Consider the following 55,904-nt stretch of genomic DNA (forward strand, 5'->3'; position numbering starts at 1 on the left):
GGGGCCGGGGCCGGCCCGGGTGGGGGGGGCGGGGTGGGGGGGAAATGGGGGAGCTGGGGGGTGAGCGGGAGCGGGCGTGTGACGCTGCGGGGGTGAGGAGGTTCGGGCCCGCGTCTGTTCGCGCCCTTCCCGGCTGGGCGGTGTGGGTGACGCCGGGGCTGCTCACGCTCGTGGTGACGCTGGCCGGGATCGGGCACGCCCAGCCGTGGCGGGACGAGCTGGCCACCTGGAGCGCGGCCACCCGCCCGCTATCCGACCTGGCCCGGATGACCCGCACCATCGACGCCGCCACCGGGCCGTACTACCTGCTCATGCACGGCTGGACGGCGATTGCCGGCACGTCGCCGACGGCGCTGCGACTGCCCTCCGCGCTCGCCATGGCCGTGGCCGCCGCGCTCACCGCCCGCCTCGGCGCGGTGCTGGTCGGCCGTCGCGCCGGGCTGCTGGCCGGACTGCTGTTCGCGGTCCTGCCGGTCACCTCGCGGTACGGGCAGGAGGCCCGCCCGTACGCCCTAGCCACGCTGCTCGCCGTGCTGGCCACGCTGCTGCTGGTCGAGGCGCTGCGCCGGCCGACCTGGCGACGCTGGGCCGGGTACGCCGCTGCGGTCGCCGCGCTCGGCCTGCTCCACCTGGTCGCGCTCACCCTGCTCGCCGCGCACGCCGTGGTGGTGCTGCTGACCGCCGCACATGGCCCTGCGGGGGTCGTCGATCCGCCCGGCCAGTCCCGAGCCCAGATGCCCGACGCGAGCCGGCCACGCCGCAGACACCTGTGGCGTTCCACCCAGCCACGAGATCGAACGCGAGTGGAACACCACGGGTGTCACGACGCCCCGCAGACACCCACGGCGTTCCACCCAGCCACGAGATCGAACGCCGGTGGAACGCCACGGGTGTCACCGCATCCCGGGAGCAGGGAGCATGGCACGGACGCGCCGGAAGCGGAACCGCAGAACGTGACCGGCGAGGCTCGGGAGGCGCTGGCCGGGTGGCTGCTGGCGCTGGTGCCGGCCGTCGTGCTCGTCACCCCACTGGCGCTCGTCGCCCGGGGGCAGCGCGGTCGACAGCTCGACTGGGTCGACCCGGCGCGCCTGCCCGACCTGGCGGCGCTACCGGGTGCGCTGGCGCAGAGCGGCGTCGTCGGCGGTTTCGTGCTCGCGCTCGCGGCGCTCGGCGTGGCCCGGCTGGGTCGCCGGGCGCTGCTGCCGGCCGCCGCCGTGCTGCTGCCGGTGCTGCTGATGTTCGCCGCCGGAACGATGGTGCCGCTCTGGGTGACCCGCTACCTGGTCTTCACCGTGCCGTTCGCCTGCGTACTGGCCGGCGCCGCGCTGGCTGCCGCGCGGGTCACTCCCGCACCGGCCCGAACGCCGGCAACAGCAACGCCCGCTGAACCAGCGCCCGCTGAACCAGCGCCCGCTGAAGCAACACCCGCTGAACCAGCGCCCGCTGAAGCAACGCCCGCTGGACCAGCGCGCACGGCGACACCCGCCGCAGCCGGCCGCACTGCCGCGCCCACGGAAGCAGAGCAAGGGCCGACGTCGCCGCGCGGACGGGTCGCGGCGGGAATCGCGGTGGTGGTCCTGGCCGGGCTGCTCGGGTTGCCCGATCAGGCGGCGCTGCGCCGCACCCACGAGTGGCCGCGCAGCGCACCCGTCGACTACGCGGGCGCGGCCGGGATCATCCGCGCCGGGCGGCGGCCGGGCGACGCGATCGTCTACTCGCCCCGGGACGGCTGGCTGTTCCCGGATCTCGGCATGGCGTACCACCTGGGGTCGAGGCTGCCACGCGACGTGCTGGTGGTCCGCGACCAGCGTCAGGACGCGAGCCTCTGGGCCGTGGAGTGCGACGACCCGGCGCGGTGCCTGGCCGGGGTGGACCGGGTGTGGCTGGTGGTCACCGGCCGGCGCGCGGACCCGTTGGCGGCGGTGCCGGGTGCGAAGGGCGACGCGTTGCGCGCGGGCTACACGGTGCGGCAGGTGTGGCCGCGTCCGGGGATCACAGTGGCCCTGCTCGTCCGGTGAGGCGGTCGGTGGTGCCGCGGGCCAGCGGTACGACGATGGCCGCCTCGGTGCCGCCGTCGGCGCCGTTACGCAGCTCGATGGTGCCGCGCAGCTCGCCGGTGACCAGCGCCCGGACGATCTGCAGGCCCAGGTTGCCGCCGCGCTCGGCGTCGAACTGCTCGGGCAGCCCCCGGCCGTTGTCGGTCACCGTGACGTGCAGTTGCTTGCGCGCCCGGTGCGCGGAGACCACAACCTCGGGCCGGGGCGCGGAAACCCCCGCCTCCGGCCGGGGCACGTCCACAGGAGGAGCGGCCGCCTCCTCCTCGGCCGACGGGAAACCGTGCTCGACGGCGTTGAGCAGCAGCTCGTTGAGCACCATCACCAGCGAGGTGGCGATCTCGGCGGGCAGGACGCCGAACGTGCCGCGGCGGCGCATGCCGACACTCACCTCGGTGGCGGCGACCTCGGTGGCGGCGCTGGCCACCCGGTCCACGATGCCGTCGAACTCGACCGCCTCGTCGCTGGACATGGAGAGCGTCTCGTGCACCAGCGCGATCGAGGCGACCCGGCGTACCGATTCCTCCAGCGCGACCCGGGCCTCGGGCATGGAGACCCGCCGGGCCTGCAGGCGCAGCAGCGCGGCGACGGTCTGGAGGTTGTTCTTCACCCGGTGGTGGATCTCCCGGATGGTGGCGTCCTTGGTGATCAGGGCGCGGTCGCGGCGGCGTACCTCGGTGATGTCGCGGACCAGCACCAGCGCGCCGATCGGCACTCCGGCGGGCATCAGCGGCAGCGCCCGGGTGAGCATGGTGGCGCCGCGGGCGTCGATCTCCCGCCGGGGCGGCGCCTCGCCGCGCAGCGCGGCGAGCACGGCGTTGCCCGCGTCGGTGCCTTCGAGGGGGTCGCCGGCGAGCCGGCGGTGCAGCTTGGCCAGGTCCTCGCCGACGAGGTGGGAGGCGTAGCCGAGGCGGCGGTACGCGGACTGGGCGTTCGGGCTGGCGTAGGTGACCTTGCCGTTGGCGTCGAGCCGCACCAGGCCGTCGCCGACCCGGGGCGCCGAGGTGGTCTCGCCGGGGTGCCGGGGCGGCGGGAACGTGCCGTCGGCGATCATCTGGGCCAGGTCGTCGGCGGTGGTGAGGTAGTTCAGTTCCAGCTGGCTGGGGGTGCGCGCGGTGGACAGGTTGGTGTCCCGGCCCACCACGGCGATCACCTCGCCGGCTTCACCGTCGCCGGTACGCAGCCGGACCGGGATCGCCTCGTGGCGGGCCGGGACGTCGCCGTACCAGACCGGGTCGCCCTCGCGCCAGATCCGTCCCTGCCGGTAGGCCACCTCCAGGTGGGCCACCTCGGCCCCGCCGACGATCCGCCCGACCTGGTCGTCCAGGTAGGCGGTCGGGGCGGTGGTGGGACGGACCTGGGCCACGCAGAGGAACGTGCCGTCGCCGTCCACCGGCACCCAGAGCAGCAGGTCGGCGAAGGACAGGTCGGACAGCAGCTGCCAGTCGCCGGCGATCCGGTGCAGGTGGTCGATGTCGGCCGGGCGGAGCGCGGTGTGCTCCTCGGCGAGGTCACGGAGGGTGGACACGCCACACAGCGTGCCACGCCGGGCCTCACATCGTCGCCGTGACCTTCTTCAAGCCGCGCGGCGCGTCCGGGTCCTCGCCCCGGGCCAGCGCCAGGGCCAGCGCGAGCCGTTGCAGCGGCAGGATGTCGAGCAGCGGCGCGTACCGCTCGTCGACCTCGGGCACCGCCATCCGGGTCTCGCCGACCTCGGCGGAGCCGACCACCACCACGTCGGCGCGGCGCTCACCGAGACGGGGCAGCACCTCACGCATCGACGTGCCGCCGGGGCCGGAGCCGACCACGGCGAGCACCGGTACGTCCGGGTCGGTCATGGCGAGCGGGCCGTGCAGCAGGTCGGCGCCGGAGAAGGCGAGCGCCGGCAGGTACGAGGTCTCCATCAGCTTCAGCGCCGCCTCGCGCGCGGTCGGGTACGCGTACCCCCGGCCGGTGGTGACGAGCTGGGCGGCGAACCGGTAGCGCGGCGCGAGCCGGGCCGGGGTGTCGTCGGCGAGCGTCTGCGCGGCCAGCTCGGGCAGCCGGCTCAGCGCGGCGCGCTCCTCGGCGGGCAGCACGCCGTCGCCGGCGCGTACCCCCTCGATCAGCATGAGCAGCGCGAGCAGTTCGGCGGTGTAGGTCTTGGTGGCGGCGACCGCCCGCTCGTGGCCGGCGGCGATGTCCACGCTCAGCTCGGCGGTCTCGACCAGCGGCGAGCCGGGGTTGTTGGTGACGGCCAGGGTGAGCGCGCCGGAGGCGCGGGCGACCCGCAGCACTTCGGCGAGGTCGGGCGATCCGCCGCTCTGGCTGACGCCGACGACGAGCGCGTCGGAGAGGTCGGGCCGGGCGCCGAAGACGGTGATCGCGCTGGGCGAGGCCAGCCCGGCGGGCAGTCCGAGGCGGATCTCGGTCAGGTAGGCCGCGTAGAGCGCGGCGTGGTCGGAGGTGCCCCGCGCGGTGAACACCACGTGCCGGGGGCGCCGCTGCGCGACGACGGCCGCGACCTCGGCGATCGCCGCGGCGTGCTCGGCGGAGAGCAGACGCTCGTAACCGGCCGGCTGCTCGTCGATGTCGGCGGCCATACCGGCCCCTGCTCGCGTCACTCCAGACCTCCTTCTGCGCGTTTCTCGCGCGTTCGATGCTCAGTCTTGCACGTTTCAGCAGCCTCAATCAACGCAACGAGCAGGAGTGCGCAGTGGATCACTAATTGACGGAAGATCCCCTAGGCTTGCCCGGCTGACCGACCCCGACCGGCGGAAGGACGACGTGCCCGAGGACGACGCCGCGCTCTCGGCGGAGGAGGAACTCGCGCTGGCCCGGCTGGCGCTGGGCGAGGGCGACCTGCGGCACGCCGCCGACCACATCGCCGCCGCGCTGGTCCGCTCCCCCACGCTGCCCGAGGCGCACGAAGCGCTCGCCCGGCTGGACGCGGCCAGCGGCGGCGACCTGGACCTCTTCCCGCTCGGTCAGCAGGCGTTCGTCGGCGCCGTGGTGGCCCGCGCGCACCTGCTCGCCGCCGCCGGCCGGCCCGCCGAAGGGCTCGACCTGCTGGCCGCCGCCACCGGCTACGCGCCCGCCGCGCCGTGGGCCGCCGTACCCTGGGTGACCGCCACCGACCTGCCGGAACGCCTCGACCCCGAACGCACCGCCCGGATCCTCATGCAGGTCTGCGCGGCGGCGCCCGACCCCGCGCCGCGCCGGCTGCGCGAGCCGCTGGCGCCGTACCTCACGCTGGCCCGCAATGCGATCACCGTGCATCCGGCCCACCCGCTGCTGCTGGGCGCGGCGTCCGCGCTGGCCCGGCGCCTCGGCGAGGTCACCCTCGCCGTCACCTGGGCCACCCGGGGGGTACGCGCACAGCCCACCAAACTCGGCGAGGTGTGGCTCGGGTACGCGTACCGCAGCGCCGGCCGCACCGGCGAGGCGCTGGCGGCGCTGGAACGGGCTGTCGCGCTCGACCCCGACGACCTCGCCGTCTACGCGGACATCGCCGGCACGCTCGCCGACAACGGCCGGCTCGACGCGGCGCTGGGCTGGATCGACCGGGCGCTGGCGAAGGACCCCACCTTCGACTGTGCCGTGCACACCGCGCACCGGCTGCGCTACCTGCGCGACGGCGACGTGGACCACCTGGTGGCGCTCGCCGATTTCGTCCGGGAACATCCGGACGACACGCACGAGCACGGCGACCTCGCCGAATGCTGCCGGGGGCGGCCCTGGCTGGGTCAGGTCACACCGGCAGACGACGATTTCCCGTCCCCCGACGGGCCCGCCCCCTCGGCAGCCGCGGTACGCCGCCTCCAGCACCTGGCGCACCCGGCGTGGGCGCACCCCCCGGCCGCGTACGACGCCGCCGTCGGGCTGGCCACACTGGACCTCGCCGACCTGCTCGCGCTGCTGGCGCACCCGCCGGAGGCACCCGCCACCGCGCTGGGCCGCGTGCTCGGCGGGCAGGACCCGGCACTGTGGAGACGCTGCGCGCAGGTCTGGGCCTGCCTCGGCCTGCTGCACCACCGCACCGACGAGCCGTGGGAGTCGTCGACCCGGCGGCGGGTGCTGCACGAACTGGCCACCGATCCCGGGCCGGCCGCCGAGGCGGCGCTGTTCGCCCTGGTCACCGCCGCCTGGGTGGACCCGGCCACCCGCGCCGACGTGGCCGCCGTGGTGGCCGGGCGGCTCACCGAGGTGGCATCCGGCGCCGCCCGGCGTACCCCGGTGGCGGTGTCGCTCGCCTATCTGGCGCGGGCGACCCCGGCCCTCGACCCGGCCGCCCGCGCCACCGCCGACTCGCTCATCGCCGGCGCCGGCGGAGGCCCGCTGCGCCGCCTCTGGCGACGCCTCACCGCCCTGTTCCGCAGAGGCTGAGCGCCGGGACCGTTCCGGGGCCCCATTTCCGGCCGGCTCCCCGGCCCCCACCACCCAGCCGAGCGCCGCCACTTCGCCGAGGTGGCGCGATCAACTCCCCTCCGACCCCACCACTCCCCCGATGTGGCGGGCAGCGGGCGGAAGGCACCGGGTGCCTCGCTGGGGTGGAGACGCGGCGGCCCCGCGTACCCCCGGGGTGGGGGCGCGGGGCCGCGGCGGGTGAGTCAGGCGACGGGGGCCTTGCCGAGCGCGGCCTCGGCCTCGTCCTCCGGCGTGGGGCCGGCCGGCCGCACGTCGTTCGTCGCGCGCAGCGGCACCTCCTTGATGAACCAGGCGAGCACCGGCACGGCCACGGTGAAGAGGACCGCCCAGAAGAAGACGTGCGAGATGGCGTCGGCGAGACCGCCGAGCACCGCCTCGCGCATCGGGCCGGTGAGCTTCTTGAGGGCTTCCAGGTTCATCGCGCCGCCCTCACCGCCACCCGAGCCGGCGAACGCGGGGCCGGCCGCCGAGTCGGCGAGACGGTTGGCGAAGATCGCGCCGAAGAGGGAGACGCCGAACGAGCCGCCGATGGACCGGAAGAACGTGGCGGCGCCGCTGGCGGCGCCGAGGTCCTTCTGCTCGACGCTGTTCTGCGCGATCAGCATCGAGGTCTGCATCAGGAAGCCCATGCCGACGCCGAGCACGACCATGTAGAGCGAGGACTGCGCCTTGCTGGTGTCCACGTCGAGCAGGCTGAGCAGGCCCATCCCGGCGGCCATCACGACGCCGCCGACGATCGGGAAGGCCCGGTAGCGGCCGGTCTTGGTGATCGTCCGGCCGACCACGAGCGAGACCACGAGCATGCCGAACATGAGCGGGAGCAGCAGCAGGCCGCTGTTGGTGGCCGAGGCGCCCTGGACGGTCTGCTGGTAGAGCGGCAGGAAGTTCATCGCGCCGAACATGGCGAAGCCGAGCAGGAACCCGATCACCGAGATCAGCGCGAAGTTGCGGTTGGCGAACAGGCTCAGCGGCAGGATCGGTTCGGGCGCGCGCCGCTCGACGAGAGCGAACACGCCGAGCGCGGCCACCGCCAGCACGGCGAGGCCGAGGATCTGCGGCGAGGCCCAGTCGTACTGGTTGCCGCCCCAGGTGGTGACCAGCACGATCGCGGTGATGCCCACGGACAGCAGCGCCGCGCCCAGCCAGTCGATCTTGTGCTCGGTACGGTACTTCGGCAGGTGCATGGTGGTGGCCAGGACCAGCAGCGCCACGCCGCCCAGCGGCAGGTTGACGTAGAACGCCCAGCGCCAGGAGAGGTTGTCGGTGATGAAGCCGCCGACCAGCGGCCCCGCGACCATGGCGATGGCCATGATGCCGGCGATCATGCCCTGGTAGCGGCCCCGCTCGCGGGGCGGCACCAGGTCACCGATGATCGCCATGACGCCGACCATCAGGCCACCGGCGCCGAGGCCCTGCACGGCGCGGAACGCGATCAGCTCGATCATGCCGCTGTCGGCGCCGCCGAAGACGCCGGAGCCGGACATGCCGCACAGCGCCGAGCCGACCAGGAACACGACGACGGCGGTGAGGAAGACGGCCTTACGTCCGTAGAGGTCGCCGAGTTTGCCCCAGATCGGCGTGGAGACCGTCGTGCCCAGCACGTACGCGGTGACCACCCAGGTGAAGTGGTCGGCGCCCCCGAACTCGAAGACGATCCGCGGCAGCGCGGTGCTGACGATCATGTTGTCGAGCATCGCGAGCATCATCGCGATCATCAGGCCGAACAGGACGACGCGGATGTTCGGTCTCGCGACGACCGGGGCTTGTTGACTCATCGGTAGGCTCCCCCGCAGATCATGTGATCAACTTACTTGCCGCCCGGCTAGTTTGCTTACTAGCCGGACGGTAAGCTGATGACGGTCGGACGTCAAGCGGATTGGAAGGAAGTCGGCTGGTGAGGGAGACCACAGGAGGCACACGGCAGCGCATCCAGGCCGTCGCCTTGGAACTCTTCACCGAGCAGGGCTACGAGAAGACGTCACTGCGGGAGATCGCCGAGCGGCTCGGCGTCACGAAGGCGGCGCTCTACTACCACTTCAAGAGCAAGGACGAGATCGTCACCAGCTTCGTCGACGACCGGCTGCGCCGGATGGACGAGCTGATCGCCTGGGCCGCCGACCAGCCACCCACCCTGGCGACCCGGCGCGCCCTGCTCGGGCGGTACGCCGACAGCATGTTCGCCGGCGACCTGCCCCAGGTGATGCGCTTCTTCGAGCAGAACCAGACGGTGCTCAAGAGCCTGGTCGCCGGCCAGCAGATGCGGGACCGGATGATGCGGCTGGCCCACGAGCTGTGCCGGGGTGACGACTCGCCGGCCGCCCAGCTGCGCGCCACGCTGACGCTGTTCGCGGTGCACACCAGCTGGTTCGCGGTCCGCGCGCCCGGCATCACCGACGACGAGCGGAAGCGGATCGCGCTCGAGGTGGCCGACGAGCTGCTCGCCAAGATCGGCGAGACCGGCCAGGGCTGAGCCGGTTCAGCCCGCCGCGGTCAGGTCCAGTCGCAGACCGAGCAGGTCGATGCCGGGCAGCGGCGACCAGTCCTTCTCCGGCAGCCGGACGAACCCGAGCCGCTCGTAGAGGCGGTGCGCGTTCGCCGCCATCCCGGCGCGTACGCAGATCACCACCGCCGTGCAGCCCAGCTCCGTCGCGCGCGTCACGCACGCGGCCGCGAGCGCGGCGCCGGCGCCCCGGCCCTGCGCGGCCGGATCCACCGCGAGCATCCGGAACTCCGCCTCGCCCGGGCCGGCGAGTTCGGCGTACGGGGTGCCGGGCAGCACGAACGTCACCGCGCCGAGCACCTGGCCGGTGGTGTCGTCGACGGCCACCAGCACCTCGCCGGTCTGGGCGCGGGTGGCCACGTCGGCGAGCACCGGCGCGTACCCGCTCTCGTCCTTGAGCTGGCCGTCCGCCTCGTACGCGGCCACAGTCAGCCGCGCCACGGCCGGGAAGTCCGCCGGCTCAGCGCGGCGCACCAGCAAGGCGGTCAACCGATCTCCGCGATCAGGTCGCCGTCCTGCACCACGTCTCCCTCGTTGACGGCGAGGCGCTGCACCACGCCGTCGGACTCGGCGACCACCGGGATCTCCATCTTCATCGACTCCAGGATGACGAGCGTGTCGCCCTCGGACACGGTGTCGCCGGCCGACACCACGACCTTCCAGACGTTCGCCACCATCTCGGCGCGGATCTCCTCGGCCATCTTCCGGCCCTCCCTCTCCCCGACGACTCCCCGACAGTCCTGCGAACGGTATCCAATCATGACGCCGGTCACGCCGGCCCGCGCACCACCGGGCACGCGATGCGCCCCACCGCGCTCCGGCGGGCTGCGTCGGCACTAGCATCGTGCGGGTCGGCCACCGGCGAGCCGGGGAGCCACACCGCGACCTCCGCCGCGGCCAGCCGCGGACGGAACCGTGACCAGCACAAGGAGGCAGAGCATGGCGAAGAAGGCCCGCAAGAAGAAGGCCCGGAAGAAGAGCAGCGCCAACCACGGCAAGCGCCCCAACTCCTGATCATCGGGAGCAGCGCGGCACCTGCCGGAAACGCGTGACGGCCCGGGTCCGATCATTCGGACCCGGGCCGTTCCGTCGCTTGTTCAGTCGGCCAGTTCGCGGGACTCGGTGGTCTCGAAGACCACCAGCTCGGTCAGCCGCAGACGCAGCCGCTCACGCAGCTTCTCCGGCGCCGAGTCGTTGCCGCAGCACCGGGCCACGAGCGCCTTGACCTCCTGCTCGATGCCGTACTCGCGCAGGCACGGCCCGCACTCGTCCAGGTGGTGCCGGATCAGCAGCCGGCGCTCCTCGCCGCACTCCAGGTCCAGGTAGAGGTAGACCTCGGCGAGCACCTCGCGGCAGTCCGTCTCGTGCGGTTGTCCACAGCTCACGGTCACACCTCCCGGCTGGCGGCGGCGGTCGAACCCTTCTTCGACGAGGCGGCGCTGAAACCGCGCTCCGCCGCGTACTGCTCGAGCAGCTTCCGCAGATTACGTCGGCCACGGTGCAGACGGGACATCACGGTGCCGATCGGCGTGCCCATGATGTCGGCGACCTCCTTGTAGGAGAAGCCCTCGACGTCGGTCAGGTAGACGGCCAGGCGGAACTCCTCCGGCAACTGCTGGAGGGCCTCCTTGACGTCGCTGTCCGGGAGCCGGTCGAGCGCCTCCGTCTCGGCCGAGCGCAGGCCGCTGGAGGTGTGCGACTCGGCCTCGGCGAGCTGCCAGTCGGTGATCTCCTCGGTCGGCGCCTGAATGGGCTGCCGCTGCCGCTTACGGTAGGTGTTGATGTAGGTGTTGGTCAGGATCCGGTAGAGCCAGGCCTTCAGGTTCGTGCCCTGCTCGAACTGGTGGAAGGCGGCGTACGCCTTCAGGTACGTCTCCTGAACCAGGTCCTCCGCGTCGGCCGGGTTGCGGGTCATCCGCAGACCGGCGGCGTAGAGCTGGTCGACGAAGGGCATAGCGTCCCGCTCGAAGCGGGCCCTGCGCTCGTCCGTCTTCTCGGTGGTCAACCGCACATCCCCTCGCGTCGGATGCTTTCCCGCTGAGGATACGCGTACCCACTTTCCGGCAGATTCACTTCCGGAGTCTGTGCCGGTGCTCACGACCGACGCCGCGGGCCACTCCGGCGCGTCGAGCAGCCGCCTGAGCTGCCGCTCGTCCCGTTCGTCCCGTTCCCGGCTCCGTGTCTGTATCGGCACCGGTCACCCCCCTCGCGCTGGCACTGTCGTCGTCCACAGGGAGGTAACGCGAGGTACGGGGTGCGGCATTCCACCGGTCCCACCCGATCCTGGCCCCGGCGGCGGCCGCGACCGCCGCTGGGACCAGGAAGGGCCTGGGAGGGTGGCCCCGGCGCACCCGAACCGGGCGGCCGGCACCAACCGGTGCAACGACCCGCCGCGGGCGACGGTCACGGCGCGCGCCGCCGCTCAGGACAACCATCCGTGTACGCGCAGCCAGTCCCGGACCACGGCGGCCGTGCCGGCCGGGTCGCCCCGCAGGTCGTGCCGCTGTCCCGGCCGGACCACCACCTCGATCCCCGGGCCGGGTTCGGGCACGCCGAACGGGTCCCGGTCGCCGTTGACCACGAGCGTGGGCAGCCCGGTGAGCAGTTCCGCGGCCCGGGAGCGTTCCGGCCGGCCCGGCGGGTGCAGCGGGAACGCCAGCGCGACGACTCCGGCCGCCCCGACGGCGGCGGCGGTGCGGCAGGCCACCCGGGCGCCGCTGGACCGGCCGCCGACCACCCAGTCGCGCACCTGCGGGGCGCGCCGGCGAAGCTCGGCCAGCACCGCCGTCCACGCCTCGTCGAGGTGCCCGGCGGGAGCGGGCGCGCGCCGCCCGGCGACCCGGTACGGCTGGGTCACCAGGGCCACCCCGGCCCCGGCGTCGCGCACCGCGTCCCGGACCGCCGTGAGGTCCGGCGCGTCCACGTCGCCGCCTGCCCCGTGGCCCAGCACCAGCACTGTCGCGCCGTCTGCGGGCGGGTGGAAGCGGAACCGCGCCCGTCCCCGGGGTGTGTCGATCTCGTCGTCGTGCCGCACCGGCCCATTCTGCGCGTGCCGGTCGGCCGGCGGCGCCGGGACGGGCCGAACCGGTCGTCGCCCGTGGCCCGCGGACGGGCCACGGGGCGACGAGGGATCAGCTCAGCGGCACCAGGGTGAGCAGGCGGTCACGCACCGGCGGGCCGGCGTCGTCGATCGCGTCCGGATCGGGCTGGACCTCGCTGCGCCAGGCCACGAGCATGGCTCGGCGCTCGCGCGGCGTGGTGCCGCCCCAGACGCCGTGGCAGTCGCCCACCTCCAGCGCCCAGGCCAGGCAGGAGCCCTGGACGTCGCACGTGCGGCAGAGCGCCACCGCCGCGTCGGCCGGCTCGTTCGGCGCCGGGAAGAACGTCTCCGGATCGACGTTCTGACAGGTGCCTCTGGTGCGCCACGCCTCGTCCTGGCGTCGTTCGTGCAGAGCCCGCAGCAGTCGTGGGTCGCGCCGTGCCGCGGCGACCTCGTGCGGGCGGGGCATGCGTGCCCGTGTCAATACACCCACCTCCCCCGTGGGACCGGCAGAGATCTTTCAGCAAGATCGATGGGTGTCGTCGCCCCGTGCGAACCAACGCCCATCACCGGCGCTGTGTTCTATCGCATTCGCATACGTAAGGACAAGAGTCTTCAATGAAACTGACTGAACGTCCGGGCGACTTTTCCGGCGCAACCCCGGCAAACAGGGCGCGTCGATGTGGCGGAGCGTGATCAGAACAGGGTCGGCCCGGAGACCGCCTCCACGCCCTCCGGAGACACCCGCGCGATCAGCTCGGGACCGTCGTTGCGGACGTCGCCGACCGCCCGGGAGACCGGGCGGATCTCCAGCCCGGCGAGCAGGCCGGCGTCGGGCGGCGCGAGCAACCCGGCCGGGTCGTCGGCGGGGCCGAGCCAATCCGCCCAGCGATCCGGCGCCAGCAGCAGCGGCATCCGGTCGTGCACCTCGGCCAGCTCGCCGACCGCAGCGGTGGTGAGCACGCTGAACGTGAGCCGGGCCACCCCGGCCGACTCCCACACCGACCAGATGCCGGCGAAGGCGAGCACCGAGCCGTCCCGGGGCGTCATGAAGTAGGGCTGCCGCCCGCCACCGGCGAGCCGGACCCACTCGTACCACCCGTCGGCCGGCACCAGGCACCGGCGCCGGGCGAACGACGGCGCGTACGCCCGGCTGGTCGCGACCGTCTCGGCCCGCGCGTTGATCATGCGGGCGGCGCCGGCGGCGCTGCGGGACCACCCCGGCAACAGCCCCCAGCGGCCCAGGGAGAGCAGCCGGTGCCCCTCCGGAGCGAGCCGGACCAGCGGCACCGGATCGGTCGGGGCGACGTTGAAGTCCGGCGCCACCCCGCCGGTCTCGTCAGCCGAGGAGAACAGCGCGCTCAGGTCACCGGCGCTCCGGGTCGTGGCGTACCTCCCGCACATGGCGCCCACGCTAGCCCCATCCGGACGTTTCGGCTGTCCCGCCCAACGGGAGCAGCGGCCACGGACGGTTCCACCGGGCCGGGAACTTGGCAGAATGTGACCGTGGGGAATCCGATCGCTACCCGTCAGCCGCAACCGTGGACCGCGCCGACCGCCAGCGACCCGGTCGCCGCGACACTGCGGCTGCCCGGCTCCAAGTCGATGACCGCCCGGGCCCTGGTGCTCGGCGCGCTGGCCAGCGGGCCGTCGACACTGGCCCGGCCGCTGCGCGCCCGGGACACCGAGCTGATGGCCGGCGGCCTGCGCGAGCTGGGCGCGCACATGTCCATCTCCGACGACGACCGCTGGCTGGTCCGCCCGCATCCGCTCGCCGGGCCGGCGCACGTCGACGTCGGCCTGGCCGGCACGGTGATGCGCTTCCTGCCGCCGGTGGCGGGGCTGGCCGCCGGCCGGGTCACGTTCGACGGCGACCCGCACGCCCGCACCCGCCCGCTCGGCCCGCTGATCGGCGCGCTGCGGGCGCTCGGCGTCCGCATCGACGCCCCGCCGACGGGCAGCCTGCCGCTCGTCGTGCTCGGCGCCGGGCAGGTGACCGGCGGCGACGTGGTCATCGACGCCTCCGCGTCCAGCCAGCTCGTCTCCGGGCTGCTGCTGGCCGCGCCCCGGTTCGACCGGGGCGTGGTGGTCCGGCACCAGGGTCCCCCGGTCCCGTCCGCGCCGCACCTGCGGATGACGGTGCAGATGCTGCGCGCCGCCGGCGCCGCGGTGGACGACACCACGCCGGACGTCTGGGCCGTCGAGCCGGGCCCGCTGTCCGGGCGGGGCTGGGAGATCGAACCCGACCTCTCCGGGGCCGCGCCGTTCTTCGCCGCCGCGCTGGTCACCGGCGGCGAGGTGACGTTGCAGGACTGGCCGCGCAGCAGCCTCCAGCCGGTCGAGCGGCTGCGGGAGCTGCTGCACCGGATGGGCGGCGAGGTGACGCTCGGCACCGACGGCCTGACCGTGCGGGGCACCGGCACGGTACGCGGGCTGGACGCCGACCTCTCCGACGTCGGCGAGCTGACCCCGGTGCTGACCGCGCTCACGCTGCTGGCCGACGGCCCGTCCCGGCTCACCGGCATCGGCCACATCCGGGGCCACGAGACCGACCGGGTCACCGCACTCGCCAAGGAGTTCACCGCGCTCGGCGCGGACATCACCGAGACCCCCGACGGGCTGGACATCCGGCCCCGCCCGCTGCGCGGCGGGACGTTCCGCACGTACGCCGACCACCGGATGGCGCACGCGGCGGCGGTGGCCGGGCTGGCCGTCCCCGGCATCGAGGTCGACGACGTGGCGTGCACCTCCAAGACCATGCCGGAGTTCCCGGCACTATGGTCGGGGATGGTGACCGGCAAGAACTGACAGCGGGGGGACGTCCTGGCGACGAAGCGGCGCGAGTACGACGAGGACGACGTCCGGGTCCGACCGGGCCGGTCGTCGCGGCCGCGTACGCGCACCCGCCCCCGGCACGCCGACGCCGTCGACGGGTTCGTCATCGCCGTCGACCGGGGCCGCTACACCTGCGTGCTGCCCGGGGCCGGGCCGGATGCCCCGCTCGTCACCGCCATGCGCGCCCGCGAGCTGGGACGCAAGTCGGTGGTGGTGGGTGACCGGGTGGGTCTGGTCGGGGACACCTCCGGCGCGCCGGGCGCGCTGGCCCGGATCGTGCGCATCGCCGAACGGACCTCGGTGCTGCGGCGTACCGCGGACGACGACGAGACCACCGCCGAGGGGCGGCTGGAACGGGTGGTGGTGGCGAACGCCGACCAGTTGGTGATCGTCAGCGCGCTCGCCGACCCGCCGCCGCGTACCGGGTTCATCGACCGCTGCCTGGTGGCCGCGTACGACGCCGACATCGAGCCGCTGCTCTGCCTCACCAAGGCCGACCTGGGTGGCCCGGAGGCGGTGCTCGGCTACTACACCGAGCTGGAGCTGCCGTACGTGCTGATCCGCCCGGACTCCGACCTGGCCGCGCTGCGGGCGCTGCTCGCCGGCCGGGTGTCGGTGATGGTGGGTCACTCCGGCGTGGGCAAGTCGACGCTGGTCAACCGCCTGGTCCCGGACGCCGAACGCGCGGTGGGCACGGTCAGCGCGATCGGCCGGGGCCGGCACACCTCGACCAGCGCGGTGGCGTTGCGGCTGCCCGCCGAGCCCGGCGCCGACGGCGACACCGGCTGGATCGTCGACACCCCGGGGGTGCGCAGCTTCGGGCTGGCCCACGTGTCCGCCGAGAGCCTGCTGCACGGCTTCCCGGACCTCGTCGAGGCGACGGTGGACTGCCCGGCCAACTGCCCGCACACCGCCGACGAGGCGGACTGCGCGCTGGACGCCTGGGTGGCCGCCGGGAAGGCGGACGCGCGCCGGCTCGCCTCGTACCGGCGGTTGCTGGCCTCCCGCAGCGGCGAGGGCGACCCGCGCGAGCCGGAGCGCAACCCCGGCGATCCGCTCGCCGGGTCCTGACCGGCGTCGCCGGCCGGGCCCACGGCGCCGGGCCTCGCCGGTACGCTGACCCACCATGATCGATCCCCGGCCGACCCCACGGCCTCTGCCCGCCGAGCGGGTGCTGGAGCTGGCCGCGCCGATGCTCACCGAGGTGGGTGGCGAGTGGCGGATGACCGACGGGCCGATGCTGCGGTCGGGATCGCTGGGCGTCCGGGTCCTTCCACCGGACAGCGACGACTACCGCCACCTGGACCTGGAACTCCTGCTGAACGCGGACCGGCCGGACGTGCCGACGATCGTCGACTGCACGCTCGGCCTGGCGGCCGACCCGGTCGAGGCGGCCCGTCAGGCGATCGGGGCGTGGATCGAGACCTGCCTGGTGACGGTCCTGGAGATGATCGAGCAGCGAGGGCGACTGGCGAGCCACTTCAGGTCGGGCGACAAGGGCGGGTTCGCCGGCTGGCATGCGATCGTCGGCGGCGTGACCGGATGGTCCGCCGACGGATCGCAGCACAAGCAGGAGTGGTTCGCCGAGGCGATGCCGTGGTCGACCCTGGCGCCGGTGATCGCGGCCGGGCTGGACCGTCCACATCTCAACGGCGTTCGCATGCTGGTCGGCCAGGGTGGCGACGTCACCGAGTGCGAGGTGCGGATCAACGGCCGGCGGCACGAGCCGTCCGCCGCCGCGCTCGCCGCTCTGGACTGGCCGCGCACCGACCGTTTCGGCCTGGCACGCACCTTCGTCCTCCTGGTCGGCCCCGACTGAGGCGGTGACAGCGCTCGGGTGACGCCCCGACGACCGACGGTCGTGGTCACGCCACTAGCGTGTCCGTCATGACCGGGTACGCCGACGATCTCGCCCTCGCCCACCTGCTCGCCGACGCCGCGGACGCGGTCTCCTCGGCCCGGTTCCGCGCGCTGGACCTGCGCGTCGAGTCGAAGCCGGACCTGACCCCGGTCTCCGACGCGGACACCGCCGTGGAGCGGGAGATCCGAGCGCTGCTGGCCACCCACCGTCCCGGCGACGGCCTGCTCGGCGAGGAGTACGGCGAGCAGCCGCCGGCCGGTCCGGACGGGCGGCGCTGGGTGATCGACCCGATCGACGGCACGAAGAACTTCGTCCGGGGCGTACCGGTCTGGGCCACCCTGATCGCGCTGCTGGAGCACGACCGGCCGGTGCTCGGCCTGGTCTCCGCCCCGGCGCTGGGCCGCCGCTGGTGGGGCGCGCTCGGCGCGGGCGCGTTCGCCGGCGCCGGACCGGCGGACGGCACGCCGATCCGGGTCTCCGGCGTCACCGCGCTCGGCGACGCGAGCATCTGCTACTCGTCGCTGACCGGGTGGGAGCAGGCCGGCCGGCTGGACGCGATCCTCCAGCTCATGCGGGACACCTGGCGCAGCCGCGCGTACGGCGACTTCTACGGTTACATGCTGCTGGCCGAGGGCGCGCTGGACGTGATGGTGGAGCCGGAGCTGTCGCTGTGGGACATCGCCGCGCTGGTGCCGATCGTCACCGAGGCGGGTGGCGTGATCACGGATCTGGCCGGCCGGCCGGCCCCGGCGGGCGCGGACTCCGCCGACATCAGCGCCGTGGCCAGCAACGGCGCGCTGCACGACGACATCCTGGCCCGGCTCGGCCGTCCAGCCGAGCGCTGAACCGGGAAGAGCCTCTATCCTCGCCAGGTGGTTTCCTCCGGTTGGTGCTTCCTGGCAGCGATGATCGTCGCGTACGGCTTCGCCAACCTTCTCCAGTCGGTCGCCGCGGCGCGGACAACCGTGCACCACACGTTCGACCCGGGACTGCTGCTGCGCCTGGCCGGGCACCGGACGTACCTGATCGGCCTGACCTGCCAGGTGGTCGGCTTCGTGCTGGCGTTCCTGGCCCGCCGCGACCTGCCGCTGTTCCTGGTGCAGGCGAGCGTGGCGGCCGGGCTCGGGGTGACCGCCGTACTCGGCGTGCTGGTGCTCAAGTGGCGGTTGCCGGCCGCCGAGGTGGTGCTGCTGGTGCTGCTGTTCGCCGGCATCACCGCGCTGGTGCTGTCGGCCCAGCCGGCGCCGTCGCGGCAGCTCGGCACCGCCGGGCTGGTCGGCCTGGCGGTGGCGGTGTTCGCGATCGCCGGGTCCGGGTTCTTCGCCGCCCGGCTGCACGGCGCGCTCGGGTCGGTGGTGCTCGGCTCGCTGGCCGGGATGGCGTTCTCCGCCGCCGCGGTGGCGGCGCGCCCGCTCGCCTCGGCCGGATCGGTGGAGGCGTTCGTCCGCGACCCGCTGCTCTACCTGCTGATCGTGCACTCGGTCATCGGCCAGCTGCTGCTCGGCCTGGCCATGCAGCGCGGGTCGACCACGGCGGCGGTGGCCGCGATGGACGCCGCCGGGGCGGTGCCCGCGGCGATCGTCGGCCTGCTGCTGCTCAACGACAAGATCTGGCCCGGCCGGGAGTGGCTGGCCGGTCTGGGCTTCCTGGTCACGCTCGCGGCGGTGGTCGGCCTGACCCGGTACGCCGAACCGCAGCACCACCACGCCAGCGCCCGCCAGAAGGCGATAGTGGGCGCCGGGATGGTGCCGGTTCAGGCCGCCTCGACCGGTCCCCGTTCCGAGACGGCCACCTCGACCGGCGGCGTCACCTCGACCGGCGTCGGCTCGATCGGCGTGGCCGGGCGGCGACGCCCGATCACCCGCTCGTAGAGACGTTCCAGCGCGGCGGCGGTACGTTCCCACGTGTAGCTGCACCGGACCCGGTCCACCGCGGCGTGCCCGTACGCGAACCGCCCGGCGTTGTCCGACAGCAGCCGGCGCAGCGTGACCCCGAGCGTGCGTACGTCACCGGGCGGCACCAGCTTGCCGGTCACCTCGTCCACCACCGCGTCGGCGATGCCGCCCATGGCGTAACCGACCACCGGCACGCCGCAGGCCATCGCCTCCAGCGACACCCGCCCGGCCGACGCGTAGTGCGGCGTGCAGGCCACCACGTCGGCGGAGCGGTACCAGGTCGCCATCTGGTCGTGCGGCACCGCGCCGACCAGCTTCACCTGCTCCGCCACGCCGGCCCGCTCGGCCAGCTCCCGCAGCCGGCGCGCCTCGGCGTGCCCGTCCAGCCGCTCGGCCGGCGGGCCACCGGCGATCACCAGCTCCGCGTCGCCGACCAGCCGCATCGCCCGGATCAGGTCGTCCTGCCCGTGTCCGGGGGCGAGCCCGCCGACGGAGAGGATCCGGGCCCGCTGGTCGCGGGGCGCCGCCTCGCCGTCCGGATGGAACTGGCCGGTGTCCACCCCGGTCGGCACCATCGCCACCGACGTGCGCTGCAGGCCCATCCGGGTCAGCTCGTCCACCTCGTCGTTGCACTGGGCCACCGCCACGTCCACCGCCCGGGTCAGCGCCCGTTCCAGCGGGATGCGCTCGCCCGGGCCGCCGTACCGGGGCCCGAGGTGCCGCAGCTGCTCGACGCCGAGCGAGTGGAACGTCTGCACCACCGGGATGTCCGTGGCGCGTACCGCGTGGGCGGCGGCCAGCCCGCCGACCCAGTAGTGGCCGTGCACCACGTCGGGGGTCCAGTCACCGGCCCACTGCCCGGCCAGCCAGCGGCCGTACTCGGCGACGAAGGGCACCAGCTCGGCGGTGGAGAGCACGTCGGGCGGGCCGACCGGCACACGTTCCACCCGGTAGCCGTCGAGTTCGGTCAGGGCGGGCTGGGCGGCGGCGGCACGGCGCTCGTACACGCGGACGTCGTGGCCCCGGGCGGCGAGTTCCGCCGCCACGCGCGCAATGTGCTCCTGCGTCCCGACGGTGGGACCGTCGGTGGACGAGCCGGCGTGCGCGCATACAAGGCCGACGCGCATGGTGCACCTCCATGCGTTTCTCGCGTAGCGGGGTCTCCGGTCAGAGCGTCCCATTAACCCAGGTCCGGCGCGCCCAAACCTGGCAGATCGGGGTCACCGGGCCACCGCTGTCCCGCGAGCGGGACGGCCGACCGAACCCGATCACCGTCGAAATCGGTCGGCATGACCGGGCGGCCCGGGGGTACCGCCGGAGAATGCCGCTAACCCGCAGCCTCTCCGACGCCACGGTCGTCATCACCGGCGCCTCCAGCGGGATCGGCGCGGCGACCGCGTACGCGCTGGCCCAGCGGGGCGCCGACGTGGTGCTCGCCGCCCGGACCGGGCCGGCGCTGCGCCGGGTGGCGGCGAGCTGCCGGGAACTGGGCGGGCGGGCCCTGGTGGTGCCCACCGACGTGACCGACCCGGAGGCGGTGGAGCAGCTCGCGGCGCGGGCGGTGGCCGAGTTCGGCCGGATCGACGCCTGGGTCAACAACGCCGCGGTCGGCACCGTGGGACTGTTCGACGAGATCCCGGTGGCCGAGTTCCGCCGGGTGGTGGACGTGAACCTGCTGGGGGCCGTGTACGGGACACGCGCGGCGCTGCCCTGGCTGACCGCCGCCGGTGGCGGGGTGCTGGTCAACAACGCCTCGGTGCTGGCCGAGGTGGCGATGCCGTACCAGTCGGCGTACAACGCCACGAAGCACGCGATCCGCGGCCTGGCCGACACGGTCCGGCAGGAGCTGCGGGTGACCGGGCGGGGCAACATCTCGATCTGCACGGTGCTGCCGGCCACCATCGACACGCCGTTCTTCCGGCACGCGGCCAACCACACCGGCCGGGAACTGACCCCGCCACCGCCGGTGTACCCGCCGGAGATGGTCGCCGAGACGATCGTGAAACTGCTGCGCCGGCCCCGGCGGGAGGCGTACGCGGGCGGCGCGGCCCGGCTGATCGGGCTCCAGTGGCGGCTCGCCCCGGCGCTGGCCGAGCGGGTGATGGGCTGGTACACCGCGCGCACCCAGTTCGGGCCCGGCGTACGCGCCGACTCCACCGGCGCCGTCTTCACCCCCGGCGCGGCGGCGGAGCGGACCGACGGCTGGTCCGGGCGGCGGGGTCAGTTGCTGCGGCTCACCGCGGCCGTCGGTCTGGCGGCCGGCACCGCTGTCGGCACGGCGGCGGCGATCAGCCGCCGGTCCCGGACGGGCCGGCCGTGAGTCCCGCCGACCGGACCGGTGCGCGGGCGGCGGCCGAGGTGCACAATGGGGCGATCATGCCGACGGATGCGCGTTGCCTGGTGGAGACCGACGATTCCTCCGCGAGAGTCCGGCTGACCGGCGTGCTCGACCGGGCCGAGGTGGAGGCCGTGCGGGACGCGCTGCTGGCCCGGCTGTGGCAGCGCCCCGGCCTGCTGCTCGTGGACCTGTCCGGGGTGCGTATCGCCGACCCGCTGGCCCGCGACGCGCTGGACGAGGTCTGCCGGGCGGTGTCCGACTGGCCGGCCAGCGAGATGCTGCTCGACCCGGACGCCACGCCGCCGGACCCGCCGCCGGACCCGCTCGGCGTCGAACTGCCCCCGGTGGTCGAGGCCGCGCGCGAGGCACGGTCGCTGGTCTCCGCCGGGTGCCTCCGGTGGGGCCTGCCGGAGCTGGTCGAACCGGCCTGCATCGCGGTCACCGAGATGGTCAACAACGTGGTGGCGCACGCGCTGACCCCGATGACGCTCCGGCTGGCGCCGCGCGGCAACGCGCTGCACGTGGCCGTCCGCGACCACTCGGCCGGGCAGCCCGCGTACGCGGGTCCGGCGGCGGCGGACGCGCTGGGCGGGCGCGGGCTGCTGCTCATCGACACGGTGGCCCGGCGCTGGGGCAGCACTCCGCTGCCCGACGGCAAGGTGGTGTGGTGCGTGCTGTACGTCGAGGACGAGGCGGCGGTCCGCAACTGAGGTGCCCTTTCGCCCTGTTGCTCCCGATCCACCCGGCCGGTTGCGGTTAGGGCGGGGAGCGCAGTGGGTAGTTCCGGAGCATGCGCGACGACGAGTACCCCACCCCCGTGTCCGATCCCGAGGCGGCGGGCCTGCCCGACACCGCCGACGACGACTCCACCGCCAACGACGACGTGCTGACCGGGCGCGAGGCGGACGGCCCCGAGCCGGCCCAGCTCCCCGGCGACCGCACGCCGGTCGCGGTGGACGAGTTCGGCACCACGGCGGAGGAGCAGCTCGACGGCGAGTCGCTGGACTACAAGCTCCAGCGCGAGCAGTACGAGCGTCCCGCCGACGACCCGCTGGCCGGCCCGGTCGACCCGGACATCGCCGCCGAGGCGGACAGCGAGGAGGCCGCCGCGCAGGCCCAGCTCGACGCCGACGTGATCGACCCGGGCCCGGTATCCGACCCGGACTCCCCCGTCTCCGTGTACGACCACGGTCAGCTCGGCACCGTCGCCGACCACCAGGTGGGCCGGCTGGTCGAGCCGGACGAGGGCGCGCACACCGACCAGGAGACCGACAACGTCGCCTACGACGCGGGCGCGGCCGGTGGCGGGGCCAGCGCGGAGGAGCTGGCGGTGCACGAGACCCGCCCTCCGGACGCCCGCTAGCTAGCCGTCCAGGCCCCGCTCGATGGCGTACCGGGTCAGCTCGACCCGGTTGTGCAACTGGAGCTTGCCCAGGGTGTTCTGCACGTGGTTCTGCACGGTCCGGTGGGACAGGCCCAGCCGGTCGGCGATCTGCTTGTAGGACAGCCCCTTGGCGACCAGGCGCAGCACCTCGGTCTCCCGCTCGGTGAGCCGGGGTGCGTCGTCGTCCGGGGCGGGCGGCGCCGCGGCCAGCCGCCGGTACTCCCCCAGCACCAGCCCGGCCAGGCCCGGCGTGAACACCGGCTCGCCGGCCGCCGTACGGCGCACCGCGTCCAGGAACTCCGCCGGGGCGGCCGACTTGACCAGGTAGCCAGTGGCGCCGGCCTTGACCGCGTCCAGCACGCCCTGCGGCTCGCCGCTGGCCGAGAGCATCAGCACCCGCACCTCGGGCAACGCCGCGCGCAGCCCCCGGATCACCTCGACGCCGGAGATGTCCGGCAGCTGGAGGTCGAGCACGACCAGGTCGGGGCGGGCCGCCGCGGCCACCCGTACCGCCTGCCGCCCCTCGCCGCTGGTCGCCACCACCTGGTGACCCGCCTCGGTGAGGTCGCGGGCCACGCCCTCGCGCCACATCGGGTGGTCGTCGACCACCATCACCCGGATGCTCACCCGCGGCTCCTCGGCACGATCAGCTCGATCTCGGTGCCGGCACCCGGCGCGGACGCGATCCGCACCTCGCCGCCCAGGTCGGCCACCCGGCCCCGGATGGACTGCGCCACCCCGAGCCGCCCCTGCGCGGCGGCTTCCGCCAGCCGCCCGTCCGGGATGCCCGGCCCCCCGTCGCGTACCGAGACGGTCACCGTCTCCTCCTCGTCCTCGATCAGCACCCAGGCCCGGCCACCGGCGTGCCGGGCCACGTTGTCCAGCGCCGCGCCGACCGCCGCGCCCAGCTCACCGGCGGTCCGCGCGGGCAGCGGCACCGGGGTGGCGGGCGCGGACACCACGACGGTGGCCGAGGCGTACCTGTCGATCAGGTCGCGCAGGTCCTGCTCGGCCCCGGCCGGGTCCGGCGGCGCGCCCGCCCGGCCGATGAGCGCCCGCAGCGCGGCCTCCTGCTCGCCGGCCAGCCGGGCCAGCTCGGCCGCCTCGCCGTCCAGGTCCGCGCCGCGCCGCCGGACCAGCGCGAGCACCTGGAGCACGGAGTCGTGGATGTCGCGGGCCAGCCGCTCCCGTTCCCGGGTCGCCGCCTCCAGTTCCACCGCCCGCTGCAACCGCTCCTCCGCCTGCACCGCCAGCCGCGCCACGTGCCCGACCACCACACCGGCGAGCAACATCAGGATCGCCCCGGTCAGCGCGGACGGGCTGATCCGGTCCCGGGTGGCGAGGTCGGCGCCGCCGAGCACCAGCGCGGCCACCGCGCCGCGCCGCCGCCCGCCGGAGACCGCCCAGGCGAGCACCGGCCCGGCCAGCCAGGCGGCGGTCAGCATCGGCACGCCGGCGGCGAGCGCCGCGCGCCCGACCACCCAGGGCGTGACCAGGATGATCGCCAGCACCACGCCGAGGTCGGCCAGCAGCAGCGGCCAGCGCCGCCCGGCCGGGCGGCCGTAGCCGGCCGCCGTCACGCCGCTCCAGGCCAGCATCGCCAGCAGGACGCCGCCCGCGGCGACCGGGTGCGCGTAGCGGTCCGCGTCGCGCAGCACGACCAGCCCGACGTACGCGAGCGCGGCGAACCGGAACACCGCGATGGAGCGCCAGAACGGGCCCTCGAGGCCGGAGGACGACGGCATGTGCGTCACCCTGTCACAGCCGGTCGAGGGGACCCCGGCCGGTGCGGCCTGAGAAACCCTGACGTACGGTTGAAATGCCGCGAAAGTCGTCGAGAGCCATCGTCGGGACGGGGTCATGACAGACGCAGAACTCCCCGCACCGCGTACGGTTGTGCCCATCGAACCTTCCCTCCTTCTCGCCACGGCCTTCGGTCAGGCGCAGGTGACCGAGCTGCGGCACTCGGTGACCTCCTGCGCGCAGGACTCCGGCCTGTCCGGTCAACGGCTGGACGACTTCGTGCTGGCGGTCAACGAGCTGATCACCAACGCGGTGCGGCACGGCGGCGGGCAGGGCTGGTTGCGACTCTGGCAGCGCGACGGCGAGCTGGTCTGCCAGGTCGCCGACCACGGGCCCGGGATCAGCGAGCGGCGGCTGCGCGACCGTGACCGGCCGGCGCCGGACACCGCCGGCGGCTGGGGCCTCTGGCTGGCCCGGGAGCTGAGCGACACGATGGAGGTGGAGACCGGCGACGCCGGCACCGTCGTCCGGATCACCGCCGCGCTCGCCACCGTCAGGCGAACAGGGCGCTGACCGACTCCCCGTTGTGGATCCGCCGCATCGCCTCGGCCAGAGCCGGCGCCACCGACAGCACCTCCAGCTTCGGCACCCGCTTCTCCGCCGGGATCGGCACGGTGTTGGTGCAGACGATCTCCAGTACGCCCTCCTGCCCGCTGAGCCGCTCCAGCGCCCCGCTGGAGAACAGGCCGTGCGTACAGGCCAGCCGGATCGAACGGACCCGCCGCTCGCGCAGGTGCGAGATCAGCTCGATCACGGTGCTGCCCTTGGCGATCTCGTCGTCCAGCACGATCACGTCCCGGTCCGTCACGTCGCCGATGATCGTGCTGATCTGCACCCGGTCGTCGCTGAAGCGCTGCTTCGCGCCGGCCGCCACCGGCGTACCCAGCATCCGGGCGAACGCGGCGGCCTCCTTGGCGTTGCCCAGGTCCGGCGAGACCACCACCGCGTTGCCCAGGTCGTGCCCCTTGAAGTGGGCGGCCAGCTCCCGCAGCGCGTGCAGGTGGTCCACCGGGACGCTGAAGAAGCCGTGCACCTGCGGCGAGTGCAGCGTCATGGCCAGCACCCGGTGCGCGCCGGCGGAGGTGAGCAGGTCGGCGACGAGCCGGCCGCCGATGGAGATGCGCGGCGCGTCCTTCTTGTCCGACCGGGCGTACGCGTAGTGCGGCAGCACCACTGTGATCCGGGCGGCCGACGCGCCCCGGGCCGCGTCGATCATGAGCAGCAGCTCGACCAGGTGCTCCTGCACCGGCGGCACCAGCGGCTGGATGAGGAAGACGTCGCGCTCCCGGCAGTTCGCCTGCAACTGCACCTCCAGGCAGTCGTTGGCGAACCGGGACACCCGGACCGGATGCAACGGGACGTGGAGGTGGGCGCAGATCTCGGCGGCGAGGACCGGATGGGCCGACCCGCTGAACACGGCAATGTCACGCACGTCTGATGATCGTACGGGCCGCCGGGAGGAGACGGTGGACACTCGCGGCGGGTACGGTGCTGCCGTGACCGCAGAGTTCGTCGCCGCCATCGACCAGGGCACCACGTCGTCGCGCTGCATCGTCTTCGACCGGGCCGGCGAGATCGTCGCCGTGGCCCAGCGCGAGCACCGGCAGATCTTCCCTCGGCCCGGCTGGGTGGAACACGACGCCGAGGAGATCTGGACGAACGTCGAGCACGTGGTCCGCGAGGCGCTGGCCAGCGCCGACATCGGCACCGAGTCGCTGGCCGCGGTGGGCATCACCAACCAGCGGGAGACCACTGTGGTGTGGGACCGGGAGACCGGCCGCCCGGTGGCGAACGCGATCGTCTGGCAGGACACCCGCACCGGCCCGCTGCTGCGGGAGCTGACCGAGACGTACGACCAGGAGCGGCTGCGGGCCCGCACCGGCCTGACCCCGGCCACCTACTTCGCCGGGCCGAAGCTGCGCTGGCTGCTCGACCACGTCGACGGGCTGCGCGAGCGGGCCGAGCGCGGCGAGGTGCTGTTCGGCACCATGGACAGCTGGCTGATCTGGAAGCTGACCGGCCGGCACGTCACCGACGTGACGAACGCCAGCCGCACCATGCTGATGGACCTGGAGACGCTCGACTGGGACCCGGAGCTGCTCGACGCGCTGCGCGTCCCGGCCGCCGTGCTGCCCGAGATCCGCAGCTCGGCCGAGGTGTACGGCACCGCGCAGGGGGTGCTGGCCGGGGTGCCGGTGGCGAGCGCGCTCGGCGACCAGCAGGCCGCGTTGTTTGGGCAGACCTGCTTCCAGCCCGGCGAGGCCAAGTGCACCTACGGCACCGGCAGCTTCCTGCTGCTCAACACCGGGGCCAGCCCGGTGCCGTCGCGGCACGGCCTGCTCACCACCGTGGCGTACCGGATCGAGGGCCAGCCCGCCGTGTACGCGCTGGAGGGCGCCATCGCGGTCACCGGCTCGCTGGTGCAGTGGCTGCGCGACAACCTCGGCCTGATCTCCTCCGCCCCGCAGGTCGAGGAGCTGGCCCGCACCGTCGACGACAACGGCGGCTGCTACGTGGTGCCGGCCTTCTCCGGCCTGTTCGCCCCGCACTGGCGCAGCGACGCCCGGGGCGTGATCGCCGGGCTGACCGGCTACATCACCAAGGGGCACCTGGCCCGCGCGGTGCTGGAGGCGTCAGCGTTCCAGACCCGCGAGGTGGTCGACGCGATGAACGCCGACTCCGACGTGGCGCTGCGCCGGCTGCGGGTCGACGGCGGGATGACCGGCAACGAGCTGCTCATGCAGTTCCTCGCCGATGTGCTGGCCGTGCCGGTCGTACGGTCCCGGATCACCGAGACGACGTGCCTCGGCGCCGCGTACGCCGCCGGCCTGGCCGTCGGGTTCTGGCCGGACCTGGCCACGCTGCGGGAGAAGTGGCGCTCGGACGCGCAGTGGGAGTCGACGATGGACCCGGCGCACCGGGAGCGTGAGCTGCGTCAGTGGCACAAGGCGGTCCAGCGCACGCTCGACTGGGCCGAGTGAGCGTCAGTCCCAGCGGTTGCCGGTGAGCTTCTCGTACACCTCGACGTAGCGGGCCCGGGTCGCCTCGATCACCTCGGCCGGCACCTCGGGCGCGGGCGGCTGCTTGTCCCAGCCGCTGGACGTGGCCCAGTCCCGCACGTACTGCTTGTCGTAGGAGAACTGGGCGCGGCCCGGCTGGTACGACTCGGCCGGCCAGAACCGGGACGAGTCGGAGGTGAGCACCTCGTCGCCGAGAACCAGCGTGCCGTCCGCCGCCCAGCCCAGCTCCAGCTTCGTGTCCGCGATCAGAATGCCCCGCTCGGCGGCGATCTCCGCGCCGCGCCGGTAGACGTCGATGGTGATCTGCCGCAGCCGCTCCGCGACCTCCGGGCCGACCTTGTCGACCACCTGCTCGTACGTGATCGGCTCGTCGTGCTCGCCCTTCGGCGCCTTCGTCGACGGCGTGAAGATCGGCTCGGGCAGGATCGACGCCTCGACCAGGCCGCGCGGCAGCGGCACCCCGGAGACCGAGCCGGTGCGCTGGTACTCGGCGAAGCCGCCGCCGGTCAGGTAGCCCCGGGCCACGCACTCGACCGGCACCATGTCCAGCCGGCGGCAGCGGATCGCCCGGCCGGCGAACTCCGCCGGCACGTCCGTCGCCGAGATCACGTGGTTCGGCACCAGGTCGGACAGCTGCTCGAACCACCACAGCGACAGCGCGGTGAGCAGGCGGCCCTTGTCCGGGATCGGGGTCGGCAGCACCACGTCGTAGATGGAGACGCGGTCGGTGGCGACCAGGATCAGGTCCTCGCCGTCGGCGTAGACGTCCCGGACCTTGCCCGAATGCAGAAGTTCCACGGCGCTAGTACACCATGACCGGCGGGGGCCGCCCGGCGCGCCCACCGGAGGTCCCGCCCGGCGTTGACACCCCGCCGTAGGGGCCGGTGAAATGATCCGTCCACCGACGTTCGGAGAGAGATCCGTGCCCGCTGCGCAGTCCGTACCCCGTCCCGGCCTGGACCGGCGACGGCTTCTCGGCGCGCTCGCCGGGCTGCCGCTGCTCGGCGGCGGGCTGCCGGCACTGGCCGGGTGCAGCCCGGAGGAGGCGGCCGTCGACGACGGCCCGGTCGAGCTGTCGGTGTTCTGGTGGGGCGGCGACCGGCGGGCGGCGGCCACCGAGCAGGCGCTGCGCCTGTACTCGCAGCAGAACCCCCGGGTCAGCTTCCGGGTCACCTGGCAGGGGTTGAGCGGCTACTACGACCGGCTGGCCACCCAGGCCACCGGCGGCAACCCGCCGGACCTGTTCCAGATCGACGACACGCTGCTCGCCGAGTACGCCGGCCGGGACATCCTGCTCGACCTCAGCCCGTACGCCACCGACGGGCGGATCGACCTGCGCGAGGTGCCGGCGCAGCTGGCCCGCTACGGCCAGGTGGACGAGCGGACCGTGGGCGTGGCGGCCGCGCAGACCAGCGCGGCGCTGGTGTTCAACCGCGCGCTGTTGCGCCGGCTGGGCCAGCCCGAGCCGCGCACCGGGATGTCCTGGAAGGAATACGTCGCCTGGGCCGCCCGCGTGACCCGCGCCTCCGGCAACCGGGTGGCCGGCACCATGGACGCCTCCGGCGACTACCGGGCGCTCTGGCTGTGGCTGCGCGGCCAGGGCAGCGAGATGTACCGGGGGCGGCAGCTCGGTTTCAGCTCGGCCGAGCTGCTCGACTGGTTCGAGTTCTGGGAGGTGGCCCGCTTCGGCCGGGCCACCCCGAGCGCCGCGCTGGTCGAGCAGGCGGACAGCGGCGAGCTGGCCCGCCAGCTCGTGGTCACCGGGCACACAGCGGCCTCGTTCGCCTGGTCGCACCAGTTGCCGGAGCTGCAACGCCTGACCGACGACGAGCTGGCGGCGGTGGCCTTTCCGGGCACGCCCGCCGCCCAGTGGCCCCGGGCGTCGATGTACTGGGCCGGCTTCCAGGGCACCCGCCACCCGGAGGTGGTGGCGAACGTGATCGACTTCCTGACCACGAACGTGGCGGCCGGCCGGCTCCTCGGCGTGGAGCGCGGCCTCAACGCCAGCAAGCAGGTGCGCTCGTTCGTCGCCGGCGAGCTGACCGACCGGTCCGAGAAGCGCATGGCCGCGCTCGGCGCCGAACTGGACGGGCTGGCCGGTCCGTCACCCGCGCCGCCGCCCAAGGGACACGCCAAGGTCCGCACCCTGCTGATCGACGCGGCCGAGAGCATCCGCGGCAAGCGCTCCGGCGCCCGCACCGCCACCTCGCGCTTCATGGCCCAGGCCAACGCCGCCCTGGCGAGCTGACCCGCCCGCCCGCCGCGCCCGACCGACCGCCCTGCCCGGCGATCATGAGGTTGGCGGCGACAAATCGGACGCGGCGCACCGCCAACTTCATGATCAGCCGGGGCGGGCGGGTCCGGGGGTCAGCGCGGAGGGCGGTTGCGGCGTCCGCGTGTGAGCAGCAGCACCAGCAGGACGATGCCGCCGACCACCACGAGGCAGCAGAGCAGGCCGAGGAAGCCGAACCCGCCGCGGCCGCGCCGGCGCGCCGCCTCCACCACGATCTCGCCGGTGCCCGACGACGCCCAGGCCGCGACCGGCACGAACACCGAGAGCACGACCGTACCGAGGACCGCGCCCAGGCGGCCCCACCACTTGTTCCATGCAGACATGCCCCCCATCCTCGCCGAGACCCGCAACCGGGGCACGGCGGATGAGGGCGGATGTCGCCGGACACGGCGAAGGGCCCCGGAAAGAATTCCGGGGCCCTTCGTCACGAGTAGCGGGGACAGGATTTGAACCTGCGACCTCTGGGTTATGAGCCCAGCGAGCTACCGAGCTGCTCCACCCCGCGTCGGCTCGTAAAGCTTATCGCACTCCGATCCCGGAGATCAGCCGGGTCCCCGATCCTGCCGCCGGCCCGCGCGGACCGGCGGCAGGCGGAAACGGCGAAGGGCCCCGGAGAGAACTCCGGGGCCCTTCGTCACGAGTAGCGGGGACAGGATTTGAACCTGCGACCTCTGGGTTATGAGCCCAGCGAGCTACCGAGCTGCTCCACCCCGCGTCGGCTCGACAACCGTAGCGCACCGACCCGGGGAGGCGCAAAACGGGTACTCAGTCCAGCCACCGCCGGACCGCCTCGACCGCCCGGCGGCTGTCCGCGTCGAACTGGGCGCGCTCGGTCGAGGTGCTCTCCCAGCCCTGCTCCCACAGCAGCGACACCACGTCACCGACGCGGACCGCCCGGATCAGGTGCACCTCGTCGCCGCCGCTCGGATCGCCGTTCGCGTCCCGGTACGGCGTCCGCGTCTCGAACAGCACCGACTCGTCGCCGTACCCGCTGTCGGGCAGCAGATGCTGCCGCACCGTCGCCGGCGGCGTACCCCGGGCGGGCTGCTCGGGGCAGGTCCGCACCGCCGCGCGCAGCTCGGCCAACGCGGCGCCGGCGCCGCCGGACCGGTAGATCGTGATGCTGTGCCGGTAGTTGCCCGACGGCACCTCGTCGGCCGTGGCCCCGGCCCGCCGGTACGGCAGCGACCGGGCCCGCCGCGCCACCACCCGCTCGTCGCCGGGGCTCGCGCCGCAGAGCACCGGCAGCACCGGCCCCGGGCCGAAGTAGTTGCCGGTACCGGCGTCGTTCGCGGCGGGCAGCACGAAGAACGCCCGGTCCGGGATCGTGGTCGGGGTCGCCGCGGCCGGCGGCGTGGTGGTCACGGCCGGGCTCCGCGAGCCGGGGGTACGGCCGACGGACGGCGACGGCGGGGGCGGCGACGACGGCGCGACCGAAGGCGCGACGGACGACGGCCGCGGGGTGGGCGTACCCGCGGGCGGTGGAGCCGGGTCGGGGCCCGGCCCGGCGGCGAGCACGAGCTGGCTGCCGGCCACCGTGCCCGCGACCAGCCCGGCGGCGGCCAGGACGGTCAGCGCGGCCCGGCGGCGGGCCCAGCGGTCGGCGCTGCGGCGCAGCCGGTCCGGCGCCGGCAGCACTCGCTCGTCCGTGTCGGCGGCGAGGGACCGGTAGTAGCGGTGCAGTTCAGGCGACATCGTTGACCTCCAGCTCCTCGGCGGCGACGCCGGGCAACAGCTCGGCCAGCCGGGCCCGTCCCCGGGACAGCCAGGACTTCACAGTGCCGGCGGGAACCCCGGCCTCCCGGGCGATCTCCTCCACCGGCAGGTCGAACAGGTAGTGCAGGGCGAGCGCCTGCCGGTGCCGGGGCGGAAGCTGCCGCAGCGCCCCGACCAGCAGCACGGTGTCCTCGCCCGGCGGCCCGACGTCGGGCGGCGGCCCGGTGCGGCTGGCCGCGAGGCGCCACCCGCGCAGCCGCCGGAACCGGTCGGCCGCCAGCCGGCTGATCACCAGCCGCAGCCACGCCTCCGGAGCGGGATGGGCGGCGAGCTTCGCCCACTGCCGCCAGGCCCGCGCGTACGCCTCCTGCACGAGGTCCTGGGCCTCGGCCGGGTCGCCGGCCACCGCGTATCCGTACCGGATGGCCCGCCCCGACGTGCTGCGGTAGAAGTCGTCGAAGCTGTTCGCGTCCCGCATGTGCCCTCCCTCCCCCACACGTCCACCTGCACTGTTGACGGCGCAGTGCGGTCCGGGGTTGCGGGCGGGGAGTCCGGAAGACGACACGAGCCCGGGTCCGGGTGACCGTTGCGGTCCCGGACCACGGGCTCGTGGTGTCGGCTCGGCGTCAGCCGCTCGGCGTGGGCGCGGGCGACGTGGGCGCCGGCGGTGAGGGGCTGCCCGACGGCGCCGGGTTGCCCGAGCCGCCGGCCGCGGACTGTGCCTGCTGGAACGCGCTCATCGCCTCGTCCAGCGCCTTCAGCGCGCGCCCGTACCGCTCGAAGTCGCCGGACGCCTGCGCGGCCTTGACCTCGCTGATCGCGGTCTGCACCCGGGCCGCCGCCTGGGCCAGTTCGCCGGTCGCCGGCGGGGTGTTGTTGTCACCCCCGGTCGGCGTCGGCGTCGGCGTCGGCGTCTCGTTGTCGTCGGTGCTCGGCGGCGGGTTGTTGTTCGGCGCCCGCTTGCCCTGTTCGACGAGCTGCTTGATGCCGTCGTTGAGGTTGTTGGCGAGCACCACGTACGAGCCGCCGTCACCGTAGGAGAGCAGCACCTTCTGCAGCAGCGGGTACGCGTCCTGGTTGCTGCTCTTCACGTAGACCGGCTCGACGTAGAGCATGCCGTCGGCGAACGGCAGCGAGAGCAGGTTGCCGTACTGCACCTGGGCCTGGTTCGAGGAGAGCAGGTTGAGCTGCTGCCGGATGTCGCCGTTGTTCGTCATCTGCTGGTGCACCTGCGTCGGCCCGGAGATCCGGGTCTGGTCCGGCAGCTCCAGCACCTCCAGTTGTGGCTTGCCGTCGACGTACGAGCCGGAGACCAGCGCGGCGAGGTTCTGCCGCCCGTTCGGGGTGACCGCGGAGGTCAGCTGGAAGCGTGGCCCCTCCTGCCCGGGGAACTGGGTGAAGAGGTAGTACGGCGGCTGCTTCTGCCCGCTGTCCGGCGCGTCCGGCACGTTCGGCACCTGCCAGAAGTCCTGGCCGGAGTAGAAGTCACCGGGGTCGGTGACGTGGAACTTGGTGAGCAGGTTGCGCTGCACCTTGAACATGTCCGCCGGGTAGCGGAAGTGCTCGGCCAGCTCGGCCGGGATGTCGCCCTTGGGCAGCACCAGGTCACCGCCGAACGCCTTGTTCCACGCCTTGAGGACCGGGTCGGTGTCGTCGTACGAGTAGAGCTTGACCGTGCCGTCGTAGGCGTCGACAGTCGCCTTCACCGAGTTGCGGATGTAGTTGACGTTCTCCCGGGCGAGCTGGAACGTGCCCCGGCCGGTCAGCTCGTCGGCGGTCTCCGCCTGGAGGTTGACCCGCTCGGCGTACGGGTAGGTCGCCGCCGTGGTGTAGCCGTCGATGATCCACAGGACCCGGCCGTTCACGACCGCCGGGTACGGGTCGCCGTCGAGCGTGAGGAACGGGGCGACCTTCTCCACCCGGTCACGCGGGTTGCGCACGTAGAGCAGCTTCGAGTTCTCGTTGACCGCCTCGGAGAGCAGGAAGTTCGGCTCCTGCTCCTTGATCGAGTAGAGCAGGCGGCGCGGGAACGAACCGATCTTGACGCCGCCCTCGCCGCTGTAGGTGTAGTACTGCTCGCCACCGGTGGAGGTGGGCCGGTCGAACTCGACGTTGCGGTCGCCGTTCTGGCCGACGATCGCGTAGTCCCCGGGCTCCATCCGCTCGCCGTAGTAGATCCGCGGCTGCTGGGCCGGGATCTCCTCGGCCGGCGAGGAACACGCCTCCTGCGCCTTCTCACCCAGGAAGCCGGAGACGAAGTACGGCTGACCGCCGCAGACCACCTGGTTCGCCGGGGCGGCCACCAGACCGTACCCGTGGGTGTAGACGGTGTGGCGGTTGATCCAGTTGCTCTGCTGGTCGGTCAGCTCGCCGTAGTTGATCTCACGGACGCCGACCACGTAGTCGGAGGTCTTGTCCTTGACCGAGTACCTGTCGATGTCCAGCTTCGAGCCGAAGTCGTAGAAGCCACGTACCTGCTGGAGCTGGGTGTACGTCTCGGAGACCAGCTGCGGGTCGAGCAGCCGGATGTTCTGCACCACCGAGGTGTCGGTGGCCAGGCTGGCGGGTGGAACGAGGTTGCTCGCCGCGTACGGTGTGGTCTTCGTGCCTTCGAGGCCGAACGCGGTGCGGGTGGCCTTGATGCTGCGTTCGATGTACGGCGCTTCCTTGTCCCGGGCGCTCGGCTTGACCTCGAACGTCTGCACGGCCCACGGGTAGATGCCGCCGATCGCGACCGCGGAGACGCCGAGCAGGGCGAGCGAGATGCCCGGCCAGACCAGGTTCCGCATGACCGCGTTGGAGAACACGATGATCGCCAGCGCCACCAGGACGGAGATCCAGGCGAGGATCTCCTTCGCCGGCAGCAGCGCGTTGACGTCGGCGTAGCCGGCGCCGTAGAGCTTGGCGCTGTCGTTGTACTCCAACAGCATGGCCCGCCGGTCCAGCACGTACGCGACGGCCTTGAGCAGCACGAAGAACGCGACCAGCGAGCTGAGGTGGGCGCGGGCGGCGTTCGTCATCCGGTCGCCGACGCCCTGCAGCCGCACCCCGCCGAAGATGTAGTGCACGGCGAGCGCGCCGAGCAGGGACAGCACGACGGCGGTGAAGCCGACGCCGAGCAGGTAGCGCCAGAACGGGAGCTGGAAGACGTAGAAGCCGACGTCGATGCCGAACTCGGGGTCCTTCACGCCGAAGTCGCCGCCGTTGCGGAACAGCAGCCACTGGCTCCACCGGCTCTGCGCGGACAGGCCGGCGAACAGTCCGACGACGGCGGCGGCGAGCGCGATCCAGGTGCCGAGGCGAGGGCTCAGGAGCATCCGGTAGCGCTCCAGCGTGGCCTGCTCGGCCGAGTGCGGGCGCATCCGGGGTCGCAGCCGGTAGGCGAGCCAGAGGTTGCCGGCCACGATCAGCGCCATGCCGACGCCGACCACCAGGAACAGCAGCAGCCGGGTGGCGAGCACGCCGGTGAAGACCTGGGTGTAGCGGACCTCGTTGAACCAGAGCCAGTCCGTCCATGCGTTGACGCCCCAGCCGAGCAGGGTGAACAAGACGAACACCCCGATCAGGACACCGATGGTGACGCGTCCGCGTCGGCTCATCCTCGGCAAGGGACTGCTACGCATGACCACTGTTGGCTCCGCACGCTCGATGTGATCGGCTCCGACCAGGCACCAAGAGTACGGGGTCATCCTGAGCACGTCGGGTCAAGGTCACGTCACGATCGGCACAGCAGTCGTGGTCCCGGCCGGTTCAGCAGCGCGTCGGCTGTCCCCCGGTACGCAGCGCCTCGAGTGCCTTCAATGCCTCGTCCAGCGTGGCGACCTTCAGCATCGGCAGGCCCGGCTGCGGGTTGCGGACGGCCTCGGCGCAGTTGTCGGCGGGCACCAGGAACGCGTTCGCGCCGGCTTCCTTGGCGCCGACGAGCTTCTGCGCGATACCGCCGATCGGGCCGACGCGGCCCTCGTCGTCGATGGTGCCGGTACCGGCGATGATCTTGCCGCCGGTCAGGTCGGCCGGCTCCAGCTTGTCGATGATGCCGAGCGAGAACATCAGCCCGGCGCTCGGCCCGCCGATGTCCCCCAGGTCGATCTTGAGGGTGAACGGGTGCGGCTGCTGCTGGTCGATCTCCACGCCGATCCGCGGCCGGCCGTCCTGCTCCTGGCTGGTCACCGTGGCCGTGCCGGGGGTGTCACCACGGGTGTAGCCGATCCGCAGCGCGGTGCCGGCCGGCTTCGACCGGATCAGCTCGGTCAGCTTGGCCGCGCTCGTCACCGGCACCCCGTCGACCGAGGTGAGCACGTCGTCGGGGCGCAGCACGTCGGCCGACGGCCCGCCCGCCGTGACCGCCTTGACCAGCACCTTGATCGGGTAGCCCAGCTCACGCAGGGCCGCCGTCTCGGCGCTGGTCTGCGAGTTCTGGAAGTCCTCCGCGTTGCGCTTCTCGACCTCCTCCTGCGACTGCCCCGGCGGGTAGACCAGCTCGCGCGGCACCACCGCCTCGTCCGAGGAGAACCATCCGGCCAGCGCCGACCGGAGCCGCACCGTCGGCTGCACGCCGACCGTGGTGAGCCGGAGCTGACCGGCGGACGTCGACGTCGAGCGGCCGGTCACCTGGATGACCTCCTTGCCGTCCTCGCTGCCCAGCGTGTTCACCGTCGGACCGGGACCGAGCACCACGTACGGCAGCGGCACGCTCAGCACACCGACGCTGAGCAGTGCGGTGAGCAGGGCACCGAGCAGGACGGTCACGCCGCGACGTCTCATGCGCCAGAGCGTACCGATCCGCGCCCCGCCGCCCGGCGCGGTGACCCGAGGACTTCGCCCTCAGCGCAACGCCGAGTGGCACGACCTGCGGCGGGGCCCGCGTACCGTAGACGTCGTGCCTGATATTCCGTTCGGTTTCGCGCTCCCGGGTGGTCAACCACCGGACCCCAACGATCCCGCGGCGATGCAGCAGTTCATGTCGCAGTTGCAGCACCTGCTCTCGGCGCCGGGCAGCGGGCCGGTCAACTGGGACCTCGCCCGGCAGGTAGCCGCCAGCCAGCTCGCCGCCGCCGGCGACCCGGCGGTGTCGCCGTTCGAACGCAACGCGGTCGAGGAGGCGCTGCGCATCGCCGACCTCTGGCTGGAGCCGGCGACCTCGTGGCCCTCCGGCATCCGCACCTCGGTCGCCTGGAACCGCAACGAGTGGATCTTCAAGACGCTCGACGTGTGGCGCAAGCTCTGCGACCCGGTCGCCAGCCGGATGGTCGGCGCGATGGGCGACCTGGTGCCGCCGGAGGCCCGCGCCCAGCTCGGCCCGATGCAGTCGATGGTCGCCACGCTCGGCGGCGCGCTCTTCGGCGGCCAGCTCGGCCAGGCACTCGGCTCGCTCGCCGCCGAGGTGCTCTCCGCTGGCGACATCGGCCTGCCGCTCGGCCCCGCCGGCACCGCCGCGCTCGTCCCCGCCAACATCAAGGCGTACGGCGAGGGCCTGGAGCTGCCCGAGGACGAGGTACGCCTCTACGTGGCCCTGCGCGAGGCCGCCCACCAGCGGCTGTTCCAGCACGTGCCGTGGCTGCGCGGGCACGTGCTGACGGCGGTGGAGAACTACGCCGCGGGCATCCGGGTCAACCGGGAGGCGATCGAGGAGGCGATGGGCCGGGTCGACCCGACCGACCCGGAGTCGATGCAGGCGATCGCGCTGGAGGGCATCTTCACGCCCGAGGACACGCCCGCGCAGAAGGCGTCGCTGGCCCGGCTGGAGACCGTACTCGCCCTGGTCGAGGGCTGGGTCTGCCACGTCGTCGACAGCGCCGCCGGTGACCGCCTCCCCAACGTCGTACGCCTCGGCGAGGCGTTCCGCCGCCGCCGCGCCGCGGGTGGCCCGGCCGAGCAGACGTTCGCCGCGCTCGTCGGTCTCGAACTGCGGCCCCGCCGGCTGCGCGAGGCCACTGTGCTGTGGGCGGCGCTGACCGAGCACCGCGGCATCGCCGGCCGGGACGCGATCTGGGGCCACCCGGACCTGCTGCCCTCCGACGACGACTTCGCCGCGCCGGAGGCGTTCGCCACGACCAGCACCGATCTCGACGACGAGCTGGCGAACTTCGACTTCTCCGCGCCGGGCGCCCCGGAGGAGAAGTCCCCCGGCGAGGACGACGACAAGCGCTGACGCAGTACACCCCCGGGCCCGCCCCGGCCCGGCCCGGCCCGTCGATCTTGGAGTTGTGGCGCCCAGGATGCCCGGGTAGCGACGTTTGTCAGGCACCACAACTCCAAGATCGGCGGAGTGGCCGGATGCGCGGAGTGGCCGGATGCGCGGCTAGGCAGTAGGGACAGGGGTCAGACGGGGCGGCCGGACAGCAGGGCCCGGGTGGCCTCCCAGCCCTCGACGGCCGGGTCGAGCGCGGCCAGGTCGGCGGGACCGCGCATCCGGCGCCAGCCGGCGGTGACCGCCAAGTCCCCCGGGCTCGGCGCGGCCCGGCGCACCTCGGCCGGCGCGGTCGTGTCCAGGTCCAGCGCCGGCAACCACCCCGGTACGGGCAGTCGAGCAGCCACTCCCAGCAGCCCGGTTCCGCCTCCCTCGACCGGGGCCACCGCCACCGGCCGGGTGGTCAGCGGCCGCAGCAGCTTGCCGAGCGTCAGCCCCGGCACGTCCGGCGCGTCCGCCGCCACCACTGCCACCTGGTCGTAGACCGCCTCCGGGCCGGCAGCGGCGAGCGTCGCGAACACCGCGTTCGGCGTCGGCTCCGGCACCTCGTACACCGGGGTGCCGGGCCAGACCACGGCGTCGGCCAGCCAGCGGTCCCGCGCGGCGACCGCGACGGCGGTCTCCACCTCGTTCAGCGTGGCCAGCAGGTCCACCACGTCCTCGGCGAGGGCGGTACGCCATCGCGCCGGCTCGATTCCGGGCGGCGTCCAGGTCACCGGGCCGAGCAACGCCACCACCACACGTCGGGACACCCGCCGACCTTAACCCCACCCCACACGCGATCATGAAGTTGACGGTGACGAAACGGACGGATCACCAGGCCAACCTCATGATCAACCGCGCACGGCCGGGGGCGCGGTCAGGGGATGGCGGCGGTGGCGGCCACGCCCTCCAGGTAGCCGCGCGCCCGCTCCGAGCGCGGGTACCGGGCGACCAGCGCCCAGAACTCGGCGTTGTGACTGGGCACGATGAGGTGCGTCAGCTCGTGCAGGAGGACGTAGTCGATCACCCAGTCGGGCATGTCCTGGATCCGGTGCGAGATCCGGATGGTGCGGTCGGCGGGGGTGCAGGAGCCCCAGCGGCCGTTCTGGTTGGTCACCCAGCGCACGCTCGCGGGCACGGCGGCCGAGCCGTACTCGGGAAGGTAACTGTCGATCAGGCGGCGGGCGCGGGCGAGCAGTTCGGCGTCCGAGCGGGCGAGCCGGCCCTCGCGGGCGGCGAGCCGGGCCAGCATCCGGTCGACCCACTCGCTCTCCTCGGCCCGGGAGAACTGGTCGGGGATCAGCACGACGACGCGCTCCCCGTCCCGGTACGCGGACACCGTGCGCCGCCGGCGCTGACTGCGCCGTACCTCGACGACGGGCTTCCGCGTCACGGCCATTACCGGCCCGCGCAGCCTCGGTTGACTGTCACGATGGAAAGCTAATGCGTACTGACCAGGACTCCGCAAGAGTCAACACGACGACACGCGCCCGGAAAATGGCGGTTGATTGTCAGGAGTCCAGAAAAAATTCTTTGCGCTGGTAGATGACCATCACCAACCGACCCTCTGCAACGTTAAGTGATCTACGGTGAGTGACCGGCGTCAGGGGCACACGAAGGGGATCTGGGCGCTTTTACCCGGCGTGTCCGCGCGAAACTGACTTATCCGACGTAACTCGGCATGCACACTCTCGACGTCGACTAGCTCACAGAGTCGGCGTACAGCTGACATGGAACCGCCCAGACCTGGGTAGGGTCCGCCAACCACGGTCAGGTGACTGATCGCGGAGAACCCCCCGGCGCCGACGTCACGTTCGGCCGCAGGGAGACCGCCGGGACAACCTCCGGCGGACGAGACGAGGAGGCTACCGTGGCCGACCAGGCCCAGACCTACAACGGTTACTGCGTCAAGTGCAAGGAGAAGCGGGACTTCGAGGGGCACGTGGAGGTCTCGAAGACCGGCATGAACATGGCCAAGGGCAAGTGCCCGGTGTGCGGCACAACAGTGAACCGCATCCTGGGCAAGGCCAAGGTCTGACCGCTCCACGGGGAGGGCGGCCCTCGGCCGCCCTCCCCGTCGGGTAACCGACACAGTTACCCGCCAGTTGTGGAAAACCGGCGAGATCCTGTGGACAAGGCTGGCCACGGCTCGCCGCACCTGTGGACAACGAACGACGGAGCGCTTGGAGACGGTCACTATCGGTGGCGTGACCGATCCGACACCGCTCGTCCGTCCGATCCTGCTGCCCGGCCTGACCCGGCTCTGGCGCGACCGCCACACGCTCCAACTCGGTGAGCTGCCCGGCCGGGCGGTGCTGCTGGAGATGTCCTCGCCGGGCACGGCCCGCCTGCTCGACCTGCTCGACGGCACCCGCAGCGAACGCGCCGTGCTGGCCGAGGCCGGCGCCGCCCGGGTGCCGCCCGACGAGGCACGCGCGCTGCTCGACACGCTCCGCGACGCCGGCCTGGTGGTGCCCGCGCAGGCCCTGTTCCCCCGTGACCTCGCCGGCGCGGCCCGGACCCGGTTGGCAGCCGAGGCCGCCGCGCTGGCGCTTACCTGCCCCGACCTGCCCGGCACACCGGCCCGGCTGCTGCGCCGCCGCCGGTCCGCCCGGGTGCTGGTCACCGGCACGGGACGACTCGGCGCGGCGGTCGCCGTCGCGCTGGCCCAGGCCGGCGTCGGGCACGTCGTACCCGATCTGGCCGGCCCGGTCGGCGTCGGCGACCTGGTCGGCACCGGCCTGACCGCCGCGGAGCTGGGCCGGCCGCTGGGCCCGGCGGTACGCGCGGCGCTGGAGCGGTGCGCGCCGGGCACTGCCACGACCCCGATCCGGGCGGCCCGGCCGGACCTGGTGGTGCAGCTCGGCGTGGACCGGCCGGCCGAGCTGCTGGCCACCGGGTACGCCCGCCGACGCCAGCCCCACCTGCTGCTCGACCTGCGCGGCGGCGTACCCGTGATCGGCCCGCTGGTCCGCCCACCCGTCGGTCCGTGCCTGCGCTGCCTCGACCTGCACCGCGGCGACCGGGACCCGGACTGGCCGGCGCTCGCCGCCCAGCTCGCCGCCGACCGGGGCGAGCGGGCCTGCGCCGCCACCACCCGGCTCGCCGCCGCCGCGTTCGCCACGGCCGAGGCGCTGGCCCAGCTCGACGGCGGCCACCCGGAGACGCTCGGCGGCGCGGTGGAGGTCGCAGCCCCGGGCCGGGTGCGTCACCGACGGTGGCCGCCGCACCCCTCCTGTGGCTGCTGCCGGCGTCGCCCGATCCGGTCGGCCCCGGCCGCTCCCGGCCGCACGGCAGCAGCGAGGGCCCCGAGTCGGTAACAATGGCCGGGTGACCGACATCCCGCGCCGGGCCGTGTCCCGCACCGCCAAACTCGCCGCCCTGCCGCTCGGATTCGCCGGTCGAACCGTCCTCGGCATGGGCAAGCGGGTGACCGGGCTCGCGTCCGACGTCATCTCCGCCGAGATCCAGCAGCGCACCGCCGAGCAGCTGTTCAGCGTGCTCGGGCAGCTCAAGGGCGGGGCGATGAAGTTCGGCCAGGCCCTGTCGGTGTTCGAGGCGGCGCTGCCCGAGGAGGTGGCCGCACCCTACCGGCAGGCGCTCACCAAGCTCCAGGAGGCCGCCCCGCCGCTGCCGGCGGCGACGGTGCACAAGGTGCTCGCCGAGCAGCTCGGCCCGGACTGGCGCGACCGGTTCGTCGAGTTCAACGACACCCCGGCCGCGGCGGCCAGCATCGGCCAGGTGCACCGCGCCCTCTGGCGCGACCCCGGGTACGGCCCGAACGGCGGCCCGCAGCACCGGGACGTGGCCGTGAAGATCCAGTACCCGGGCGCAGGTGACGCCCTGCTCGCCGACCTCAAGCAGCTCTCCCGGCTCGGCGGCATGTTCCGGGCGATCCAGCCGGGGCTGGACGTGAAGCCGCTCCTGGCCGAACTGCGCGAGCGCATCACCGAGGAGCTGGACTACGAGCTGGAGGCGGAGTCGCAGCGGGCGTTCGCCGCCGCGTACGCCGACGACCCGGACATCTTCATCCCGGAGGTGCTCGACGCCGCGCCCCGGGTGCTGATCACCGAGTGGGTCGAGGGCATCCCGCTGTCCCAGATCATCCGGGAGGGCACCGAGGAGCAGCGGGACGAGGCCGGCCGGCTGATGGCCGAGCTGCACCTCTCCGCGCCGGAGCGGGCCGGGTTGCTGCACGCCGACCCGCACCCGGGCAACTTCCGGCTGCTGCCGGACGGGCGGCTCGGTGTGATCGACTTCGGCGCGGTGGCCCGGATGCCGCAGGGCACGCCGGAGCCGATCGGCCGGATCGCGGCGCTCGCGCTGAACGGCGACGCCGACGCCGTGGTGGAGGGGCTGCGTGCCGAGGGCTTCGTCAGCCGCACCGAGTCGATCGACGCGCCGGCGGTGCTCGACTTCCTGCGTCCGATGCTGGAGCCGATCGCGGCCGACGAGTTCCGCTTCACCCGGGCCTGGCTGCGCGCCGAGGCGACCCGGCTGGCCAGTCCCCGCTCCCCCGCGTACCAGCTCAGCCGCCAGCTCAACCTGCCCCCGTCGTATCTGATGATCCATCGGGTCACGCTGGGTTCGATCGGCGTGCTCTGCCAGCTGGAGGCGAAGGCGTCCTACCGGTCGATCCTGGAACGCTGGCTGCCCGGCTTCGCGCCGGTGCCCTGAGCACCGGCTGGGCACGGAGCAGGCGAAGGGGCGGTGACCAGCAGGTCACCGCCCCTTCCTCACGCGATCGTTCTACAGGACGCCCAGGTCGCGTGCCGACTGGCTGCGACTCCGCATGGCGACGGTACGGGCGGAACGGGTTGCCTCAGTGCTCGTGGTGGTGCGACCGGCCTGAGGCCGGCGCATTCGGGCCCTGGACAACGCTTCGTGGAGTAGTTGCATCTCGAATCCGTTCGGCAGGTTCAGCATCAGAATTTCTCTCTCAGGTCGGCCGGTGGAGGGACACCGGCATCGGTCGGTCTTGGAACGTAGGTGTGTCAGGCTGCCAGCCGGACGGCGCTACGCGACTCGGACAGCCCGCTGGCCGCCAGTCGCGCCTCCGCCTCGACCCTGAGCTGCGCGTCGCGGGCGAGGTCCTCCTTGCGCGGACGGCCACGGGGCCGCTTGCGCGGAACGACCGCGCCACGCTCGAAGATCTCGCCGCCCCAGACGCCCCAGGGCTCGGCTCGCTCGACCGCCCCGGCCAGGCACTCGACGCGCAGCGGGCAGTCCCCGCAGAGCGACTTGGCCAGCTCGAGCTCGGCGGGCGAGTCGGAGAACCACAGGTCGGGGTCGAACTTCCGGCAGGGCAGGTTCGCCTCCACGTCGACGCTCACGTCGAGGGGGGCCAACGCCAGACTCATCCTCCGGTCACCTCTCTCTCACTTCGATCTCGTGGATCGCATTCCGACGTACTTCGGCGGGACAAAAAACTGAGGCCGCGGATCCCGGTATGCGGGTTCCGCGGCCTCGAGGTGAGCCGGCGTCTGATGGATCAGACCGGTCTACCTCGAGGTGGAACGCCGCGGACATCCGTGCGCTTCTTGGCGCCATCGATGCCCTTGCCCGCGAAGCCACTGGTCCCCTCGACTCCGGCGATCGGCGCAACGGTCAGGTTCAGCTCGGCCTGAACCTGGACCTGGTGCACCTGCGGAGCCGACGGTCGAGCGGCGAGGGCCACCCGGACAGCCGACAGCGGAGCGACGGCAGACGGCATCGCCGCGAGACGCTCATAGTTGAAGATCTTCACTGGTGCCACCTCCCTACTCTCCTCGTGCCGACCGTGGACTCATCCCCGTTGAGCAGCCAGAACAGCGCCGCTCGCGAGGTGTGTCATGAGGCTATTCCTCGCCCTCGGGCGAGGGCAAACGATTTACGGCTAGTTTTCAGAAGTTTTCTGTGAGCAGACCTCGTCCACCGTGGCGCCCGCCACCAGGGCGAGGACCGTATCACCGTAAAGCCCGACTTTTCGGGGCCCGATCCCGGCGATCGCCACCAGTTCCTCGGTGCGACCGGGCTTCCGTTCGGCCAGCGCGGTGAGCGTGGCGTCGGTGAAGACCACGTACGCCGGCACCTTCTGCGCTCCCGCGACCCGCTGCCGCCAATCGCGCAGCCGCTCGTACAGCTCCTCGTCGATGTCCGACGGGCAGGTCGGGCAGCGGCCCAGTTTGCGGTCCGCGCCGGCGAGCAGCGTCGCGCCGCAGATCCGGCACGAGACCACCTGCGGCCGGCGCCGCTCGGCCCGCCGCGCCGGTCCGCCGCCGCCGGCCCGCTCGCCGCCGCCGGAGCGGTCGAGCTGCGGCAGGAACCGCGACGGCCGCCGGGCCCGCCCACCCGGCGAGCGCGCCGTGGCGTACGACAGCCAGAGCCACTCCCGGGCCCGGGTGATCCCGACGTAGAGCAGCCGCCGTTCCTCCTCGACCTGCTCCATGGTCTTCGCGTACGTGGTGGGCAGCGTGCCCTCGGCCAGCCCGACCAGGAACACCGCGTCCCACTCCAGCCCCTTCGCCGAGTGCAGCGACGCGAGCGTGACCCCCTCGACGGTGGGCACGTGCTGCTGGGCGGCCCGCCGGGCCAGTTCCTCGGTGAACCCGGTCAGCCCCGGCTCCGCCTCGGCGTCGGCGGCGTACTCCTCGGCGAGCTGGACCAGCGCGGCGAGCGCCTCCCACCGCTCGCGAGCGGCGCCGCCGGGCGGGGGCGCGTCGGGCGCCCAGCCGACCGCCGAGAGCCCTTCGACCACGGCGGCCGGCAGCGGCGTGTCGACGGACGCCGACCGGGTGGCGGCGCGCAGCGCGATCATCGCCTGGCGCACCTCGGGCCGTTCGAAGAACCGCTCCGCGCCCTGGAGCACATACGGCACGCCGGCCTCGGAGAGCGCCTTCTCGTACGCCTCGGACTGCGCGTTGGTGCGGAACAGCACAGCGATCTCCCGCGCCGGGGTGCCGCCCGCGACCAGCGCCCGGCAGCGGGCGGCGACCGCGTTCGCCTCGGCCGGCTCGTCGGTGAAGATCCGCAGTTCCGGCTCCGGACCGGGCCGGCGCTGGCCGTGCAGCTCCAGCCGCAGCCGCGCCTCGGTGCCCCGCGCCTGGGAGATCACCGCGTTGGCGAGCCCGACCACCTGCGGGGTGGAGCGGTAGTCGCGGACCAGCCGGACCACTGTCGCGCCCCGGTGCAGCCGGGGGAAGTCGACCAGGTACGACGAGGTCGCGCCGGTGAACGAGTAGATCGTCTGGCTGGCGTCGCCGACCACTGTCAGGTCGTCCCGGCCACCCAGCCACGCCTCCAGCAGCCGCTGCTGGAGCGGGTTGACGTCCTGGTACTCGTCGACCACGAAGTGCCGGTACTGGTTGCGCACCTGCTCGGCGACGTCCGGATGCTCCTCGATGCCCCAGACCGCGGCGCGCAGCATGTCCTCGAAGTCGATCACCCCGTTGCCGCGCTTGAGCCGCTCGTACGCGTCGAACACGTCGGCCACCCGGGCCGGCTCGTACGGCGTCTCGCGCAGCGCCTTGGCCGCGGCGACCACGTACTCCCCCGGCTCGACCAGCGACGACTTGGCCCATTCGATCTCGGCGGCGAGGTCGCGCGCGGCGGCCCGGTCGGCGCGCAGCCCGACCTTGGCGGCGGCGAGCGTGACCACCCGCACCTTGCTGTCCAGCAGCTCCGGCATGGCCCGCCCGGCCAGCAGCCGGGGCGCGAAGTAGCGGACCTGCCGCAGCGCCGCCGCGTGGAACGTGCGCGCCTGCACCCCCTGCACGCCGAGCACGGTGAGGCGGCTGCGCATCTCGGCCGCGGCGCGGGCGGTGAACGTGACCGCCAGCACGTGCCGGCCGGCGATGTCGCCGGTCAGCGCCCGGTACGCGATCCGCGACGTCACCGCCCGCGTCTTGCCGGTGCCGGCGCCGGCCAGGATGCAGACCGGCCCGGCCGGGGCGGTCACCGCGGACCGCTGCTCCGGATCCAGCCCGGCCAGCACCCGTTCCGCACCTGAGTGAACGCCCACAGCAGGGAATCATCCCAGCATCGTGTGACGTTGCAGCGGTTAGCCTGGCCTGATCGGACCGGGCGCGAGCCACCCCTTGGAGGACCAGACCATGCTGACGATGTATTCCACCCCGTGGTGCGGCTACTGCCACCGGCTGAAGTCGCAGCTCGACCGGGAGGGCATCGCGTACGAGGTGGTCGACATCGAGCAGGACCCCGCGGCCGCGGACTTCGTGATGAGCGTCAACGGCGGCAACCAGACCGTCCCGACGCTGCGCTTCGCCGACGGCAGCGCCCTGACCAACCCCTCGATCAACCAGGTCAAGCAGCACCTGGCCGCGCTGCCCGGCTGATCTCCCGCGACACTGCGAGCGGCTGTACCCGACCCGGGTACGGCCGCTCGCCGCCGTTCAGGAGCCGCCCCGACTGAGCACGCCGTCGTCGGCCGGCTTCCGGGGCCCCGGGATCCGCACCGGCCCGGCGACCGGCGCGCTCAGCCCGCGGCCCCGCCACAGGTAGAGGCCGGCCGCCGTGGTGACCGCCCCGACCACTGCGAACAGCAGCCGGTAGTCGAACACCCCGACGAGCAGCGCGCCGGTGCCGATGGAGAGCGCCTGCGGCCCGCTGACCAGGGCCTCCGACGCCGCGGTGACCCGGCCGAGCAGCCGCGGCGGCGTCCGCCGCTGGATCAGCGTGTTCAACCCCACCATGGTCAGCGGTAGCGACAGGCCGGCCAGCAGCAGCGCCACCACCCCGAGCCACAACCGGGGGTACGCGAGCGCCAGCGCGGCCGGTCCGAAGAACGTCACCCCGGCGGCCAGCGCCCCGACTTCGCCGTACCGGCGGACCACGGCGGCCGAGAACAGGCCGCCGACCAGGCCGCCGACGCCCTGCACCATGACCAGCACGCCGACGAACGCGGCCTCGCGGCGCAGACCCAGGTCGACGTACGCGAAGATCAGCGACTCGGTGAAGCCCATCACCAGCGAGCCGAGCCCGTACCCGAGCAGCGCCCGGCGCAGCGCCGGCTCGCCGGTCAGGTGGCGCAGCCCGGCGCTCAGCTCGGACGGCCCGCGGCGGCCGGACCGGGACGGTTCCCGCTCCTGCGCCCGCAGCCGGCCGACCACCGCCGCGGCCACCAGGAATCCGGTCATGGCCAGGACGGCGAGCAGCCAGCCGCCGACGGCGGCGTAGACGCCCGCCCCGGCGAGCGGCCCGATCAGCCGCAGGCCCTGCCGGACCGTCTGCAGCAGTCCGTTCGCGTCGGCCAGCGACTCGGCCGGAACCAGATGCCGGATCAGTCCGTTGAGCACGGCGGCGAGGGTGATGTACGACAGTCCGTAGAACGCCGCGACCACGTAGATCACCCAGACGTCGGAGCGGTCCCGGACCGTGAGCAGCGGACTGAGCAGCGCCGCGGCGACCAGGTTGGCGGCGATGAAGAAGGGTTTCCGGCGGTAGCGGTCGACCACCCAGCCGACGAGCGGGGCGAGGGCCATCGGTGCGATGACCGCGAAGATGGTCGCCCCCGCCATGCTGTCCGACCCGGTCAGATCCTTGACCCAGACGGCCAGGGCGAGCAGCAGCACCGACTCCGCCGCCATGCTCGCCACCACTGCGGCGAAGAGGAGACGGAAGTCGGGGCGGCGCAGGACGGTGCGCATCGGGTTGCCTCCGGCAGGGGTGCGCCACCAGGGGCGCGTCGGGGGTGGGCGCTGGTGAAGACACCCTCCACAGTCCTCTTTTTGTCTCGTGACACGCCCGTGCCGGAACCTCCGACGCCGGTCGCGACGTCCATACTGACCGTGGGGGGCGAATTTCATACAGTTACCGTCGTGTCCTGCGACGGTCGACGGGAAAGAGGACGCCGTGCCTCCTGCCGTACCAGGCCCGATTCTGCGCCGCCGTCGACTCGGCATCGAGCTGCGCCGGCTCCGCGAACAGGCCGGTCTGACCGGTGACCAGGTCATCGAGCGGATCGGCTGGGCCTCCGCATCCAAGTTGTCCCGCCTGGAGAACGGCCGCAGCCGGCCCGACCCGGACGACGTGGACGTGCTGTTGACGCTCTACGGCGCCGACGAGGAGCAGCGCGCGGAACTGACCGGCATCACCCACGAGGCCGGCGACATGCGCGGCTGGCTGCGCAACTTCCCGGTGATGACCCAGCAGCAGCGCGCCTTCGCCGAGCTGGAGGCCGGCTGCGCGGAGATCTCCGAGTACAACCCGGTGCTGGTCCCGGGGCTGCTGCAGACGCCCGGGTACGCCCGGCACCGGATCATGTCGGCCGCGCAGGTCGCCGCCCAGGCCGGCGACCAGGAGCACGAGGACCCGGAGACCGAGGTACGCGCGCGGCAGGCCCGCCAGTCGCTGCTGACCCGCTCCCCCGACGTGCCCCGGTACACGGCCGTGCTGGAGGAGGCCGCCCTCGGCCGGCGGGCCGGCCCGCCGGAGGTGCTGCACGATCAGCTCGTCCACCTGTGCGAGATGGCCCTGCTCCCGAACGTGACGTTGCTGCTGCTGTTGCGGGACACCCGGGTCGGCGACTGGTACCTTCCGCCGACCGCGTTCTCGGTCTACCGGTTCGCCGATCCGCTCGATCCGGAGACATTGGCCATCGAAGGTGGGTTCACCGACGTCATGTCGACCGAGGTGAACACCCTAAATCGCTATAAAGTGGTGTTCGAGTGGCTATGCTCGTCGGCACTCTCCGCATCGGACACCCTCTCCTGGTTGATCGAGGCGACAGGACGGCTGACCGGCACGGCAGTCGAGTCCACGGCGGTGTACGGGCCGGCAACGGCGCCGACCCAGCGCCGCCGGGACTCGGGGCGCCTCACCACGGAGCGGTGATCCGGTAGGGACACCGTCCGCGCTCCGGCGTCGCTCGGTCCCATCGGAGCACCTCACCAGGAGCAAGCACCATGAACGAGATCCGTACCAGCACGACCGCCCTCTCGGGACAGCTCGTGGGCGCCGCCTGGCGCAAGAGCACCCGCAGCCAGACCTCCAACTGCGTGGAGGTCGCGCCGCTCGGCACCGGGCCGGCGACCATGGCGCTGCGGGACAGCAAGGACCCGAGCGGGCCGGTCCTGCTGTTCGACCGGGCCGGCTGGCTCGGCTTCCTCGCCGGAGCGAAGAACGGTCAGTTCGATCTGGACTGATCCGGCGAACGTTCGGGGCCGTCGGCGTCACGTCGGCGGCCCCTCGCGTGTCCGGCCCCGACAACGGTGCTGACCTGGCATCCCCCGATCGGTCGAGGTGGCGCGTTCCACTTGTCGGGAGGACACATCGGCGTAACATGACGCGGGAGTGACGTGGAAGTTCCAGCGGGTAACCGTCCACTCTCCGGGGGACACCATGCGGTTCCTGATCGTCCGCACCGAGATCCGTACCGCCGCCGACGCCGACATCGCCGCCGCCTGGGCCGGTGGGGGCCGCCTGCGGGACGAGACGAGCACGCCGGAACCCCGCCGCCAGGTCGTCCACGCCGAGGACCGGGACGCCGCGCTCCTGCTCGCCCGAGCGCTGTCCGCCGTCGGGGCGGTACGCGCCGGCCGGCACCGGGTCAAGGTGCTGCCCATCGAGGAGCCCGCACCGGGGCAGCCGTACCGCTGGCACGGTGGATGACCGGACGCTGACGTCCGTCGTGGCCGGACCGGCTTCCCCCGCCGATCATCGCCTCACCCGGCCACGACGGCCCGTGTTCCCGGCCCGCGACCGTCGCGGCAACGACGGTCCGGGCCGGGACCGTGCCCGCCCGGCCCTGCGCCCGCCAGCCGAAACGCCCCAACCCGACGGGCGGGCGGGCGGAACCAGGGCGGGTCAGCAGTGGCCGTCGAGCCAGCGGTGCACCAGGAACAGCGCGATCGACGACGGCGGCGGCAGGATCAGCCGGTCTCCCCCGCCCACCGGCACCGGCTCGCCGGCCAGCGCGGCCCCGATCTCCCGGCGGGTGAACCAGCGCGCGTGCGCGATCTCGGCCAGGTCGACCCGGATCGGCGCGTCGGCGTCGGCGCGGGCCAGGAATCCGAGCATCAGCGAGCCGGGGAACGGCCAGGACTGGCTGCCCACGTACGCGATCTCCTCGACCGGGACGCCCACCTCCTCGCGGACCTCGCGGAGCACGGCGGCCTCGGCCGACTCGCCGGGCTCGACGTATCCGGCCAGGCAGGAGTAGCGGCGCTGTCCCGGGGTGCGCGGCCAGGCCGCGTTGTTGCCGAGCAGGCAGCGGCCGTCCGCGCCGTCCATGCCGTCGTGCACCAGCACGATCATGGCCGGGTCGGTACGCGGCCAGACCCGGTCGCCGCCCGGGTCGATCCGTGACCAGCCGGCCTCGTCGGCCTGCGTCGCCTTCCCGGTCGTGGACGAGTAGCCGTGCCGCAGGTGCCAGTTGAGCAGCGCCAGCGCGGTGGTGAACAGGCCCGCGTCCCGGTCGGTCATCAGGTGGCCGACCTCGCGCAGGTGCGCCGGGCGGGTTTCCGGCAGCGCCGGCAGCGGCCCGTCGACCGCGAAGACCGGCACGCCGTCCGGCTCGACGCCGAGGAACATCGGCACCGACCGGGGCACCTCGGGCAGGTCGCCGGGGCCGACCAGGACCAGTTCGGGTGGGCTCGCCACGCCCCGGACCAGGGCACGCCCCTCGGCGGTGGAGTCGAGCACCAGCACCCGCGCCCGCTCCCACGCCTCGGCCAGCCAGGCCGGGTCGGTACGCCGGTGGGCGGCCCGGTCGAGCGTGGACCGGGCCAGCGGCGGCGCGGGCTCGCCGCTCATGCGGATTCCGTACGCACCGGTGTCAGCGCGGCGAGCGAGTCGGCCACCCGTTCGGCGTCGCCGAGCACGACGGTGACCGCGCGGGCCGGCGCCAGGTAGCGGGCGGCCACCTCGGCCACGTCGTCCACAGTCGCGGCGGCGAGCCGGGCTGCGTGCTCGGCGAGGAAGTCCAGCCGCAGCCCGTTGCCGGCGTACGCGCTGGTCAGCGACGCGAGCCCGGCCTGGGTCGACATGCCGAGCTGGAGCGTGCCGAGCGCGTACTGGCGGGCCTGCTCCAGCTCGTCGGCCTTCGGCGGCACCGTGGCGAGCCGGCCCAGCTCGTAGTTCGTCTCCACCAGCGCCGCCGCTGTCACCTCGGTGGCCACCTCGGCGCCGGCGATGAGCACCGAACCGGCCACCGAGTGCTCGACGAGCGAGTGCGGCCCGTACGTGTAGCCCTTGTCCTCGCGGATGTTCTCCACCCAGCGGGAGGAGAAGTAGCCACCGAAGATGAGGTTCGCCAGTTGCAGCGCGGCGTGGTCCGGGTGGGTGCGCGGCACCGCGGGCAGGGCGAGGCGCAGCGACGACTGGACCGAGCCGGGCCGGTCGACCAGCAGCAGCGGCCCGGGTTCCAGCGGCGGCGCGGGCGGCAGTTCGGCGACGTGGCCGTCGCCGCGCCAGCCGGCGAGCGCCTGCTCGGCCGCGTCCAGCGCCCGCTCCGGCGCCACGTCGCCGACGAGCACGAGCACCGCACCGGCCGGGTGCACCCGCTCGGCGTGCAGCCGGCGCAACGCGGCCGGGCGGACCGCCCGGACCTGGTCCGGGTCGGGCGTCTGCACGGCGTACGGGTGGCGGCCGTACACCCGCTTGAGCAGGGCGGTTCGGGCCAGGTGCGAGGGCTGGCTCTGGGCGACCTGGATGCGGTCGACCAGCCGGTCCCGTTCGGTCTCCACCCAGTCGGCCGGGTAGTTGGCGCCGGTGAGCACCTCGGCGAGCAGTTCCAGCATCCGGTCCAGGCCGGTGACCAGGCCCGCGCCGGAGAGCATCAACCGGTCCGGGTCGAGCCCGGCGGTCAGTCCGCCGCCGACCTTCTGCAGCTCGGCGGCGATCTCGGTGGCGCTGTGCGCCTGCGTGCCGGCGAGCATGGTCTGGGCCAGCATCGCGCCGCGGGCCAGGTGCGTGCGCCCGAACGGCATCCACAGTCGCAGCTCGACCAGCGGTACGGCGGAGCGGCGTACCGCGATCACGGTGAGGCCGTTGCGCAGCGTGCGCTCGGCCTGCTTGGGCACCTTGAGGCGACGGTTCGGGCGCAGCGCCGGAAGCGGCCGGACGGCGGTGGCGGTGGTCGTACTCGTGCTCATCGGGCTCCTCCGGCGACGACCTCGACGGACGCGCGGCGCTCGGGCCGCAGGGTGGCGGCGGCGGCGCGGACCTGGTCCTCGGTCACCGCGCCGACCAGCCGGGGCAGCTCGTTGAGCAGGCCCGGCTCGCCGCGCTGCTGTTCCAGCACGGCCATCCGCAGCGCCCGGCCGAGCACCGCGTCGGTGTCGCGCAGCAGGTGGGTGGCCATCCGGGCCTGGGTACGCGCCAGCTCTCCGTCGGTCAGCCCGTCGGTCGCCAGCCGGTCCAGTTCCTCGTCGATGGTGCGCAGCACCTTGTCCACGTCGCCGCCGGGCGGCAGGTGCGCCTGGAGCAGCAGCGCGGTGGGGTCGCGCACGTCGAACGGGTCGCCCATGAAACCGACGTACCCGCCGAGGCTGGTGACCAACCGGTCGCGCTGCACCAGCCGCTCGACCAGCCGGGAGGCGTCGCCGTCGGTGAGCACCTCGGCCAGCACCACGTAGGGCAGGTAGCCGGCGAAGTCGTCGACCGGGTCGGGCACGCGCCACGCGCCGGCCACCGCCGGCAGCGGCGCCAGCGCGTCGGTGTACGTGCTGCGCCGCTCGGTGGTCAGGTCGGGCTCGGCGAAGTCGGGCCGCTGCGGGGCGGGACGGGCTGGCACGTCGCCGAAGTGCCGTTCGATGAGCGTGGTCGCCTCGGCCACGTCGATGTCGCCGCTGACCGCCAGTACGGCGTTGCCGCTGGCGTAGTAGCGGCGGAAGAAGTCGGCGGCGTCGGCCACTGTCGCCGACTCCAGGTCGTCGAAGGAGCCGTAGCCGTCGTGCGCGTTGGGGAAGGTGTCGAACATGACCGGGGGCAACGTGAGCCAGGGGAACCCGCCGTACGGCCGGTTCAGCACGTTGACCCGGATCTCCTCCTTGACCACGTCGACCTGGTTGCGCAGGTTCTCCTCGGTCAGCCGGGGGCCGCGCATCCGGTCGGCCTCCAGGAACAGCGCGCGTTCCAGGGCGTTGGCGGGCAGCGTCTCGAAGTAGTCGGTGTAGTCCAGGTGGGTGGAGCCGTTGAACGTCCCGCCGGCGCCCTGGACGTGCCGGAAGTGGGCCAGCTTCTCCAGGTTCTCCGACCCCTGGAACATCAGGTGCTCGAAGAGGTGGGCGAAGCCGGTGCGTCCCTCCGGCTCGGAGCGGATGCCGACGTCGTAGACCACAGCCACCCCGATGACCGGGGCGCTGCGGTCCGGCGTGAGCACCACACGCAGGCCGTTGTCGAGGGTGAACCGTTCGGCCGGGTACTTCGTCGCTGGGATCTTCGCTCTCCGCGTGGACACGAGATCGACATTAGCGCTTCCGTACCGGCTCTATCGCCGGTGTGCCCTGGCCGAACGGTGGACTGTTGCGGGACGGGTCTTGACGCCGACGGCCACTTGCCCCACTCTTCCTACCAACTAAATAGGAATACTGCGGATTGGACATTCGATGAGAGGGCTTCCCCTGCGCCGCCTGGTCACCCTGGCGACCCTGGCCGCGGTCGGCGCGGCCACGCTCGGCACCACCGCCGCCTGCGGCGAGGACAGCGACGCCGCCGGCGGGTCCGGCCCGGTCACGCTGCGCCTGGGCTACTTCCCCAACATCACGCACGCCCCGGCCGTGGTCGGCGTGGAGAAGGGGATCTTCAAGGAGAAACTCGGCAGCGACGTCGAGCTGGACACCAAGACCTTCAACGCCGGCCCGGCCGCCATCGAGGCCGTCTTCTCCGGCGCGCTCGACGCCACGTACATCGGCCCGAACCCGACGGTGAATGCCTTTTCCAAGTCCAAGGGCGAGGCGGTCCGGGTCATCTCCGGCGCGGCGTCCGGCGGCGTCGCGCTCGTGGTCAAGCCCGGCATCACCTCGGTGGAGCAGCTGCGCGGCAAGAAGATCGCCACTCCGCAGCTCGGCAACACCCAGGACGTGGCGCTGCGCTTCTGGCTCAAGGAGAAGGGCCTGGAGACCACCAAGGAGGGCGGCGGCGACGTCAAGATCGTGCCGCAGGAGAACGCGCAGACGATCGAGACGTTCGGCAGCGGCGCCATCGACGGCGCGTGGGTGCCCGAGCCGTTCGTCTCCCGGCTGGTCAACGCCGGTGGCAAGGTGCTCGTCGACGAGCGTGACCTCTGGCCGGACAAGAAGTTCGTCATCACCAACCTGCTGGTCAGCACCAAGTTCCTCAAGGCACACCCGGACGTGGTGAAGAAGCTGGTCGAGGGCCAGGTCGCGGCGAACGAGTTCGTCAACACCAAGCCGGACGAGGCGCAGCAGGCCATCTCCGACCACATCGGCAAGATCACCGGCAAGCCGCTGGACCTCAAGCTGATCAAGCAGGCCTGGCCGACGCTGGAGTTCACAAACGACCCGATCCCGGCCTCACTGAAGACCGGCCTGGACCACGCCGTCGCGGTCGGGCTGACCCAGCCGGTCGACCTGAACGGCCTGTACGACCTCAAGTACCTCAACGAGGTCCTCAAGGCGCAGGGCAAGGCCGAGGTCAGCCAGCCGTGACGTCGACGACCACGACCCCGCGCAGCGCGACCGGCTCGGTCGCGCTGCGCGGCGTCACAAAGGTGTACGGCCAGGGCGACCAGGCCGTCCTGGCGCTGGACGGACTGTCGCTGGACATCGCGCCCGGCGAGTTCGTCTGCATGGTCGGCGCGTCCGGCTGCGGCAAGAGCACGCTGCTCAACCTGGTCGCCGGCCTGGACCGGGCCAGCGGCGGCACCATCGAGCTGGGCGAGGGCGTCAACCCGGGGCTCATGTTCCAGGAGCCGGCGCTGTTCCCCTGGCTCACCGTCGAGGGCAACGTCGAGGTGCCGCTGAAGCTGCGCGGTCTCCCCCGCGACCAGCGCAAGGAGCGGGTGGCCGAGCTGCTGCGCACGGTCCACCTGTCGGAGTTCGGCCGCAAGCGCCCGCACCAGCTCTCCGGCGGCATGCGGCAGCGCGTCGCGCTGGCCCGCACGCTCGCGCTGGAGACGCCGGTGCTGCTGATGGACGAGCCGTTCGGCGCGCTGGACGCGATGACCCGCGACATCCTGCACGACGAGCTGGAGCGGATCTGGACCGAGCGCAAGCTCACCGTCCTGTTCGTCACGCACAACGTCCGCGAGGCGGCCCGGCTCGCCGACCGCATCGTGCTGCTCTCCAGCCGGCCCGGCCGGATCATCTACTCCACCGAGGTCGCCGTGCCGCGCCCCCGGCGGATCGACTCGCCGGAGGTCTCGGCCATCGCCGCCGAGGTCACCGACCGGCTGCGCAAGGAGGTGGGCCGGCATGGCCAGTGACACCCTGTCCGCGTCGGCGCGGGCCGACGCGGAGATCTCCGGGCTCGACGCGCTGGAGATCGCCGGCCGGGAGAAGGGCCCGTCCCGGGTACACCGCCTGTGGTCGGCCACCTGGCCCAAGCTCGCCGCGCTCGCGCTCGCGGTGGCGATCTGGCAGGCGGTGGTCTGGTCCGGGTGGAAGGAGCCGTGGGCGCTGCCCGGCCCGGCCGTGGTCTTCGGCGACCTCGGGGAGTACCTGCTCAGCTCGGCGCTCTGGGAGGGCCTCGCCACCACCGCCCGGCGGGCGGCGGTCGGGTTCGCCGCCGCGGTCGCGGTCGGCCTGCTGCTCGGCCTCGGCGTGGCCCGGGTCAAGGTGCTCCGGGCCGCGCTCGGCTCGATGATCACCGCGTTGCAGACCATGCCGTCGATCGCCTGGTTCCCGCTGGCCATCCTGCTGTTCCAGCTCAGCGAGCAGGCGATCTTCTTCGTCGTGGTGCTCGGCGCCGCGCCGTCGGTCGCCAACGGCGTCATCCACGGCGTGGACTACGTGCCGCCGCTGCTGGTCCGCGCCGGCCGCAACCTCGGCGCCCGGGGGCTCAACCTCTACCGGTACGTGATCGCGCCGGCCGCGCTACCGGCCATCGTGGCCGGGCTCAAGCAGGGCTGGGCGTTCGCCTGGCGCAGCCTGATGGCCGGTGAGCTGCTGGTGGTCATCGCCACCCGCACCTCGATCGGCGCACAGCTGACGTACGCGCGTGAACTGAGCGAGGCGCCCCGGCTGATGGCCATCATGATCGTCATCCTGGTGGTGGGCCTGCTCGTGGACACCGCGTTCGGTGCCGCCGACAAGGCGATCCGCCGCCGCTGGGGCGTGCTGGACCAGGCCGGCAACTGACGTCGTGTACATCTCCGCGCGCGCCGACTACGCGCTCCGGGCCATGCTCGCCGTCGCCGACGCCGCCGGTACCCCCGGCGACGCGGTGTCCGGCGGCGGCGAGCTGGTCAAGGCGGCGAGCCTGGCCGAGAGCCAGGACATCCCGCTCAGCTTCCTCCAGGGGATCCTGCTCGACCTGCGGCGGGCCGGGCTGCTGCACAGCCATCGCGGCACCGAGGGCGGGTACGCGCTGACCCGCCCGCCGGACGAGATCAGCGTGGGCGACGTGCTCCGCGCGGTGGGTGGCGCGATCACCAGCGTCCGGGGCATCCCCGCCGACCGGGCCGGCT

Annotated in this window: 56 protein-coding genes and 2 tRNA genes (1 of these 58 running past the window's edge); 27 read left to right on the forward strand and 31 right to left on the reverse strand. The window is 73.4% G+C overall.

Annotated elements, in window-relative coordinates:
• Positions 1-44: 44 nt before the first annotated feature.
• Positions 45-2,018, forward strand: coding sequence for a glycosyltransferase family 39 protein (locus KBX43_RS05790; RefSeq protein WP_374225982.1), 1,974 nt, complete (start codon positions 45-47; stop codon positions 2,016-2,018).
• Here KBX43_RS05790 and KBX43_RS05795 read toward each other — a convergent pair.
• Both KBX43_RS05795 and KBX43_RS05800 read right to left on the reverse strand, forming a co-directional pair.
• The gene (locus KBX43_RS05795) at positions 1,993-3,582 is read right to left on the reverse strand and encodes a PAS domain-containing sensor histidine kinase (RefSeq protein WP_064447882.1); all 1,590 of its coding nucleotides are present in this window, start codon (positions 3,580-3,582) and stop codon (positions 1,993-1,995) included. The genes KBX43_RS05790 and KBX43_RS05795 overlap by 26 nt on opposite strands.
• 25 nt (positions 3,583-3,607) lie before the next feature.
• Positions 3,608-4,636 carry an SIS domain-containing protein gene (locus tag KBX43_RS05800; protein WP_069087353.1) on the reverse strand — a complete coding sequence of 343 codons (1,029 nt, stop codon included), beginning with the start codon at positions 4,634-4,636 and terminating at the stop codon, positions 3,608-3,610.
• Positions 4,637-4,820: 184 nt separating this feature from the next.
• Here KBX43_RS05800 and KBX43_RS05805 point away from each other — a divergent pair, with 184 nt between their 5' ends.
• Entirely contained in the window at positions 4,821-6,419 is a 1,599-nt protein-coding gene (locus tag KBX43_RS05805; protein ID WP_043328508.1) for a tetratricopeptide repeat protein, read from the forward strand.
• 224 nt (positions 6,420-6,643) lie between these two features.
• Here KBX43_RS05805 and KBX43_RS05810 read toward each other — a convergent pair whose 3' ends face one another.
• Positions 6,644-8,236 (reverse strand): MDR family MFS transporter, encoded by a 1,593-nt coding sequence (locus KBX43_RS05810; protein ID WP_064447883.1) that lies wholly within the window; start codon positions 8,234-8,236, stop codon positions 6,644-6,646.
• Positions 8,237-8,355: 119 nt separating this feature from the next.
• Between KBX43_RS05810 and KBX43_RS05815 the strand changes: the two genes are divergently transcribed.
• Positions 8,356-8,931, forward strand: a complete 576-nt coding sequence (locus tag KBX43_RS05815) for a TetR/AcrR family transcriptional regulator (protein ID WP_064447884.1) — start codon at positions 8,356-8,358, stop codon at positions 8,929-8,931.
• Positions 8,932-8,937: 6 nt separating this feature from the next.
• Here the strand turns inward: KBX43_RS05815 and KBX43_RS05820 are convergent, their stop codons facing one another.
• Positions 8,938-9,450: a GNAT family N-acetyltransferase gene (locus KBX43_RS05820; RefSeq protein ID WP_064447885.1), complete on the reverse strand. Its 513-nt coding sequence runs from the start codon at positions 9,448-9,450 to the stop codon at positions 8,938-8,940.
• The gene (locus KBX43_RS05825; RefSeq protein ID WP_043328500.1) at positions 9,447-9,662 is read right to left on the reverse strand and encodes a biotin/lipoyl-binding carrier protein; all 216 of its coding nucleotides are present in this window, start codon (positions 9,660-9,662) and stop codon (positions 9,447-9,449) included. Before KBX43_RS05825 ends, KBX43_RS05820 begins: the two co-directional genes overlap by 4 nt.
• Before the next feature lie 238 nt (positions 9,663-9,900).
• Here KBX43_RS05825 and KBX43_RS32210 point away from each other — a divergent pair, with 238 nt between their 5' ends.
• Complete coding sequence (locus KBX43_RS32210) at positions 9,901-9,975, forward strand: 50S ribosomal protein bL37 (protein ID WP_369752275.1); 75 nt, start codon at positions 9,901-9,903, stop codon at positions 9,973-9,975.
• Positions 9,976-10,058: 83 nt separating this feature from the next.
• Here the strand turns inward: KBX43_RS32210 and rsrA are convergent, their stop codons facing one another.
• The 5 genes from rsrA to KBX43_RS05850 all read right to left on the reverse strand — a co-directional run bounded on the left by rsrA (position 10,059) and on the right by KBX43_RS05850 (position 13,405).
• Positions 10,059-10,346, reverse strand: a complete 288-nt coding sequence (gene rsrA, locus KBX43_RS05830) for a mycothiol system anti-sigma-R factor (RefSeq protein ID WP_043330951.1) — start codon at positions 10,344-10,346, stop codon at positions 10,059-10,061.
• 2 nt (positions 10,347-10,348) lie between these two features.
• Complete coding sequence (locus KBX43_RS05835) at positions 10,349-11,155, reverse strand: sigma-70 family RNA polymerase sigma factor (RefSeq protein ID WP_043328498.1); 807 nt, start codon at positions 11,153-11,155, stop codon at positions 10,349-10,351.
• Between the two features lie 228 nt (positions 11,156-11,383).
• Positions 11,384-11,995 carry an alpha/beta family hydrolase gene (locus KBX43_RS05840; RefSeq protein ID WP_069087350.1) on the reverse strand — a complete coding sequence of 204 codons (612 nt, stop codon included), beginning with the start codon at positions 11,993-11,995 and terminating at the stop codon, positions 11,384-11,386.
• Positions 11,996-12,092: 97 nt separating this feature from the next.
• Positions 12,093-12,485: a WhiB family transcriptional regulator gene (locus KBX43_RS05845; protein ID WP_030503699.1), complete on the reverse strand. Its 393-nt coding sequence runs from the start codon at positions 12,483-12,485 to the stop codon at positions 12,093-12,095.
• Positions 12,486-12,697: 212 nt separating this feature from the next.
• Complete coding sequence (locus KBX43_RS05850) at positions 12,698-13,405, reverse strand: SOS response-associated peptidase (RefSeq protein WP_104114250.1); 708 nt, start codon at positions 13,403-13,405, stop codon at positions 12,698-12,700.
• Between the two features lie 102 nt (positions 13,406-13,507).
• On the opposite strand from KBX43_RS05850, the gene aroA reads away from it, so the two are divergent.
• The 5 genes from aroA to KBX43_RS05875 all read left to right on the forward strand — a co-directional run bounded on the left by aroA (position 13,508) and on the right by KBX43_RS05875 (position 18,568).
• Entirely contained in the window at positions 13,508-14,809 is a 1,302-nt protein-coding gene (gene aroA, locus KBX43_RS05855; protein ID WP_064447938.1) for a 3-phosphoshikimate 1-carboxyvinyltransferase, read from the forward strand.
• A 204-nt stretch (positions 14,810-15,013) separates the two neighbouring features.
• On the forward strand, positions 15,014-15,907 hold the full coding sequence (gene rsgA, locus KBX43_RS05860) for a ribosome small subunit-dependent GTPase A (RefSeq protein WP_205798140.1): 894 nt from the start codon (positions 15,014-15,016) through the stop codon (positions 15,905-15,907).
• A gap of 55 nt (positions 15,908-15,962) precedes the next feature.
• Positions 15,963-16,655: a DUF6348 family protein gene (locus KBX43_RS05865; protein ID WP_166457200.1), complete on the forward strand. Its 693-nt coding sequence runs from the start codon at positions 15,963-15,965 to the stop codon at positions 16,653-16,655.
• 68 nt (positions 16,656-16,723) lie between these two features.
• On the forward strand, positions 16,724-17,542 hold the full coding sequence (hisN, locus tag KBX43_RS05870; RefSeq protein WP_064447890.1) for a histidinol-phosphatase: 819 nt from the start codon (positions 16,724-16,726) through the stop codon (positions 17,540-17,542).
• A 60-nt stretch (positions 17,543-17,602) separates the two neighbouring features.
• Complete coding sequence (locus KBX43_RS05875; RefSeq protein ID WP_176722743.1) at positions 17,603-18,568, forward strand: hypothetical protein; 966 nt, start codon at positions 17,603-17,605, stop codon at positions 18,566-18,568.
• Here the strand turns inward: KBX43_RS05875 and KBX43_RS05880 are convergent.
• Positions 18,451-19,719: a glycosyltransferase gene (locus KBX43_RS05880; protein ID WP_064447891.1), complete on the reverse strand. Its 1,269-nt coding sequence runs from the start codon at positions 19,717-19,719 to the stop codon at positions 18,451-18,453. The two genes, KBX43_RS05875 and KBX43_RS05880, sit on opposite strands and share 118 nt — an antisense overlap.
• 194 nt (positions 19,720-19,913) lie before the next feature.
• Between KBX43_RS05880 and KBX43_RS05885 the strand changes: the two genes are divergently transcribed.
• From KBX43_RS05885 to KBX43_RS05895, 3 genes are all read left to right on the forward strand, one after another.
• A complete protein-coding gene (locus KBX43_RS05885; RefSeq protein WP_210883608.1) occupies positions 19,914-20,912 on the forward strand; it encodes an SDR family oxidoreductase in 999 nt (332 codons plus the stop codon).
• Positions 20,913-20,968: 56 nt separating this feature from the next.
• Entirely contained in the window at positions 20,969-21,640 is a 672-nt protein-coding gene (locus tag KBX43_RS05890; RefSeq protein WP_051611585.1) for an ATP-binding protein, read from the forward strand.
• 80 nt (positions 21,641-21,720) lie between these two features.
• Entirely contained in the window at positions 21,721-22,293 is a 573-nt protein-coding gene (locus KBX43_RS05895) for a DUF5709 domain-containing protein (RefSeq protein ID WP_043328485.1), read from the forward strand.
• Here the strand turns inward: KBX43_RS05895 and KBX43_RS05900 are convergent, their stop codons facing one another.
• Both KBX43_RS05900 and macS read right to left on the reverse strand, forming a co-directional pair.
• The gene (locus tag KBX43_RS05900) at positions 22,294-22,926 is read right to left on the reverse strand and encodes a response regulator transcription factor (protein ID WP_176722742.1); all 633 of its coding nucleotides are present in this window, start codon (positions 22,924-22,926) and stop codon (positions 22,294-22,296) included. It lies immediately after the preceding gene.
• Positions 22,927-22,937: 11 nt separating this feature from the next.
• On the reverse strand, positions 22,938-24,059 hold the full coding sequence (gene macS / locus KBX43_RS05905; protein WP_210883609.1) for a MacS family sensor histidine kinase: 1,122 nt from the start codon (positions 24,057-24,059) through the stop codon (positions 22,938-22,940).
• 115 nt (positions 24,060-24,174) lie between these two features.
• On the opposite strand from macS, the gene KBX43_RS05910 reads away from it, so the two are divergent.
• On the forward strand, positions 24,175-24,630 hold the full coding sequence (locus KBX43_RS05910) for an ATP-binding protein (RefSeq protein ID WP_043328481.1): 456 nt from the start codon (positions 24,175-24,177) through the stop codon (positions 24,628-24,630).
• Here the strand turns inward: KBX43_RS05910 and KBX43_RS05915 are convergent.
• A complete protein-coding gene (locus KBX43_RS05915; RefSeq protein WP_069087346.1) occupies positions 24,611-25,549 on the reverse strand; it encodes a ribose-phosphate pyrophosphokinase in 939 nt (312 codons plus the stop codon). The genes KBX43_RS05910 and KBX43_RS05915 overlap by 20 nt on opposite strands.
• 64 nt (positions 25,550-25,613) lie before the next feature.
• Between KBX43_RS05915 and glpK the strand changes: the two genes are divergently transcribed.
• Positions 25,614-27,098, forward strand: a complete 1,485-nt coding sequence (gene glpK / locus KBX43_RS05920) for a glycerol kinase GlpK (protein WP_210871750.1) — start codon at positions 25,614-25,616, stop codon at positions 27,096-27,098.
• Between the two features lie 3 nt (positions 27,099-27,101).
• Here glpK and KBX43_RS05925 read toward each other — a convergent pair whose 3' ends face one another.
• Positions 27,102-27,935, reverse strand: a complete 834-nt coding sequence (locus KBX43_RS05925; RefSeq protein ID WP_043328477.1) for a phosphoribosylaminoimidazolesuccinocarboxamide synthase — start codon at positions 27,933-27,935, stop codon at positions 27,102-27,104.
• A 124-nt stretch (positions 27,936-28,059) separates the two neighbouring features.
• Here KBX43_RS05925 and KBX43_RS05930 point away from each other — a divergent pair, with 124 nt between their 5' ends.
• Positions 28,060-29,385: an ABC transporter substrate-binding protein gene (locus tag KBX43_RS05930; protein ID WP_069087344.1), complete on the forward strand. Its 1,326-nt coding sequence runs from the start codon at positions 28,060-28,062 to the stop codon at positions 29,383-29,385.
• 119 nt (positions 29,386-29,504) lie between these two features.
• On the opposite strand, the gene KBX43_RS05935 is transcribed toward KBX43_RS05930, so the two are convergent.
• The 7 genes from KBX43_RS05935 to KBX43_RS05965 all read right to left on the reverse strand — a co-directional run bounded on the left by KBX43_RS05935 (position 29,505) and on the right by KBX43_RS05965 (position 35,910).
• Positions 29,505-29,753, reverse strand: a complete 249-nt coding sequence (locus KBX43_RS05935; protein WP_043328474.1) for a hypothetical protein — start codon at positions 29,751-29,753, stop codon at positions 29,505-29,507.
• Positions 29,754-29,861: 108 nt separating this feature from the next.
• A tRNA-Met gene (locus tag KBX43_RS05940) sits at positions 29,862-29,935 on the reverse strand.
• A 136-nt stretch (positions 29,936-30,071) separates the two neighbouring features.
• Positions 30,072-30,145: transfer RNA gene (locus KBX43_RS05945), tRNA-Met, on the reverse strand.
• Positions 30,146-30,195: 50 nt separating this feature from the next.
• Positions 30,196-31,125: a hypothetical protein gene (locus tag KBX43_RS05950; protein ID WP_210883611.1), complete on the reverse strand. Its 930-nt coding sequence runs from the start codon at positions 31,123-31,125 to the stop codon at positions 30,196-30,198.
• On the reverse strand, positions 31,115-31,624 hold the full coding sequence (locus KBX43_RS05955; RefSeq protein ID WP_043328470.1) for an RNA polymerase sigma factor: 510 nt from the start codon (positions 31,622-31,624) through the stop codon (positions 31,115-31,117). Before KBX43_RS05955 ends, KBX43_RS05950 begins: the two co-directional genes overlap by 11 nt.
• Positions 31,625-31,772: 148 nt before the next feature.
• The gene (locus KBX43_RS05960; RefSeq protein WP_205798147.1) at positions 31,773-34,769 is read right to left on the reverse strand and encodes a UPF0182 family protein; all 2,997 of its coding nucleotides are present in this window, start codon (positions 34,767-34,769) and stop codon (positions 31,773-31,775) included.
• A gap of 127 nt (positions 34,770-34,896) precedes the next feature.
• Positions 34,897-35,910, reverse strand: a complete 1,014-nt coding sequence (locus KBX43_RS05965) for a PDZ domain-containing protein (protein ID WP_176722737.1) — start codon at positions 35,908-35,910, stop codon at positions 34,897-34,899.
• Between the two features lie 115 nt (positions 35,911-36,025).
• Here KBX43_RS05965 and KBX43_RS05970 point away from each other — a divergent pair, with 115 nt between their 5' ends.
• The gene (locus KBX43_RS05970; protein ID WP_082931089.1) at positions 36,026-37,297 is read left to right on the forward strand and encodes a zinc-dependent metalloprotease; all 1,272 of its coding nucleotides are present in this window, start codon (positions 36,026-36,028) and stop codon (positions 37,295-37,297) included.
• Between the two features lie 170 nt (positions 37,298-37,467).
• On the opposite strand, the gene KBX43_RS05975 is transcribed toward KBX43_RS05970, so the two are convergent.
• Both KBX43_RS05975 and KBX43_RS05980 read right to left on the reverse strand, forming a co-directional pair.
• Entirely contained in the window at positions 37,468-38,088 is a 621-nt protein-coding gene (locus KBX43_RS05975; RefSeq protein WP_210883616.1) for a hypothetical protein, read from the reverse strand.
• A gap of 107 nt (positions 38,089-38,195) precedes the next feature.
• Positions 38,196-38,717 carry a M48 family metallopeptidase gene (locus tag KBX43_RS05980; RefSeq protein WP_043328464.1) on the reverse strand — a complete coding sequence of 174 codons (522 nt, stop codon included), beginning with the start codon at positions 38,715-38,717 and terminating at the stop codon, positions 38,196-38,198.
• Positions 38,718-39,188: 471 nt separating this feature from the next.
• Between KBX43_RS05980 and KBX43_RS31355 the strand changes: the two genes are divergently transcribed.
• The 3 genes from KBX43_RS31355 (at position 39,189) to KBX43_RS05995 (ending at position 41,995) form a co-directional block, all read left to right on the forward strand.
• Complete coding sequence (locus tag KBX43_RS31355) at positions 39,189-39,356, forward strand: DUF5679 domain-containing protein (protein ID WP_007464795.1); 168 nt, start codon at positions 39,189-39,191, stop codon at positions 39,354-39,356.
• Between the two features lie 169 nt (positions 39,357-39,525).
• Entirely contained in the window at positions 39,526-40,638 is a 1,113-nt protein-coding gene (locus KBX43_RS05990) for a TOMM precursor leader peptide-binding protein (protein WP_210883624.1), read from the forward strand.
• 10 nt (positions 40,639-40,648) lie between these two features.
• Positions 40,649-41,995, forward strand: coding sequence for an AarF/ABC1/UbiB kinase family protein (locus KBX43_RS05995; RefSeq protein ID WP_030503671.1), 1,347 nt, complete (start codon positions 40,649-40,651; stop codon positions 41,993-41,995).
• Between the two features lie 317 nt (positions 41,996-42,312).
• Here the strand turns inward: KBX43_RS05995 and KBX43_RS06000 are convergent, their stop codons facing one another.
• From KBX43_RS06000 to KBX43_RS06010, 3 genes are all read right to left on the reverse strand, one after another.
• On the reverse strand, positions 42,313-42,678 hold the full coding sequence (locus KBX43_RS06000; RefSeq protein WP_030503670.1) for a WhiB family transcriptional regulator: 366 nt from the start codon (positions 42,676-42,678) through the stop codon (positions 42,313-42,315).
• A gap of 131 nt (positions 42,679-42,809) precedes the next feature.
• Entirely contained in the window at positions 42,810-43,064 is a 255-nt protein-coding gene (locus tag KBX43_RS06005) for a hypothetical protein (protein WP_082931090.1), read from the reverse strand.
• A gap of 129 nt (positions 43,065-43,193) precedes the next feature.
• The gene (locus KBX43_RS06010) at positions 43,194-45,317 is read right to left on the reverse strand and encodes an ATP-dependent DNA helicase UvrD2 (RefSeq protein ID WP_043328460.1); all 2,124 of its coding nucleotides are present in this window, start codon (positions 45,315-45,317) and stop codon (positions 43,194-43,196) included.
• A gap of 91 nt (positions 45,318-45,408) precedes the next feature.
• Here KBX43_RS06010 and KBX43_RS06015 point away from each other — a divergent pair, with 91 nt between their 5' ends.
• Positions 45,409-45,651, forward strand: coding sequence for a mycoredoxin (locus KBX43_RS06015; RefSeq protein ID WP_043328458.1), 243 nt, complete (start codon positions 45,409-45,411; stop codon positions 45,649-45,651).
• A 57-nt stretch (positions 45,652-45,708) separates the two neighbouring features.
• Here the strand turns inward: KBX43_RS06015 and KBX43_RS06020 are convergent, their stop codons facing one another.
• Entirely contained in the window at positions 45,709-46,962 is a 1,254-nt protein-coding gene (locus KBX43_RS06020) for an MFS transporter (protein WP_043328456.1), read from the reverse strand.
• Between the two features lie 205 nt (positions 46,963-47,167).
• Here KBX43_RS06020 and KBX43_RS06025 point away from each other — a divergent pair, with 205 nt between their 5' ends.
• The 3 genes from KBX43_RS06025 to KBX43_RS06035 all read left to right on the forward strand — a co-directional run bounded on the left by KBX43_RS06025 (position 47,168) and on the right by KBX43_RS06035 (position 48,925).
• A complete protein-coding gene (locus KBX43_RS06025; protein WP_030503665.1) occupies positions 47,168-48,148 on the forward strand; it encodes a helix-turn-helix transcriptional regulator in 981 nt (326 codons plus the stop codon).
• A gap of 71 nt (positions 48,149-48,219) precedes the next feature.
• The gene (locus KBX43_RS06030) at positions 48,220-48,459 is read left to right on the forward strand and encodes a DUF397 domain-containing protein (RefSeq protein WP_064447901.1); all 240 of its coding nucleotides are present in this window, start codon (positions 48,220-48,222) and stop codon (positions 48,457-48,459) included.
• 196 nt (positions 48,460-48,655) lie between these two features.
• Complete coding sequence (locus KBX43_RS06035; protein WP_064447902.1) at positions 48,656-48,925, forward strand: hypothetical protein; 270 nt, start codon at positions 48,656-48,658, stop codon at positions 48,923-48,925.
• 195 nt (positions 48,926-49,120) lie between these two features.
• Here KBX43_RS06035 and nudC read toward each other — a convergent pair whose 3' ends face one another.
• From nudC to KBX43_RS06050, 3 genes are read right to left on the reverse strand one after another with little or no spacing between them, the layout of a single operon-like run.
• Complete coding sequence (nudC, locus tag KBX43_RS06040; protein ID WP_210870515.1) at positions 49,121-50,068, reverse strand: NAD(+) diphosphatase; 948 nt, start codon at positions 50,066-50,068, stop codon at positions 49,121-49,123.
• Entirely contained in the window at positions 50,065-51,408 is a 1,344-nt protein-coding gene (locus tag KBX43_RS06045) for a pitrilysin family protein (protein WP_210883626.1), read from the reverse strand. The genes nudC and KBX43_RS06045 overlap by 4 nt, the downstream gene beginning before the upstream one ends.
• Entirely contained in the window at positions 51,405-52,715 is a 1,311-nt protein-coding gene (locus KBX43_RS06050) for a pitrilysin family protein (protein ID WP_210883634.1), read from the reverse strand. The genes KBX43_RS06045 and KBX43_RS06050 overlap by 4 nt, the downstream gene beginning before the upstream one ends.
• 148 nt (positions 52,716-52,863) lie before the next feature.
• Here KBX43_RS06050 and KBX43_RS06055 point away from each other — a divergent pair, with 148 nt between their 5' ends.
• The 4 genes in view from KBX43_RS06055 to KBX43_RS06070 are tightly spaced (at most 4 nt apart) and all read left to right on the forward strand, a layout consistent with a single transcriptional unit that may run on beyond the window.
• Entirely contained in the window at positions 52,864-53,925 is a 1,062-nt protein-coding gene (locus KBX43_RS06055) for an ABC transporter substrate-binding protein (RefSeq protein WP_064447905.1), read from the forward strand.
• Positions 53,922-54,701, forward strand: coding sequence for an ABC transporter ATP-binding protein (locus KBX43_RS06060; RefSeq protein ID WP_030503658.1), 780 nt, complete (start codon positions 53,922-53,924; stop codon positions 54,699-54,701). Before KBX43_RS06055 ends, KBX43_RS06060 begins: the two co-directional genes overlap by 4 nt.
• A complete protein-coding gene (locus tag KBX43_RS06065; protein ID WP_210883636.1) occupies positions 54,691-55,575 on the forward strand; it encodes an ABC transporter permease in 885 nt (294 codons plus the stop codon). Before KBX43_RS06060 ends, KBX43_RS06065 begins: the two co-directional genes overlap by 11 nt.
• 4 nt (positions 55,576-55,579) lie before the next feature.
• On the forward strand, positions 55,580-55,904 hold the 5' portion of the coding sequence (locus KBX43_RS06070) for an Rrf2 family transcriptional regulator (protein ID WP_069087336.1). The gene runs 119 nt beyond the window's last position; 325 of the gene's 444 nt are visible here — the first part of the coding sequence; it begins with the start codon at positions 55,580-55,582; its stop codon lies off the right edge, out of view.

It is taken from the genome of Micromonospora sp. C41 (genome assembly GCF_018070485.1).
GTDB lineage: Bacteria > Actinomycetota > Actinomycetes > Mycobacteriales > Micromonosporaceae > Micromonospora > Micromonospora chalcea.

Coding starts and splice junctions, on each gene's coding strand:
- KBX43_RS05890 (WP_051611585.1), top strand. CDS start 20,969: ATGCCGACGGATGCGCGTTGCCTGGTGGAGACCGACGATTCCTCCGCG.
- KBX43_RS05895 (WP_043328485.1), top strand. CDS start 21,721: ATGCGCGACGACGAGTACCCCACCCCCGTGTCCGATCCCGAGGCGGCG.
- KBX43_RS05850 (WP_104114250.1), bottom strand. CDS start 13,405: ATGTGCGGGAGGTACGCCACGACCCGGAGCGCCGGTGACCTGAGCGCG.
- KBX43_RS05900 (WP_176722742.1), bottom strand. CDS start 22,926: ATGGTGGTCGACGACCACCCGATGTGGCGCGAGGGCGTGGCCCGCGAC.
- rsgA (WP_205798140.1), top strand. CDS start 15,014: ATGCGCGCCCGCGAGCTGGGACGCAAGTCGGTGGTGGTGGGTGACCGG.
- KBX43_RS05910 (WP_043328481.1), top strand. CDS start 24,175: ATGACAGACGCAGAACTCCCCGCACCGCGTACGGTTGTGCCCATCGAA.
- KBX43_RS06055 (WP_064447905.1), top strand. CDS start 52,864: ATGAGAGGGCTTCCCCTGCGCCGCCTGGTCACCCTGGCGACCCTGGCC.
- KBX43_RS06030 (WP_064447901.1), top strand. CDS start 48,220: ATGAACGAGATCCGTACCAGCACGACCGCCCTCTCGGGACAGCTCGTG.
- KBX43_RS06015 (WP_043328458.1), top strand. CDS start 45,409: ATGCTGACGATGTATTCCACCCCGTGGTGCGGCTACTGCCACCGGCTG.
- KBX43_RS05790 (WP_374225982.1), top strand. CDS start 45: ATGGGGGAGCTGGGGGGTGAGCGGGAGCGGGCGTGTGACGCTGCGGGG.
- KBX43_RS05825 (WP_043328500.1), bottom strand. CDS start 9,662: ATGGCCGAGGAGATCCGCGCCGAGATGGTGGCGAACGTCTGGAAGGTC.
- KBX43_RS06035 (WP_064447902.1), top strand. CDS start 48,656: ATGCGGTTCCTGATCGTCCGCACCGAGATCCGTACCGCCGCCGACGCC.
- KBX43_RS05810 (WP_064447883.1), bottom strand. CDS start 8,236: ATGAGTCAACAAGCCCCGGTCGTCGCGAGACCGAACATCCGCGTCGTC.
- KBX43_RS06045 (WP_210883626.1), bottom strand. CDS start 51,408: ATGAGCACGAGTACGACCACCGCCACCGCCGTCCGGCCGCTTCCGGCG.
- KBX43_RS05865 (WP_166457200.1), top strand. CDS start 15,963: ATGATCGATCCCCGGCCGACCCCACGGCCTCTGCCCGCCGAGCGGGTG.
- KBX43_RS05875 (WP_176722743.1), top strand. CDS start 17,603: ATGATCGTCGCGTACGGCTTCGCCAACCTTCTCCAGTCGGTCGCCGCG.
- hisN (WP_064447890.1), top strand. CDS start 16,724: ATGACCGGGTACGCCGACGATCTCGCCCTCGCCCACCTGCTCGCCGAC.
- KBX43_RS05935 (WP_043328474.1), bottom strand. CDS start 29,753: ATGTCTGCATGGAACAAGTGGTGGGGCCGCCTGGGCGCGGTCCTCGGT.
- KBX43_RS05885 (WP_210883608.1), top strand. CDS start 19,914: ATGCCGCTAACCCGCAGCCTCTCCGACGCCACGGTCGTCATCACCGGC.
- KBX43_RS05880 (WP_064447891.1), bottom strand. CDS start 19,719: ATGCGCGTCGGCCTTGTATGCGCGCACGCCGGCTCGTCCACCGACGGT.
- KBX43_RS05950 (WP_210883611.1), bottom strand. CDS start 31,125: ATGTCGCCTGAACTGCACCGCTACTACCGGTCCCTCGCCGCCGACACG.
- KBX43_RS05980 (WP_043328464.1), bottom strand. CDS start 38,717: ATGGCCGTGACGCGGAAGCCCGTCGTCGAGGTACGGCGCAGTCAGCGC.
- KBX43_RS05965 (WP_176722737.1), bottom strand. CDS start 35,910: ATGAGACGTCGCGGCGTGACCGTCCTGCTCGGTGCCCTGCTCACCGCA.
- KBX43_RS05960 (WP_205798147.1), bottom strand. CDS start 34,769: ATGCGTAGCAGTCCCTTGCCGAGGATGAGCCGACGCGGACGCGTCACC.
- KBX43_RS06020 (WP_043328456.1), bottom strand. CDS start 46,962: ATGCGCACCGTCCTGCGCCGCCCCGACTTCCGTCTCCTCTTCGCCGCA.
- KBX43_RS06065 (WP_210883636.1), top strand. CDS start 54,691: ATGGCCAGTGACACCCTGTCCGCGTCGGCGCGGGCCGACGCGGAGATC.
- macS (WP_210883609.1), bottom strand. CDS start 24,059: ATGCCGTCGTCCTCCGGCCTCGAGGGCCCGTTCTGGCGCTCCATCGCG.
- KBX43_RS05800 (WP_069087353.1), bottom strand. CDS start 4,636: ATGGCCGCCGACATCGACGAGCAGCCGGCCGGTTACGAGCGTCTGCTC.
- KBX43_RS06000 (WP_030503670.1), bottom strand. CDS start 42,678: ATGAGTCTGGCGTTGGCCCCCCTCGACGTGAGCGTCGACGTGGAGGCG.
- nudC (WP_210870515.1), bottom strand. CDS start 50,068: ATGAGCGGCGAGCCCGCGCCGCCGCTGGCCCGGTCCACGCTCGACCGG.
- KBX43_RS05955 (WP_043328470.1), bottom strand. CDS start 31,624: ATGCGGGACGCGAACAGCTTCGACGACTTCTACCGCAGCACGTCGGGG.